57 protein-coding genes and 1 riboswitch (2 of these 58 running past the window's edge) are annotated in these 54,781 nt (G+C 69.0%); of the genes, 27 read left to right on the forward strand and 30 right to left on the reverse strand.

Features of this window, described 5'->3' with window-relative positions; genetic code table 11:
* Positions 1–84, forward strand: the 3' end of a protein-coding gene (locus tag AC0662_RS32615) for an ABC transporter ATP-binding protein (RefSeq protein WP_478305461.1). 1,614 nt of this gene lie to the left of the window's left edge; only the last 84 of its 1,698 coding nucleotides appear in the window; the start codon falls outside the window, past its left edge; it ends in the stop codon at positions 82–84.
* Here AC0662_RS32615 and AC0662_RS32620 read toward each other — a convergent pair.
* Complete coding sequence (locus AC0662_RS32620) at positions 63–662, reverse strand: response regulator transcription factor (RefSeq protein WP_452193149.1); 600 nt, start codon at positions 660–662, stop codon at positions 63–65. The two genes, AC0662_RS32615 and AC0662_RS32620, sit on opposite strands and share 22 nt — an antisense overlap.
* 100 nt (positions 663–762) lie before the next feature.
* Between AC0662_RS32620 and AC0662_RS32625 the strand changes: the two genes are divergently transcribed.
* Both AC0662_RS32625 and AC0662_RS32630 read left to right on the forward strand, forming a co-directional pair.
* Complete coding sequence (locus AC0662_RS32625) at positions 763–1,302, forward strand: DUF5946 family protein (RefSeq protein ID WP_478305464.1); 540 nt, start codon at positions 763–765, stop codon at positions 1,300–1,302.
* 281 nt (positions 1,303–1,583) lie between these two features.
* Positions 1,584–2,231 carry a transglycosylase family protein gene (locus AC0662_RS32630; RefSeq protein ID WP_478305465.1) on the forward strand — a complete coding sequence of 216 codons (648 nt, stop codon included), beginning with the start codon at positions 1,584–1,586 and terminating at the stop codon, positions 2,229–2,231.
* 157 nt (positions 2,232–2,388) lie between these two features.
* Here the strand turns inward: AC0662_RS32630 and AC0662_RS32635 are convergent, their stop codons facing one another.
* From AC0662_RS32635 to AC0662_RS32645, 3 genes are read right to left on the reverse strand one after another with little or no spacing between them, the layout of a single operon-like run.
* Positions 2,389–3,039, reverse strand: a complete 651-nt coding sequence (locus AC0662_RS32635) for a class I SAM-dependent methyltransferase (protein WP_478305467.1) — start codon at positions 3,037–3,039, stop codon at positions 2,389–2,391.
* A gap of 5 nt (positions 3,040–3,044) precedes the next feature.
* On the reverse strand, positions 3,045–3,686 hold the full coding sequence (locus AC0662_RS32640) for a Pr6Pr family membrane protein (RefSeq protein ID WP_452193144.1): 642 nt from the start codon (positions 3,684–3,686) through the stop codon (positions 3,045–3,047).
* Positions 3,687–3,726: 40 nt separating this feature from the next.
* Positions 3,727–4,284 carry a 2TM domain-containing protein gene (locus AC0662_RS32645; protein WP_478305469.1) on the reverse strand — a complete coding sequence of 186 codons (558 nt, stop codon included), beginning with the start codon at positions 4,282–4,284 and terminating at the stop codon, positions 3,727–3,729.
* Between the two features lie 75 nt (positions 4,285–4,359).
* Here AC0662_RS32645 and AC0662_RS32650 point away from each other — a divergent pair, with 75 nt between their 5' ends.
* The 3 genes from AC0662_RS32650 to AC0662_RS32660 all read left to right on the forward strand — a co-directional run bounded on the left by AC0662_RS32650 (position 4,360) and on the right by AC0662_RS32660 (position 7,675).
* Positions 4,360–4,968: a TetR/AcrR family transcriptional regulator gene (locus tag AC0662_RS32650; protein WP_452193141.1), complete on the forward strand. Its 609-nt coding sequence runs from the start codon at positions 4,360–4,362 to the stop codon at positions 4,966–4,968.
* A gap of 71 nt (positions 4,969–5,039) precedes the next feature.
* Entirely contained in the window at positions 5,040–5,552 is a 513-nt protein-coding gene (locus tag AC0662_RS32655; protein ID WP_452193140.1) for an AAA family ATPase, read from the forward strand.
* A gap of 35 nt (positions 5,553–5,587) precedes the next feature.
* On the forward strand, positions 5,588–7,675 hold the full coding sequence (locus AC0662_RS32660) for a molybdopterin-dependent oxidoreductase (protein ID WP_452193138.1): 2,088 nt from the start codon (positions 5,588–5,590) through the stop codon (positions 7,673–7,675).
* 41 nt (positions 7,676–7,716) lie between these two features.
* On the opposite strand, the gene AC0662_RS32665 is transcribed toward AC0662_RS32660, so the two are convergent.
* Entirely contained in the window at positions 7,717–8,733 is a 1,017-nt protein-coding gene (locus tag AC0662_RS32665) for a LacI family DNA-binding transcriptional regulator (RefSeq protein WP_452193136.1), read from the reverse strand.
* Positions 8,734–9,066: 333 nt separating this feature from the next.
* On the opposite strand from AC0662_RS32665, the gene AC0662_RS32670 reads away from it, so the two are divergent.
* The 5 genes from AC0662_RS32670 (at position 9,067) to AC0662_RS32690 (ending at position 14,967) form a co-directional block, all read left to right on the forward strand.
* A complete protein-coding gene (locus AC0662_RS32670) occupies positions 9,067–9,816 on the forward strand; it encodes a sugar phosphate isomerase/epimerase family protein (protein ID WP_452193134.1) in 750 nt (249 codons plus the stop codon).
* A complete protein-coding gene (locus AC0662_RS32675; RefSeq protein ID WP_452193132.1) occupies positions 9,813–10,910 on the forward strand; it encodes a Gfo/Idh/MocA family protein in 1,098 nt (365 codons plus the stop codon). The genes AC0662_RS32670 and AC0662_RS32675 overlap by 4 nt, the downstream gene beginning before the upstream one ends.
* 10 nt (positions 10,911–10,920) lie before the next feature.
* Positions 10,921–11,529, forward strand: a complete 609-nt coding sequence (locus AC0662_RS32680) for an SGNH/GDSL hydrolase family protein (RefSeq protein ID WP_478305473.1) — start codon at positions 10,921–10,923, stop codon at positions 11,527–11,529.
* A gap of 72 nt (positions 11,530–11,601) precedes the next feature.
* Entirely contained in the window at positions 11,602–14,040 is a 2,439-nt protein-coding gene (locus AC0662_RS32685; protein ID WP_478305475.1) for a glycoside hydrolase family 2 protein, read from the forward strand.
* A 255-nt stretch (positions 14,041–14,295) separates the two neighbouring features.
* The gene (locus AC0662_RS32690) at positions 14,296–14,967 is read left to right on the forward strand and encodes a polysaccharide deacetylase family protein (protein ID WP_452193793.1); all 672 of its coding nucleotides are present in this window, start codon (positions 14,296–14,298) and stop codon (positions 14,965–14,967) included.
* Here AC0662_RS32690 and AC0662_RS32695 read toward each other — a convergent pair.
* Complete coding sequence (locus AC0662_RS32695; RefSeq protein ID WP_478305477.1) at positions 14,954–16,414, reverse strand: NAD-dependent succinate-semialdehyde dehydrogenase; 1,461 nt, start codon at positions 16,412–16,414, stop codon at positions 14,954–14,956. The two genes, AC0662_RS32690 and AC0662_RS32695, sit on opposite strands and share 14 nt — an antisense overlap.
* A 494-nt stretch (positions 16,415–16,908) precedes the next feature.
* Here AC0662_RS32695 and AC0662_RS32700 point away from each other — a divergent pair, with 494 nt between their 5' ends.
* Positions 16,909–18,141, forward strand: a complete 1,233-nt coding sequence (locus AC0662_RS32700; RefSeq protein WP_478305479.1) for an ROK family transcriptional regulator — start codon at positions 16,909–16,911, stop codon at positions 18,139–18,141.
* Between the two features lie 6 nt (positions 18,142–18,147).
* On the opposite strand, the gene AC0662_RS32705 is transcribed toward AC0662_RS32700, so the two are convergent.
* The 3 genes from AC0662_RS32705 to AC0662_RS32715 form a co-directional block, all read right to left on the reverse strand.
* Entirely contained in the window at positions 18,148–18,324 is a 177-nt protein-coding gene (locus tag AC0662_RS32705; protein WP_452193122.1) for a hypothetical protein, read from the reverse strand.
* 206 nt (positions 18,325–18,530) lie between these two features.
* On the reverse strand, positions 18,531–19,283 hold the full coding sequence (locus AC0662_RS32710; protein ID WP_478305481.1) for an alpha/beta fold hydrolase: 753 nt from the start codon (positions 19,281–19,283) through the stop codon (positions 18,531–18,533).
* Positions 19,280–19,954 carry a DUF998 domain-containing protein gene (locus tag AC0662_RS32715; RefSeq protein WP_452193118.1) on the reverse strand — a complete coding sequence of 225 codons (675 nt, stop codon included), beginning with the start codon at positions 19,952–19,954 and terminating at the stop codon, positions 19,280–19,282. The genes AC0662_RS32710 and AC0662_RS32715 overlap by 4 nt, the downstream gene beginning before the upstream one ends.
* A gap of 108 nt (positions 19,955–20,062) precedes the next feature.
* On the opposite strand from AC0662_RS32715, the gene lysX reads away from it, so the two are divergent.
* Positions 20,063–23,419, forward strand: a complete 3,357-nt coding sequence (gene lysX, locus AC0662_RS32720) for a bifunctional lysylphosphatidylglycerol synthetase/lysine--tRNA ligase LysX (protein ID WP_478305483.1) — start codon at positions 20,063–20,065, stop codon at positions 23,417–23,419.
* A gap of 57 nt (positions 23,420–23,476) precedes the next feature.
* Positions 23,477–24,394 (forward strand): hypothetical protein, encoded by a 918-nt coding sequence (locus tag AC0662_RS32725; protein ID WP_478305485.1) that lies wholly within the window; start codon positions 23,477–23,479, stop codon positions 24,392–24,394.
* On the opposite strand, the gene AC0662_RS32730 is transcribed toward AC0662_RS32725, so the two are convergent.
* Together AC0662_RS32730 and AC0662_RS32735 are read right to left on the reverse strand one after the other, a co-directional pair.
* Positions 24,391–25,002 (reverse strand): hypothetical protein, encoded by a 612-nt coding sequence (locus tag AC0662_RS32730; protein WP_478305487.1) that lies wholly within the window; start codon positions 25,000–25,002, stop codon positions 24,391–24,393. The genes AC0662_RS32725 and AC0662_RS32730 overlap by 4 nt on opposite strands.
* A gap of 141 nt (positions 25,003–25,143) precedes the next feature.
* Positions 25,144–25,974, reverse strand: a complete 831-nt coding sequence (locus AC0662_RS32735) for a helix-turn-helix transcriptional regulator (RefSeq protein WP_478305489.1) — start codon at positions 25,972–25,974, stop codon at positions 25,144–25,146.
* Positions 25,975–26,077: 103 nt separating this feature from the next.
* Here AC0662_RS32735 and AC0662_RS32740 point away from each other — a divergent pair, with 103 nt between their 5' ends.
* Positions 26,078–26,773: an SDR family NAD(P)-dependent oxidoreductase gene (locus AC0662_RS32740; RefSeq protein WP_478305491.1), complete on the forward strand. Its 696-nt coding sequence runs from the start codon at positions 26,078–26,080 to the stop codon at positions 26,771–26,773.
* Here the strand turns inward: AC0662_RS32740 and AC0662_RS32745 are convergent, their stop codons facing one another.
* Positions 26,774–28,147 carry an L-serine ammonia-lyase gene (locus AC0662_RS32745; RefSeq protein ID WP_478305493.1) on the reverse strand — a complete coding sequence of 458 codons (1,374 nt, stop codon included), beginning with the start codon at positions 28,145–28,147 and terminating at the stop codon, positions 26,774–26,776.
* Positions 28,148–28,226: 79 nt separating this feature from the next.
* Positions 28,227–28,319: riboswitch (glycine riboswitch) on the reverse strand.
* Positions 28,317–28,670, reverse strand: coding sequence for a DUF3817 domain-containing protein (locus AC0662_RS32750; protein WP_452193106.1), 354 nt, complete (start codon positions 28,668–28,670; stop codon positions 28,317–28,319). (Overlaps the previous riboswitch by 3 nt.)
* A 97-nt stretch (positions 28,671–28,767) precedes the next feature.
* Here AC0662_RS32750 and AC0662_RS32755 point away from each other — a divergent pair, with 97 nt between their 5' ends.
* Positions 28,768–30,195, forward strand: a complete 1,428-nt coding sequence (locus tag AC0662_RS32755) for an alpha/beta fold hydrolase (protein WP_478305495.1) — start codon at positions 28,768–28,770, stop codon at positions 30,193–30,195.
* Positions 30,196–30,205: 10 nt separating this feature from the next.
* Here the strand turns inward: AC0662_RS32755 and AC0662_RS32760 are convergent, their stop codons facing one another.
* From AC0662_RS32760 to AC0662_RS32770, 3 genes are all read right to left on the reverse strand, one after another.
* Entirely contained in the window at positions 30,206–30,433 is a 228-nt protein-coding gene (locus tag AC0662_RS32760; RefSeq protein ID WP_478305497.1) for a hypothetical protein, read from the reverse strand.
* Between the two features lie 194 nt (positions 30,434–30,627).
* Positions 30,628–32,055, reverse strand: coding sequence for an aminopeptidase P family protein (locus tag AC0662_RS32765; protein WP_452193100.1), 1,428 nt, complete (start codon positions 32,053–32,055; stop codon positions 30,628–30,630).
* Positions 32,056–32,297: 242 nt separating this feature from the next.
* On the reverse strand, positions 32,298–33,023 hold the full coding sequence (locus tag AC0662_RS32770) for a GntR family transcriptional regulator (RefSeq protein ID WP_452193098.1): 726 nt from the start codon (positions 33,021–33,023) through the stop codon (positions 32,298–32,300).
* A gap of 97 nt (positions 33,024–33,120) precedes the next feature.
* Here AC0662_RS32770 and AC0662_RS32775 point away from each other — a divergent pair, with 97 nt between their 5' ends.
* The 3 genes from AC0662_RS32775 to AC0662_RS32785 are packed head-to-tail and all read left to right on the forward strand — an operon-like array spanning position 33,121 to position 35,311.
* Complete coding sequence (locus tag AC0662_RS32775; protein ID WP_478305500.1) at positions 33,121–33,873, forward strand: LamB/YcsF family protein; 753 nt, start codon at positions 33,121–33,123, stop codon at positions 33,871–33,873.
* Positions 33,873–34,478 (forward strand): 5-oxoprolinase subunit B family protein, encoded by a 606-nt coding sequence (locus tag AC0662_RS32780; RefSeq protein ID WP_452193094.1) that lies wholly within the window; start codon positions 33,873–33,875, stop codon positions 34,476–34,478. Before AC0662_RS32775 ends, AC0662_RS32780 begins: the two co-directional genes overlap by 1 nt.
* Entirely contained in the window at positions 34,475–35,311 is an 837-nt protein-coding gene (locus AC0662_RS32785) for a 5-oxoprolinase subunit C family protein (protein ID WP_478305502.1), read from the forward strand. The genes AC0662_RS32780 and AC0662_RS32785 overlap by 4 nt, the downstream gene beginning before the upstream one ends.
* Here the strand turns inward: AC0662_RS32785 and AC0662_RS32790 are convergent.
* Entirely contained in the window at positions 35,304–35,795 is a 492-nt protein-coding gene (locus AC0662_RS32790; RefSeq protein ID WP_452193090.1) for a VOC family protein, read from the reverse strand. The two genes, AC0662_RS32785 and AC0662_RS32790, sit on opposite strands and share 8 nt — an antisense overlap.
* Positions 35,796–35,904: 109 nt before the next feature.
* Here AC0662_RS32790 and AC0662_RS32795 point away from each other — a divergent pair, with 109 nt between their 5' ends.
* Positions 35,905–36,258, forward strand: a complete 354-nt coding sequence (locus tag AC0662_RS32795; RefSeq protein WP_478305504.1) for a UBP-type zinc finger domain-containing protein — start codon at positions 35,905–35,907, stop codon at positions 36,256–36,258.
* 52 nt (positions 36,259–36,310) lie between these two features.
* Here AC0662_RS32795 and AC0662_RS32800 read toward each other — a convergent pair whose 3' ends face one another.
* From AC0662_RS32800 to AC0662_RS32825, 6 genes are all read right to left on the reverse strand, one after another.
* A complete protein-coding gene (locus AC0662_RS32800; protein ID WP_452193086.1) occupies positions 36,311–37,312 on the reverse strand; it encodes a proline racemase family protein in 1,002 nt (333 codons plus the stop codon).
* Positions 37,309–38,211: a dihydrodipicolinate synthase family protein gene (locus tag AC0662_RS32805; protein WP_478305507.1), complete on the reverse strand. Its 903-nt coding sequence runs from the start codon at positions 38,209–38,211 to the stop codon at positions 37,309–37,311. The genes AC0662_RS32800 and AC0662_RS32805 overlap by 4 nt, the downstream gene beginning before the upstream one ends.
* On the reverse strand, positions 38,208–39,947 hold the full coding sequence (locus AC0662_RS32810) for an FAD-dependent oxidoreductase (RefSeq protein WP_478305509.1): 1,740 nt from the start codon (positions 39,945–39,947) through the stop codon (positions 38,208–38,210). The genes AC0662_RS32805 and AC0662_RS32810 overlap by 4 nt, the downstream gene beginning before the upstream one ends.
* Positions 39,944–41,104: an NAD(P)/FAD-dependent oxidoreductase gene (locus tag AC0662_RS32815; RefSeq protein ID WP_478305511.1), complete on the reverse strand. Its 1,161-nt coding sequence runs from the start codon at positions 41,102–41,104 to the stop codon at positions 39,944–39,946. Before AC0662_RS32815 ends, AC0662_RS32810 begins: the two co-directional genes overlap by 4 nt.
* A gap of 88 nt (positions 41,105–41,192) precedes the next feature.
* A complete protein-coding gene (locus AC0662_RS32820) occupies positions 41,193–41,774 on the reverse strand; it encodes a helix-turn-helix domain-containing protein (RefSeq protein ID WP_452193791.1) in 582 nt (193 codons plus the stop codon).
* A gap of 68 nt (positions 41,775–41,842) precedes the next feature.
* Positions 41,843–42,895: an SDR family oxidoreductase gene (locus AC0662_RS32825; RefSeq protein WP_452193078.1), complete on the reverse strand. Its 1,053-nt coding sequence runs from the start codon at positions 42,893–42,895 to the stop codon at positions 41,843–41,845.
* A 70-nt stretch (positions 42,896–42,965) separates the two neighbouring features.
* On the opposite strand from AC0662_RS32825, the gene AC0662_RS32830 reads away from it, so the two are divergent.
* Positions 42,966–43,853: a LysR family transcriptional regulator gene (locus AC0662_RS32830; protein WP_478305513.1), complete on the forward strand. Its 888-nt coding sequence runs from the start codon at positions 42,966–42,968 to the stop codon at positions 43,851–43,853.
* Positions 43,846–44,778 carry a cation diffusion facilitator family transporter gene (locus tag AC0662_RS32835; RefSeq protein WP_478305515.1) on the forward strand — a complete coding sequence of 311 codons (933 nt, stop codon included), beginning with the start codon at positions 43,846–43,848 and terminating at the stop codon, positions 44,776–44,778. The genes AC0662_RS32830 and AC0662_RS32835 overlap by 8 nt, the downstream gene beginning before the upstream one ends.
* Here AC0662_RS32835 and AC0662_RS32840 read toward each other — a convergent pair.
* A complete protein-coding gene (locus AC0662_RS32840) occupies positions 44,763–44,948 on the reverse strand; it encodes a DUF3099 domain-containing protein (RefSeq protein ID WP_452193072.1) in 186 nt (61 codons plus the stop codon). The two genes, AC0662_RS32835 and AC0662_RS32840, sit on opposite strands and share 16 nt — an antisense overlap.
* A gap of 1 nt (position 44,949) precedes the next feature.
* Positions 44,950–45,399, reverse strand: a complete 450-nt coding sequence (locus tag AC0662_RS32845) for a MarR family winged helix-turn-helix transcriptional regulator (protein WP_452193070.1) — start codon at positions 45,397–45,399, stop codon at positions 44,950–44,952.
* A gap of 125 nt (positions 45,400–45,524) precedes the next feature.
* On the opposite strand from AC0662_RS32845, the gene AC0662_RS32850 reads away from it, so the two are divergent.
* Positions 45,525–46,715, forward strand: a complete 1,191-nt coding sequence (locus tag AC0662_RS32850) for an MFS transporter (protein WP_478305518.1) — start codon at positions 45,525–45,527, stop codon at positions 46,713–46,715.
* Positions 46,712–47,530 (forward strand): aldo/keto reductase, encoded by an 819-nt coding sequence (locus AC0662_RS32855; protein WP_478305520.1) that lies wholly within the window; start codon positions 46,712–46,714, stop codon positions 47,528–47,530. The genes AC0662_RS32850 and AC0662_RS32855 overlap by 4 nt, the downstream gene beginning before the upstream one ends.
* An 11-nt stretch (positions 47,531–47,541) precedes the next feature.
* On the opposite strand, the gene AC0662_RS32860 is transcribed toward AC0662_RS32855, so the two are convergent.
* Positions 47,542–48,657, reverse strand: a complete 1,116-nt coding sequence (locus AC0662_RS32860) for a hypothetical protein (RefSeq protein ID WP_478305522.1) — start codon at positions 48,655–48,657, stop codon at positions 47,542–47,544.
* A 107-nt stretch (positions 48,658–48,764) separates the two neighbouring features.
* On the opposite strand from AC0662_RS32860, the gene AC0662_RS32865 reads away from it, so the two are divergent.
* Positions 48,765–49,466, forward strand: coding sequence for a TetR/AcrR family transcriptional regulator (locus AC0662_RS32865; protein WP_478305524.1), 702 nt, complete (start codon positions 48,765–48,767; stop codon positions 49,464–49,466).
* On the opposite strand, the gene AC0662_RS32870 is transcribed toward AC0662_RS32865, so the two are convergent.
* Genes AC0662_RS32870 through AC0662_RS32880 form a run of 3 tightly spaced genes read right to left on the reverse strand, consistent with a single transcriptional unit; the run spans position 49,463 to position 52,838 of the window.
* Positions 49,463–50,761: a dihydrolipoamide acetyltransferase family protein gene (locus tag AC0662_RS32870; RefSeq protein ID WP_478305526.1), complete on the reverse strand. Its 1,299-nt coding sequence runs from the start codon at positions 50,759–50,761 to the stop codon at positions 49,463–49,465. The two genes, AC0662_RS32865 and AC0662_RS32870, sit on opposite strands and share 4 nt — an antisense overlap.
* Entirely contained in the window at positions 50,758–51,723 is a 966-nt protein-coding gene (locus tag AC0662_RS32875; protein ID WP_478305580.1) for an alpha-ketoacid dehydrogenase subunit beta, read from the reverse strand. Before AC0662_RS32875 ends, AC0662_RS32870 begins: the two co-directional genes overlap by 4 nt.
* 26 nt (positions 51,724–51,749) lie before the next feature.
* The gene (locus AC0662_RS32880; RefSeq protein ID WP_478305528.1) at positions 51,750–52,838 is read right to left on the reverse strand and encodes a thiamine pyrophosphate-dependent dehydrogenase E1 component subunit alpha; all 1,089 of its coding nucleotides are present in this window, start codon (positions 52,836–52,838) and stop codon (positions 51,750–51,752) included.
* A 201-nt stretch (positions 52,839–53,039) separates the two neighbouring features.
* On the opposite strand from AC0662_RS32880, the gene AC0662_RS32885 reads away from it, so the two are divergent.
* Positions 53,040–53,528, forward strand: a complete 489-nt coding sequence (locus AC0662_RS32885; protein WP_478305530.1) for an Lrp/AsnC family transcriptional regulator — start codon at positions 53,040–53,042, stop codon at positions 53,526–53,528.
* Here the strand turns inward: AC0662_RS32885 and AC0662_RS32890 are convergent.
* A complete protein-coding gene (locus tag AC0662_RS32890) occupies positions 53,525–54,478 on the reverse strand; it encodes a LacI family DNA-binding transcriptional regulator (protein WP_478305533.1) in 954 nt (317 codons plus the stop codon). The two genes, AC0662_RS32885 and AC0662_RS32890, sit on opposite strands and share 4 nt — an antisense overlap.
* 79 nt (positions 54,479–54,557) lie before the next feature.
* Between AC0662_RS32890 and AC0662_RS32895 the strand changes: the two genes are divergently transcribed.
* Positions 54,558–54,781, forward strand: the beginning of a protein-coding gene (locus AC0662_RS32895) for a Gfo/Idh/MocA family protein (RefSeq protein ID WP_478305535.1). 1,090 nt of this gene lie beyond the right edge of the window; only the first 224 of its 1,314 coding nucleotides appear in the window; it begins with the start codon at positions 54,558–54,560; its stop codon lies off the right edge, out of view.

A 54,781-nucleotide genomic window follows, 5' to 3' on the forward strand; every position in this document is an offset into this window, starting at 1 on the left:
CGCACGTCCCGGATGTACCGCGATCTCCACGGCAGCTGGACACCCAACCAAAGCCGGACCGGTCAGATCCAGCCCGCGTCCTGAGCCTTGCGGATCGCCTCGATCCGGCTCCGCGAACCGGTCTTGGCGAGAATGCGGGACAGGTAGTTGCGAACAGTCCCCGCACTCAGGCTGAGAGTCCGCGCGATCTCCTGCGCCGTCGCGCCGGTGGTGACCTGACGCAGTACCTCGCACTCGCGGTCGGTCAGCGGGTTGTCACCGGCCTTCAACGCGGCCACCGCCAGCCGTACGTCGACCACCGGCAGGCCCTTCGCCACGTCGCGCACCGCCTGTACCAGTTGGTCAGTGGTCGCATCGCTCGCGATCAGGCCGATCCGCGGCGCCTGTTTCACCAGCGCCAGGCTGGTGGCCGCAATCGCCTCGTGGTCGATCAGCACCAGCACGCCGCGACCGACCAGTTTCCGGCAGAGCTCATCGATCCGGATCCGGCCGGGCAGCTGCGGGTCGAGCAGGAAGACGTCCGGGCGCCGTCCGGCCACCTGGAGCACCTCCTCCGCGCGGTCCACCTCGGCCACCACGTCCAGGTCGTTCTCCCTTGCCAGCACCGCGGCCAGTGCACCACGCACCAATGTGCCGCGATGGCCGAGAGCCACTCGGATCACCGCTCCTGCCCCCATCACATTCGTTGCCTCATCCGCCGTTCACCCACGCCCCCAGCGGAAAGCAGCTGCCGGACGACGGTGCCCGTGCTTCGATCAACGAGTGAACTCACCGGATGACACGCCTGACACGACAACTTGCCCCGGTTGCGCCGCGGTTCTGCAGAGTTCGCGGTGGCCGGGCACGTCGAAGTACAACGCCTCGCCGGAATGTGCGGAGGTGGCCGGTGAGCTACTCGGGTTCGAAGTGCGGAACGCGGCCCGGCTCGGCCACCTGCATCAGCTCCGCATCGATGCGTACGGCGCGCAGCACGTCAACCCCGACGGCCCACGGATCGGCCCGGTGTTCGCGCTGAACGGGCTCTACATGTTCCTCGAACGCGGCTCCGGCAACCTCGACGTCCGGACCGCACACGGCATCATGGCCAACTCCTACGACGACTGGCCGCTACTCGTCCCGCCCGCCCGGGCCGGCGAGCTCACGGCGTACGACGTGCTCGTTGCCGGAGGCGTCGACGAGGTTGAGTCGACCCTGCTCAGGTGGGCCCGCCAGGTCTGGGAGGCGTGGCCCGAGGACGACCGCGCGACGATTCGGGAACTGACCGTGCAACTGGTTCCGGAACGCTTTTTCCGGACCCGTTAAACCGATCGGTTCCACCCTCCGGACGATCGGCGTGTCGAGGCCGGAAACCGTTCTGTTGTTGGGGTTTCGGAAGGTTAGCGGCCGGAAAAAGTTCGGGGCAGATCACGATCTGGGGTTGCGTTTCCGGCGAACCTCACAGAGGATGACTCAGGTCGCGTCGTTACCGGGGCGTGACCATTCGGACGCCGCCCTGTGACCTGTCCGATTGCCCCCTCCCTCCCCTGCACGGGGGGCCTGGTGATAGTTCCACCATGCCCAAGCTCACAAGGAGCGCTTTTCTGATGTCCAAGGCTCGACATGCGCGCGCCCGGCGAAGCACTCGCCGGGTGGCCCGAACCCTCTCGATCGCCGGTCTGGGAGCCGGCATCACCGCCGCTGGAGCCGGAGCCGCGTTCGCGTCGTCCGACTACACGGTCAAGTCCGGCGACACCCTGTCGCAGATCGCGGCGGCCAACGGTGCCGACTGGCACGAGCTGGCCCGGATCAACAACCTGAAGGACCCGAACCTCATCCTGATCGGCCAGAGCCTGACGCTGGACGGCGTGAAGAAGTCCGCCGCCGCCCCGAAGGTCGCCGAGCAGGACCAGGCGCAGCCGCGGAAGTCCGAGGTCAAGAAGAAGTCCTCGAAGGTCCACCGCGACAACCGGTCCAGCCGGGACACCAGCCGCCCGAAGGCGAGCAGCGGCAAGGCCAACCTGAGCGGCGCCTGGGCCAAGGTCGCGAACTGCGAGTCCAGCGGCAACCCGCGCGCGGTCAACGGCGGCGGCTACTACGGACTGTTCCAGTTCGACCTGCAGACCTGGCGCAGCGTCGGTGGCTCCGGCAACCCGACCAACGCGTCGGCCGGCGAGCAGCTGATGCGCGCGAAGAAGCTCTACTCGCAGCGCGGCGCCTCCCCGTGGCCGGTCTGCGGCAAGTACCTGCGCTGATTTCGGGGCCGCTGACCCCGACACTGCCGGGCGGGTGGTGGTGACCGTCCTCCCATCACTGCCCGGCACTCCGGACCGCTTCCCGCTCATCGTGGCGGGTTGGTGCGCAACTCATCCGTGAGCGCGCTGAGCGGGAAGCACCACGCGGTCAGCGCGGTCAGCGGCGGCTGAGGACCAGCATCTCGTTGGCGCCGACCTGGAACTCGTAGGGCACCTTGCGGATGTCGTAGCTGACGCCCTCGAGCGAGTCCAGCAGCTCGTGCATCCATGGGATCGACGCACCCGCCCCTTGCTGCACCAGCGGGAAGATCCGCACCTCGGCGTTGCTGACCCGGATCAGCTCCCGCAACGCGGCCTCGTGCCATCCGCGGTCGTACTTGTCGGCCCACGTGAACAGCAGGTGCGAGCAGAGCACCAGCTCGAAACGACGGTCGCCGAACGGCAGCTCGGGCAGCCCCGCGGCGACGTACCGCTCGGGTGCTTCCATCACGTCCTGCAGGAACCGGTCGGCCGCCTCGATCCGGTACTGGTCCTTGCGTTCCGGCGAGCCGTACCAGTGCCAGACGAAGCTCGCCTCGTGCTCGCCGATGATCTCGGACGTCGCCGGCAGGCTGCGCCGGACGGTGTCCACGAGCTCGGGCGTCTCCAGCTCGTACGCCGGGTCCGCGGCGATCGCGTCGACGCCACGGGCCGCGGCCTCGGCCGTGAAGCCGGCACCCCCGGCGCAGCAGTCGAGCACCGAGTCCGGGAGTTCCTTCAGGTCGAACATCGCTTCGTACTCCTCGTACGAGCGCGAGGTCACCAGCACTGGTCTTACCTTTCGACGGTTGTCTTCCGGCGCAGGCGGCGGTCCAGAGTTGTCGCACCGGCCGCCAGAGCCAGGAACAGTACCGCCACCACCAGACAGTTCAGCAGCACCCGTCCGTACCCGTGCTCGTCGACGTCCACGAACGGGTACGGATAGAACCCGACGAACTCGCCGCGGATCAGCGTGAACACCAGCCACAGCAGCGGATACACGATCGACCACCGGACGATCGACCAGTCGGTGAGCCCGCGCGGCCCGAACAACAACCAGCCGACGACGCCCGCGACCGGAGCCGCGGTGTGCAGCAGGAAGTTCGCCACTTCCGCCCATCCCTGCAGCTCCCCCAGCCCCGCGAGGACGGCGTGGTAGACGATCCCGGTGACCGCGATGCAGAGCACGCCGTTCAGCCGGAGCGTCTTGAAGAGCTTGCTCGCCGGCCGGTCGGGCTGTGCCGCGAGGACGAGCGCGGTCCCGCCGAGCAGCAGGTTCGACTGGATCGTGAAGTACGCGAACACGTTCAGGACCCGCTCCGGATTGTCCGGGAAGAACCCTTCGTGCCCGCCGCCCGTCACCAGCAACTGGATGACGATCCCGGCCACCACGATCAGCCCGGTGACCGCCGCCCAGACCCGCCCAACCGTCGTCATGCTGGAAATGTACGACGAGTGACCGCGCGAACCGCGGACGTTACACCGACTCCTTCTCGCGCGGCGCCTGGCCCGAAGGCTCGGCCCGGTCGAACGAGTAGCTGAACGACACGACCGCGTCGATCACCAGCACGATCGTCCAGGTCCACGCGGGCGCCAGTACGGCGTCGTACCCACGGCCGGACAGCAGGCCGAGAGCGATCATGATGCCGACGCCGACGACGTACGCGAACAGGTGGCGGAACCATCCGGCGCGCTCGCGGCGGGCACGCTCCGGGCCCTTCTTCAGCGGCTTCGGCGGCCGCGGCGCACCGGCCATGAAGTGCGCGGCCCAAGCGTCGGCCCACTTCAGCGTCTGGTGCCCGAACCCGACGCTGACCCCGATGAAGATCGCGGCCAGTGAGTGCTTGAACGCGGGCTCCGCTCCGCGGTGGATGTCCAGGACGCTCGCGACCAGCATCACGACGTCGACCAGTGGCACCGCGGCCAGCAGCACCAGGCCGACCTTCGGCAGCCGGAGCAGGTAGCGCGTCACGAGGCCGGCGGCGAGCAGGACCCAGAAGCCGATCTCACACCCGGCGATCACAGCGAGCAGCACGGTGTTCCCTCCCGAGTTTTTCAACACGACTGTGTTGTGAAACGAGACTAACACATCTGTGCTAAAAAGGACCACATGCCGAAGATCGTCGACCACGCCGCCCGCCGCGAGGAGATCGCCGAAGCGCTGTGGCGGGTGGTCCGCCGGGACGGGATCCGGGCCGCCTCCGTCCGCACGATCGCCGCCGAGGCCGGCTGGTCGGCGGGCGCGGTCCGCTACTACTTCCCGGACCAGGACGGTCTGCTCAGCTTCGCGATGGACCTGGTCTCGCGCCGAGTCAGCGATCGGGTCAGCGCGATCGAGCCCAAGGGCAGCGCGACCACGATCGCACTGCGCTACCTCGAGGAAGCGCTCCCGCTGGACGCCGAGCGGCGCGCGGAGTTCGACGTCTGGCTGGCGTTCATGGCGCAGGCACGGGCCGAGACCGGCGCCGGAACGCTGCAGGAACACGTCGACACCGTGCACAACGGACTGCGGCACCTGTGCGAGTCGCTGCTGCACTCGCTCGCCGAGGCCGGCGCACTACGCGACGGCCTCGACCTGCGGCGCGAGACCGAAAGCCTGCATGCCCTGATCGACGGTCTCGCACTGCACGCCGCGATCCAGCCGGACCGCAGTACGGCGCCGCGGATCCGGCAACTGCTGCGCCATCATCTGGACACGCTGACCGCCGGAAACCCCTGAGAAATCGGGGTTTTCGGACAAGAATCGCCGACGCCGGACTAAAACCGCGCACCGCGTGGCACGATCACCGCATGGAGTCCGAGGGGGTGATCGTCGTCAGTGGAATCATGGCGGCGGGGAAGTCGTCGGTGTCCCAGATGCTCGCCGAGAGGTTCCAGTACGGCGTGCATCTTCGGGGGGACGTTTTCCGGCGAATGATCGTCAGCGGCCAGGCCTCGATGGCCGACGACGTACTCGAGGCACAACGCCAACTGCAGCTGCGCTATCGGCTCGCTTGCAAGGCCGCGGACGAGTACGCGAGCGCGGGATTCACCGTCGTACTGCAGGACGTGGTGATCGGTGAACTGCTGCGCGAGTTCCTGGACGGCATCGAGTCCCGGCCGCGCTACCTCGTCGTCCTGACCCCGCGGCCCGACGTGATCTCCAGCCGGATCGGCGGCGCCCGGCATCTGGTCGACGAGCTCGACTACGAACTGCACGCGTTCAGCCCACGGCGCGGGCTGTGGCTGGACAACTCCGACCTCAGCGTCGGAGAGACCGTCGACGCGATCCTCGGCCGCCTCGACGAGGCACGCTTCGACTGATGACGCGGTTGGCTACCCGAGGGTAGTTTGACCAGATGACAGTGCGGCGCACGTCCTGCAATCTGTGTGAGGCGATCTGCGGAGTGCTCGTGACCGTCGAGGACGGCCGGGTCACCGACATCCGCGGTGACGAGTCGGACCCGCTCTCGCGCGGTCACATCTGCCCGAAGGCGGTCGCCCTCCGCGACCTCCAGGAGGACCCCGACCGGTTGACCACACCGGTACGCCGTACCTCGGACGGCTGGCAGTCGATCGGGTGGGACGAAGCGTACGAACTCGTCGTCGGCAAGCTCACCGAGATCCAGCGCGAGCACGGGCGGAACTCCGTCGGGGTCTACCTCGGGAACCCGAACGTGCACAGTCTCGGCGCGCTCACGCATATGCCGACGATGGTGAAGCAGCTGCGGACCCGGAACCGGTTCAGCGCGACGTCGATCGACCAGTTGCCGCACATGCTGGCGTCGTACCTGTTGTACGGGCACCAGCTGATGGTGGCGGTGCCGGACATCGACCGGACGTCGTACCTGCTGATGCTCGGGGCGAACCCGCTGGCGTCGAACGGGAGCATGATGACGGCACCCGGTTTCGGACGGCGGCTCAAGGAGTTGCGGAAACGCGGCGGAAAACTGGTCGTGATCGATCCGCGACGGACCGAAACCGCAGCAGTTTCCGACACCCATCACTTCATCCGGCCCGGAACGGACGCGGCGTTTCTGCTCGCCCTGATTCATCAGGTGATCGAGGACGGGGCGGCCCGGCCGGCGGCGTACGTCGACGGGCTCGCGGAAGTGGAGGCGGCGGTCGAGGGATGGACGCCGGAACGTGCCGCGGAAATCACCGGAATTTCCGCCGCCGAGATCCGGCAGGTGGCTCGGGATTTCGCCGCGGCCGACCGGGCGGCCTGTTACGGGCGCGTCGGGGTGTCGACCCAGCAGTTCGGGGCGATCTGCCAGTGGGCGATCCAGGTCCTGAACATCATCACCGGAAACCTGGACCGGCCGGGCGGAACGATGTTTCCGCGGCCGGCCGTGAACGCCTTGCTCGGGCTCGGCCGCGGGCATCTCGGGGTCTGGACGAGCCGGGTCCGCGGACTGCCGGAGTTCGGCGGCGAGCTGCCGGTCTCGACGATGGCCGAGGAGATCCTGACTCCGGGCGAGGGACAGATCCGGGCGATGGTCACGGTCGCCGGAAACCCGGTGCTGTCGACGCCGAACGGACGGAAACTCGACGCCGCCCTCGGAACACTCGAGTTCATGGTCGCGATCGATCCGTACATCAACGAGACGACCCGGCACGCCGACGTCATCCTGCCGCCGGCGCCGCCCCTCGAGCGCGATCACTACGACGTGATCTTCCACCAGCTGGCAGTGCGGAACACGGCGCGCTGGAACGACGCCGTACTGCCGAAACCCGATTCCGCGCGACACGACTGGGAGATCTTCCGCGACCTCGGCCTGGCCCTGGTACGCCGTACTCCGTGGAGCCGGCGCCGCGTCGAGGTGATGGCGCGGCTGCGGATGTCGCCGCGGCGGATCGTGGATCTGGGCTTGCGGATCGGCCCCTACCGGTTGTCGCTCGGGAAGGTACGACGATCGCCAGGTGGAGTGGATCTCGGGCCGCTGCAGCCCGCGTTGCCTGCTGCCTTGCACCACAAGTCGAAGCGGATCGATCTGGCGCAGCGGATGATCCTGAACGATCTGCCGCGTCTGGATTCGCTGGCGGCGCTGTCCGCCGACGAACTGCTGCTGATCGGCCGGCGGCATCTGCGCAACAACAACTCGTGGATGCACAACTCCGCCCGGCTGGTGAAGGGCAAGCCGCGCCATCACCTGCTGATGCATCCAGCCGACCTCGCCGACCGCGAACTCACCGACGGCCAGCTCGTCACCGTCACCTCGGCGGCCGGCTCCATCGCCGTAGAAGTTGCTTCCAGCAACGACATCATGCCCGGCGTGGTCAGCCTGCCGCACGGCTTCGGCCACAACCGCCCCGGCTCGCGGCTCACCGTCGCCAACCAGGTCCCGGGTCCGAGCGCCAACGACATCACCGACACCGCACTCACCGACCCGGTCTCCGGCACCGCGGTCGTCAACGGAGTCCCCGTCACAGTCACCGCGACGTGAGCCAGCCGCGCCCGAGCAGGCACTCGGGCGCGGGCGGCCAACTATTGGAAAGCGGGGCGGGCCGAGCTCTCGCGGACGATCAGGAGCGGCGTGGAGTAGAGACGGGGCTGAGGCTCGGCACCCGAAAGCAGGTCGAGCAGGTGGTGGGTCACCTCGGCGCCGTACCCGACGACGTTGTGGCTGAGCGCCGTCAGGGTCGGGTGGGTGATCCGGCAGAGCGTCGAGTCGTCCCAGGCGACGAGCGTGATGTCATCAGGAACGTGGAGATCCAGGGCCTGGATGACGGCCAGGCCGGCCACCGCCATCAGGTCGTTGTCGTAGAGGATCGCGGTCGGCCGAGGCTCGGCAGCCAGGACCTCATGGGTCGCGGCAGCGCCCTGGGCGGCCGAGTAGTCGGTATGGCAGGTGATGGTGGACAGCGCCAGGCGGGCGGCGGCGAGGTCGAAGGCCTGGTCGCGGATGAAGACGTCGCCGAAGTCGGGCGGCCCGGCGATCCGTGCGATCGACCGGTGTCCCAGCGACGCGACATGGTCCAGAGCGGTGTTCATCGCGGACGTGCCGTCGGTCCAGACGCACGGCATACCGTCGGCCAGCGCCGGGTCGCCGACGAGAACGGCCGGCAGCCCGAGCTTCCGCAGTACCGGGATGCGGGGATCGGCGACCCGGAGGTCGACGACGATCACACCGTCGACCCGCCGCTCGGCCGCCCACTTCCGGTACGTCGCCAGCTCCTCGTCGAGGTCCGCGACGACCTGTAGTGCGAGCGCGTACGACTTCTCCGCAAGCACGGACTCCACCCCGCCGACGAAGCCCATGAAGTACGGCTCCTCGATCAGCGTCTGTGCGGTCCGGGCCAGCACGAGCCCGAACGTCTCGCTGCGGGCCGCGGACAGTTGGCGGGCGGCCCGGTTCGGCATCCATTCCAGTTCGGCGGCGACTCGCAGTACGCGAGCGCGGGTGGCTTCCGACACCCCGGGCCGATTGTTGAGCGCGTAGGACACGGCTCCTTGGGAGACCCCACAGCGCCGGGCGATCTCCTTGATGGTCACTCGAGACACGACGAAACCCCTCCTCACGAGTGCCCGAACCGTTGACGGACGGTCCGGTCACTTTCAGTGTGCCCCCGCCTTCAACTCTGTGTCATCAACACCCGACCCAAAGTGACCGTTTGAATGCAGCGACAGGGCCGGATTCCGGCGATCGGTCACGGGAGGGGCGGCATTGTCACAAAGCCCGGGCGGTCTCTCAGGTGACCGCCCAGTCGTTGGGCGGAGGGTGGTGCCGCCGGGGCCCGGTGGGATACGGTTTCCTTCGTTACTTAACCGGTTCGGCTTATCAGACGGCGCAAACCCCAGGGCAGCGGGTGAACGCGCCGCCGACAAGGAGAAACCATGGTCGCAAAGGACCACCTGTCCCTCCAGCTGTACACGGTCCGGGGCAAGCTCGAAGAGGACTTCGACGGCACCCTGGCCCGCATCGCGGAGATCGGCTACACCAAGGTCGAACCCTTCGGTGTGACCGCTTTCGCGGACCGTCTGGCCGAGGCGCTGCCCAAGCACGGTCTCTCGGCCCCGACCACGCACGCCGGCCTGCTCAAGGACGACAAGGCCGAGATCCTCGCCGCGGCGAAGCGGCTCGGGATCAGCACCGTGATCGACCCGCACACCGACGCGGCCCGCTGGCAGTCGGCCGACGAGATCAAGGTGATCGCGGACGGCCTGAACCAGGCCGCCAAGGAGGCCGCCGAGCACGGCATCACGGTCGGCTACCACAACCATCAGTTCGAGCTCGAGTCGAAGATCGGCGGCGCGCACGGGCTGGAGATCCTCGTCGACAACCTGTCCGACGAGGTGATCGTCGAGGTCGACACGTACTGGGCGGCGGTCGGCGGTGCCGACGTACCGGCGCTGCTGAAGAAGTTCGGTGAGCGGGTCACCGCGATCCACGTCAAGGACGGCGACGGGACGCTGAACAACAAGGCCCAGGTCGCGGTCGGCGACGGCACCATCGCGATCGCGGAGATCCTGGCCGCGGCGCCGCAGGCGCTCCGGGTCGTCGAGCTGGACGACTTCACCGGCGAGATCTTCGACGCGGTCGAGGGCAGCTACGCGTTCCTCACCGGAGAGGGCGCTCCTGCATGAGCACTGTTGGCGTAGGTGTGATCGGCGCCGGAGTGATCTCCGACGCCTACATCAAGAGCATGCAGAGCTTCCCCGACCTGAACGTCGTCGCGATCGGCGACCTCCGGCCGGAAGCCGCCAAGGAGAAGGCCGAGCAGTACGGCATCGCGGCGCACGGCGGGCCCGAGGCCGTCCTGAACAACCCCGACGTGGAGATCGTGGTCAACCTGACCATTCCGATCGCGCACGTCGAGGTGGCCCTCGCGGCGGTTGCTGCCGGCAAGCATGTCTGGAGCGAGAAGCCGTTCTCGCTGGACCAGGAGAGCGGCCTCAAGCTGCTGGCCACGGCGCAGGACGCGGGGGTGCGGCTCGGCTGCGCGCCCGACACCATCCTGGGTCCGGGCCTGCAGGAGTCCCGCCGGATCATCGAGCGCGGTGACATCGGTACGCCGCTGACCGCGCTCACCCTGATGCAGTCCCCCGGCCCGGAGTCCTGGCACCCGAACCCGGCGTTCTTGTTCCAGGAGGGCGCGGGCCCACTGTGGGACATCGGCCCGTACTACCTGACCACTCTGGTGCAGCTGTTCGGTCCGGTCGCCGCGGTCGCCGGGATCGGGTCGAAGTCCAAGGAGAAGCGCACGATCGGCTCCGGTCCGCTGGCGGGGACCGACTTCGACGTGACCGTGCCGACGCACGTCAGCACAATCGCGAAGTTCGAGTCGGGACAGTCGTCGCAGAGCATCTTCAGCTTCGACTCGCCGCTCGGGCGGGCCGGGTTCGTCGAGATCACCGGGTCCGACGCGACCCTCGCCGTACCGGACCCGAACGGGTTCGACGGTGCGATCAAGATCCGTCGCCGGGGCGCCGAGGACTGGGAGACGATCGCCGAGACGAAGGCGGTCGCGCAGCGCGGTACCGGTGTGCTGGAGATGGCGCGGGCGATCCGGGCCGACCGGCCGCACCGGGCGACCGGGGCGCTGGCGTTCCACATCGTCGACGTGATGGCCTCCATCACCGACTCGATCGACACCGGCGCGTTCGTCGACGTGAAGAGCACGGTGGAGGTCGCGGCGATCCTGCCGGACGACTGGGACGTCACCGCGGCGACCCTGTGAAGCGGGCACTGTGACGAAGATCGTTCTCGATCCCCGGCGGACCGTTGTGTTCGCCGGGGATTCGGTCACCGACTGCGGACGCCGTGCCGACCCGAACGGGCTCGGGGACGGCTACGTCCGCAACCTGTACGACGATCTCGGCGAACGCCGGCCGACGATCGTCAACGCCGGCATCAGTGGCAACCGGGCGGCCGACCTGGCCGCGCGGTGGTCGACCGATGTGCTGGCCCACGACCCGGCGCTGGTGTCGATCCTGATCGGGATCAACGACGTCTGGCGGCGGTACGACGAGAACGACCCGACGACCCCGGAGTCCTTCGAGGCGTCGTACCGGGTCCTGCTCGACTCACTGTCCTGCCCGGTGGTGCTGATGGAGCCGTTCCTGCTGCCGGTGAAGGACGGACAGGACACCTGGCGCGAGGATCTCGACCCGAAGCTCGAGGTGGTCCGGAAACTCGCCGTCGAGTACGGCGCGATCCTGGTGCCGACCGATGTCGAGCTGACCAAGCAGGCCGCCTCCGTCGGGCCGGCGGCGCTCGCCGGCGACGGCGTGCACCCGTCCGCGACCGGACACCGTGCCCTCGCCGATCTGTGGCGACGGTACGTCCTGAACGACTGACGGCATCGCTCCCCCTGCACCGTGGGGAGTTCTGCCGTTCCACTAAACCGGTTCATCTCCCTGGAGCCAGACGTGACATCACTCAAGACCCTCGACCTGACCACCGCCGGCGGTGCCGCCTGGACCGTGCACGCGGTCGAGGGCCCGGTGCCCGACGGCCTGCTCGGCCGGACGATCGCCGCGACCGTTCCGGGCGAGGTGCACACCGACCTGCTCGCGGCGGGCGAGATCCCGGATCCCTTCGACGGCGACAACGAGTCGAAGCTGCACTGGATCGGTCGCACCCGCTGGAGTTTCCGGAACACGTTTTCTTGGGTTGCTGACGGCAACGACCGGCAGGAACTGGTCGCCGAGGGTCTGGACACGGTCGCGACGGTGACCTTGAACGGCCGGGAGCTCGGCCGGACGGCGAACCAGCACCGCTCGTACCGCTTCGACGTCACCGGCATCCTGGTCGACGGGGACAACGAACTGGTGATCGAGTTCGAGGGTCCGGTCGCGGCGGCCGAGGCGGAGCGGGCGAAGGTCGGCAGCTGGCCGCACACCAACCTGCACCCGTACAACGAGCTCCGCAAGATGGCCTCGAACTTCGGCTGGGACTGGGGTCCGGACGTCGCGACCGCGGGCATCTGGCGACCGATCCGGATCGAGTCCTGGTCCGGCGTCCGGATCTCCTCGGTTCGCCCGCTGGCCGGCGCCGACGGCGTACTGAACACCCATGTCTCGCTGGCCTGGACCGACACCGCCAACGAGTACGCGACCGTCACGGTGGAGGTAGGCGGCACGACGCAGACCGCGTCCGTGAAGCCCGGCTGGGACACCGTTGTCCTCACCAACACTGTCACCGGTGCGGACCTCTGGTGGCCGCGCGGCCACGGCGAGCAGCCCTTGTACGACGTGGTGGTGAAGCTGACCGACGAGGAGTGGACCGGGCGCGTCGGCTTCCGGACCATCACCGCGAACGTTGCCCCGGACACCGATGGTTCGCCGTTCGTGCTGTCGGTGAACGGCAAGCCGATCTACGTCCGCGGCGCGAACTGGATCCCCGACGACGCGTTCGTGACCCGACTGAACGCCGACACCTACCGGACCAGCATCCAGGACGCCATCGACGCCGGGATGAACCTGCTGCGCGTGTGGGGCGGCGGGATCTACGAGAGCGAAGACTTCTACGACATCTGCGACGAGCTCGGAATCCTGGTCTGGCAGGACTTCCTGTTCGCCTGCGCGGCGTACTCCGAGGAGGAGCACCTCTGGAACGAGGTCGAGGCCGAGGCGCGCGAGGCCGTCACGCGGTTGAGCAAGCACGCCAGCCTCGCGGTCTGGAACGGCAACAACGAGAACATCTGGGGGTACGTCGAGTGGAGCTGGCGGGTCCCGCTGGCCGGACGGCCGTGGGGTGCCGGGTACTACCTCGAGCTGTTGCCGAAGATCGTCGCCGAGCTCGACCCGCGGACGCCGTACTCCGCCGGTAGCCCGTACTCCTACGACCAGTTCATCCACCCGAACGACGAGCGGCACGGGACGATGCACATCTGGGACGTCTGGAACCAGGTGGACTACACGACGTACCGCAAGTACAAGCCGCGGTTCGTGTCGGAGTTCGGGTTCCAGGGGCCGCCGGCCTGGTCGACGTTGACGTCGGTCGTGCACGACGAGCCGCTCGACCCGTACGGCCGGCAGATGCTCGTGCACCAGAAGGCGTTCGAGGGCAACCTCAAGCTGGAGCGTGGACTCGGTGAGCACCTGCCGCTCTGGAAGACCATCGACGACTGGCACTGGACGACGCAGCTGAACCAGGCCCGCGCTGTTGCCTACGGCATCGAGCACTTCCGCAGCCTGTTCCCGCTGAACACCGGCGCCGTCGTGTGGCAGCTGAACGACAACTGGCCGGTGGTTTCCTGGGCCGCCGTGGACGGGCACGGGATCCGCAAGCCTCTGTGGTTCGCCCTCAAGCAGGTGTACGCCGACCGGCTGCTGACCGTCCAGCCTCGGGAAGACGACCTTGTCGTTGTCGCTCACAACGACACGGACGAGGCGTGGTCGACCGAGATCACCGTGACACGGCGCTCGACCGGCAAGGGTGGTGAGGTGCTCGCCCGCGAGACGTTCGCGGTGGAGATCGCGGCTCGCTCGGCCGTCGTCAACGGGCTTCCCGAGTCGGTCGCGGTGCCCACGAAGGAGTCGTCCGAGTACCTCGAGGTACGGGCGGCCGACGGCACGACGGCGGACTGGTACTTCGTCGAGGACACCGCGCTGCAGCTCGCGGACGACGCCTACTCGGCCACCGTTGCACCGACCGACAGCGGGTACGACGTGACCGTGACGGCGACCGCGCTGGCCAAGGACCTCGCGCTGTTCCCGGACCGGCTGGACGCGGCGGCGCGGGTGGACTCGGGTCTGGTGACCCTGTCCGCCGGCGAGAGCCACACGTTCCACGTCACCGGCGCGGCAGCACCCGAGCAGGTCGACGTACCGGTCCTGCGCTCGGCGAACGACCTGGTCAACTGAACTCCCAACGACGCGGCGGGACCCACGATTTCAGGGTCCCGCCCAGACCGTAGAGTGGGCGGCGTGACCTGGGGGAAGTGTGTTGCGGTTGGCGCCCTGGCGCTGACGCTTGTGGCGTGTAGTGACAGCACACCGACGGCTGGAGTGGTCACCGAGACTCCGCAGACACGTGCGCCCGCGGCTCCGGTGCGTACGGTCCGGCCCACGCTGGCTCCGGTGCAGGCCAAACCCGGTGCCTCTAGCAACGCGACGGTGATGCCCGTGCTGGACCATGGGCCGCGGGACAAGAAGCAGGTCGCGTTGACGTTCGACGCCGACCTGACCGCCTTGATGCGGCGGCGCCTGGTGGCCGGGACGGTGAAGTCGTACTACAACAAGGCGCTGATCGACGAGCTGCGCACGCTGCACGTGCCGGCGACGATGTTCCTGACCGGGATGTGGATGGAGCAGTACCCGCAGATCACCAAGGAGCTGGCGAACGACCCGCTGTTCGAGCTGGGGACGCACACCTACGACCACCGCGGTTTCACCAAGCACTGCTACACGCTGGGCACGGTGCCGAAGCAGGACATGCTGGCCGACGTACGGCGGGCCATCGTCGACCTGGACAAGCTGGCTCCGCATGCGACCAGGTGGTTCCGTTTCCCGGGCGGGTGCTACGACGCGACCGCACTGCACGAGCTGGCGCCTGCTGGTGTCACTGCGGTCGGTCTGGACGTTCCTGGTGCGGACGGGTTCGCCAAGTCAGCGCAGCCGGTCATCAAGCAGGTACTCGACCACGTGCAGAACGGGTCGATCGTCGTACTCCACATGCACGGCGGCGACAACGCGCCGTACACCGCTCAGGCAGTCGGCCCGATCGTCCGTGAACTACGCGCCCGCGGCTACCAGCTGGTCACGGTGACCCAGCTGGTCAGTCGACATTGACAGCGACGTACTTGATCTCCAGGTACTCGTCGATTCCCACGCTGCCGCCCTCGCGGCCGAGGCCGGACTGTTTCACGCCGCCGAACGGCGCGGCCGGGTTGGACACGATGCCCTGGTTGAGCCCGATCATCCCGGCCTCGAGCCGCTCGGACACCCGCAGCGCCCGGCTCACGTCCTGGGTGAACAGGTAGGACACCAGCCCGAACTGGGTGTCGTTCGCCATCCGCACCGCCTCGTCCTCGGTCTCGAACGCGGTCAGTGGCGCCACCGGCCCGAAGATCTCCTCCTTCTGCAACCGCGCGGTCGCCGGTACGTCGGCCAGCACCGTCGGCTGGTAGAAGTACCCGTTGCCCTCGGCAATCGCACCACCGGTCAGCGGCCGAGCGCCGCGCGCGATCGCGTCCGCGACCAGGTCCGCCACCTTGTCCCGCTGCTTGCCGTCGATCAGCGGCCCGACGTCGACGCCGTCCTCGGTACCGCGGCCGACCTTGAGCGCCGCCATCCGGGCGGTCAGCCGGGACGCGAACTCGTCCATCACCGAGGAGTGCACGTAGATCCGGTTGGCCGACGTACAGGCCTCGCCGCCGTTGCGCATCTTGGCCAGCATCGCGCCGTCGACCGCCTTGTCCAGGTCGGCGTCCTCGAAGACCAGCAGCGGGGCGTTGCCGCCGAGCTCCATGCTGGTCCGCAGCACCTGCTCCGCGGCCTGCTCGATCAGCCGCCGGCCGACCGGAGTGGACCCGGTGAAGGAGAGCTTGCGGGCCCGCCCGTCGCGGATCAGCGGCTCCATCACGCCGCCGGCGTCCTGCGTGGTGACCACGTTCAGCACACCGGCGGGGAGACCGGCCTCGGTCATAAGCTCGGCCAACTTGAGCATCGACAACGGCGTCTGGGCGGCCGGCTTGATCACCATCGTGCAGCCGGCCGCGACCGCCGGACCGATCTTCCGCGCACCCATCGCCGCCGGGAAATTCCACGGCGTGATCAGCAGGCACGGCCCGACCGGCTGCCGCATCACCAGGAACCGGCCGGACCCGTTCGGCGCGATCTGGTACCCGCCGTCGATCCGCACCGTTTCCTCGGCGAACCAGCGGAAGAACTCGGCCGCGTAGGCGATCTCGCCCTTGGACTCGGCGACCGGCTTGCCCATCTCCAGCGTCATCAGCAGCGCGAGGTCGTCGGCCCGCTCGGTCATCAGCTCATAGGTACGGCGGAGGATCTCGCCACGTTCCCGCGGCGCGGTCGCTGCCCAGTCGGCCTGCGCCGCGACGGCCGCGTCCAGCGCCGCCATGCCGTCCGCCGGACTCGCATCGGCCACGTCGCAGAGCGTCGTACCGGTGGCTGGGTCCTCGACGGCGAGGGTCCTGCCGCCCTCGGCGGCGACCCACTTGCCGCCGATGAACAGCTCGGTCGGACAAGCCTCGACGACGTCCCGCTCGCGTCCCATAACGCTGCCTCTCACTAGTCGGCAAGCCCAGAGTAGGCGGTGGTGGCCGCGGGCAGGCCACTTGCAGCCATTGCAGCTTTTACAGCCATCGCCGCAATCCCCGGCGCGGGACCTGACCGAGATACTGGAGGTCTGCATCTGCCGCCGGTAGAGACCCTGCAGGGACCGCTGTCTCCAGCATCCATGTCACGTGAGGCACAGGCGCCAGCGGTTGGGTCCGGCACGGACCGGCGGCAGATGCGGCGCTGGGCGCGAAGCCCGTCCGACTGCCCTACGAGATTGCCCTACGAGATTGCCCTGTGCGATTGCCCTGCGAGACTGAGGTGTGGGGACCGGCCCGATTCCGGGCAGGGGTGCGTGTGCTGGAACATCCGGTGCCTGATGGGTGATAGTTGTCGACTCACGCACCGGTATCCGCCAATCGGTGTGACCATGGACGGTATTTATGAACGCTCGCTATCTATACTGGGTGAGTGGCAGGCAAGGGGTCGGACATGAGCAAGGGAACGGTCGGCGGCGGCGGTACGACGATGCTGCGGCGGATCAATGTCGCCTCGGTCCTGGATGCGGTCCGTCGGTCCGCGCCCGCACCGTTGCGCGTCGCCGAGCTGGTCGAGCGGACCGGTCTGGCCAGGCCGACGGTCGCGCAGGCCGTTGACGAGCTGCTCGACGCTGGCTGGCTGCAGCAGCACGGGCCGGACTCCGCGGACCGGTCACTCGGCCGCCCCGCCATCCGCGTCTCGCTGCGCGGCCGTGCGGCGCCGGTTCTCGGGCTGGACGTCGGCCCGCACCGGGTCACCGTCGGCGTCTCCGACCTGGCCGGCCGCAAGCTGTCCCTGGTACGTCGTTCCGGCCCCGGCTGGACGGCACAGGAGCTGCTCGGGGTCATCGGTGAGGTGATCAACGAGGCACTCGCGGAGGCAGCGGTACCAGCCGAAGACGTCGCGGCCGTGGTCGCCGCGAGCCCGGGCATCGTCGACGAGCACACCGGTCGGGTCCAGCTCGTCCCGAGTGTGCCCGGCTGGTCGGCGATCGACCTGATCAAGCATGTCCGCGGCCTGCTCGACTGCCCGGTGATGCTGGACAACGACGCCAACCTGGCCGCGCTGGCGATCGCCGCCGCCCGGGGTGGCACTGGCACGCTGCTGGCCGTCCAGTGGGGCGAGCGCCTCGGTGCCGGCATCGTCATCGACGGCCGGCTGCACCGCGGCACCGGTGCGGCTGGTGAGATCGGGTTCATCGCCACTGGCCCCGACGACGTGATCAACCCCGAGGACAGCCGCGGCCCGCTGGAGCGTGCGGTTGGCTCGGAGGCGATCGCGGCGCTGGGACGTCAGGCTGCGCTCGACAACCCCGAGTCGCGGCTGGCCGAGCTGGGTGGCGATCAGCTGGACACTGCGGATGTCTTCGCAGCTGCCGCGGAGCGTGACCCGGTCGCGCAGGCCGTCGTACAGCAGGTCGCTGGGTCGTTCGCGCGGGCTCTGGCGCCGTCGATCCTGGTACTGGACCCCACGGCCGTCGTCATCGGCGGTGGCGTCGCGCGCGCGGGCGCCGTACTGCTGGACGCCATTTCGGACCAGCTCCGGCTGCTGACGCTCAACCACCCGAAGCTGGAGCTCTCCGCGCTGGCCGAGGACGCGGTCGTCACCGGTGCGATGCGGATGGCTCTCGACGAGGTCTGGCAGCGCAAGCTCCCGACGCCGGCGATGACCAGCACCACGTCCTGACCAGCACTACTTGGCCAGGGCCGGACCCTTCACCACTTTCACACCGGCCGCACCGCACCAGCACGTGTAGGTGAGTTCGTACAGCACCTGACCCGCCAGGTCGATCCGGCGATCCAGGCCGGTGACCATGCTCATCGGCAGCAGCGTGCGCCGGTCACACACCGAGCAGGTGACGACGATCATCGCCGGTGCCAGCGGTACGCGCGGTCGACGTACAGGCGCCAGATCAGTCGCCAGTGGGTCCGGGCGTCATCAAGGAACCATCTCCACCACAGGCTGCGGCTTATCACTATGCGATCACTCATTGTGCACTTCCACTACGGAAAGATACTGCCACGACTGTTTCAGTAGAGTGAGCGTACGGCACCCCGGTCCGTCCACGGAAGGGGTTATCCGCGGCGGACCGCGGTGGCGATGGCGTCCGGGCGGTCCAGGTGCACGAGGTGCGCGGAGTCCCGCAGTACCTCGACCGTTCCGCCGAGTGCGTCCGCGAGGCGTTGCTGACCGGCGAGCCAGCGGTCGGCGGTGAAGCGCGAGCTACCGCCCGTGGCGACCAGCAGCGTGGCCGGAGCGACGTGAGCGACCGGACCGGTGATCAGCTTCGCCAACTCGGCCGCCAGCTCCCAGCTACTCGCCAGCTCGTCCCAGAACAGCAACCAGGACGTCTTCGCGCCGTACCGGGCCTGTGCCGTCGCTTTCGACAGCAGGTCGTGATTGGACCGGCTCCCGAGCCGCACGCTCAGCCGCCTGATCGCCGGACCGATCAGCTGCGGTACGCCGACGCGCCCGAGGAACCGCACGACCGCGCGGATCGCCCGGTCACCCCGCGTTCCCGGGTACAACTCCCGCCAGCCCGTCTCCGACGTCAGACTGCTGTCGACCAGGACCAGACGGCTCACTTCGAGCGGCCGAGTCAGCGCCCAGCGCAGTACGGCCAGCCCACCGATCGAATGACCGACCAGTCCGATCTCCGCGTCAGCAGGTACGTCGGCAGCCGCGCGCAGCACGTCGACGTCCGAGGTGACCGGCGTACTCCACGGATCGATGACACGGATGTCGTGATCCGGCAACAGCTCGACGACCCGGGCGAACTCCTCAGGAGTCTCGGCCAGGCCGGGCACCACGATCCATGTCACGGTCATCGAGAGAAAGCCTGCCTCAGCCCCGGTAGCACTGTCGCCAACATTAAGCAGACGAGCAAAACCGACACCCGCTGCAGAATGCCCGGCGCATCCAGCTCGTCACCCAGGAGAACATCACGCCCGGTCTGCAGCCCCAGCCACGTCTGCGTCACCGCGACCGCCCCCGCGAGTACGGCGACCACCTTGCTCCACGTACCGCCCCAGCCGCAGCGCCGAATCACCAGCACCGCGAAGACCCCCATGGCGATGCTGCCGACGCCTGCGAGCGTCGAGGTCACTTCGTGCAGCACGAGCGCCACACCGGTCTGGCCGTTCGCCTCCGCGGCCCGACACGCCGCGCTGGTCGATGGCGCGCAGTCCATCGGTGAGAACGAGTCGAACAGCGTGCCGAGCCCGAACACCGCCGTACTGATCAGGAGACCGCTCAGCTGCCACTGTGCTCGTCCAGCCGGCCACGCCAGCACGACAGAGACCAGCAGGAGCACACCGGTCGTGAGGTCCATCCCCCGCGCGTACAGGCTGGTCGACTGGTCTCTCGCGCCCAGTTCGCTGAGGAACGAGTCGTGAACGCCAAGCGGGAAACCGGCCGCCGCCTCCAGCAACAGACTGCAGTAGAGCACGCCGGCGGCAAGCATGAGGTTGCGGAGCAGGCGGTACGGGACGGCGGCCATGCAGGCAGCGTGGCATGACAACCGACCCGTTGACTGTGGCGTCAGCTGTAGTGTCAGGGTAGTGCTAGGTCGACCGACCTCTCAGCGAACTAATGGGATGATCGGCTGGTGCGGTCGGAACAAACAGCAGTGATCCCCGTCTGGCAGCAACGCGCCGCGGTGTGGGTAGGCCGCGTCGTCGTACTCGCCTCGGTGTGGTCGTTCCTTGCCATTCCACTGCATGTTCCGGCGCCGCTGTTCGTCAAGCACGTCGACATGGTGTTCGACTTCATCGGGATCCCGGCCGGGCACACGATCTTCTCCGCGGTGTACCTCGCGGTGGTCGGCAGCGCCCTGCTGCGGGGCAAGCGGGCCGCCCTGCTCTGGGTGTTGTGGGTCTTCGAAGGGCTCTGGCTGTTCGGCCTGACCGGGTACATCGCGTTCAGCTCCGTGCGGCTGAGCAGCCCGAAGAGCACCGAGTGGCTGGCCGACCTGGACCGCACCACCGTGGCGGACCTCGAGTGGGCGATCGTCCAGTGGGTCGTGGTCGCCGGCCTGATCGTGCTGCTGTGGAAGATCCGTGGCGCCTTCCCGGCGCGGCTCGCACCCGGTACCCGCCGGCTCGCCATCGGCGCGCTGGTGGCCGGCATGCTGATCTCGATCGCGGTCAGCATCACGCTGACGCAGATCTTCCCGAAGACGCTGACCGGTCAGCGGCAGAAGATCGGCTGGGCCGTGATCGCCGCGCTCGGCCAGTCCCGGAGCAAGATGGGCGGCCACGACGGCCACGGCTGGATCGGCCTCAGCGTCGGCGCGATCTCGGCCGCATCGCTGGTGGTCGCGTTCTGGATCTTCCTCCGCTCCGTCCAGCGGGTCCGGTACCTGACCCAGCCCGAGGAGCTCGAAGTACGCCGGTTGCTGCTGCTGCACGGCGAACGCGACTCCCTCGGGTACTTCGCCACTCGCCGCGACAAGGCGGTGGTGTTCGCCCCGGACAACAATGCCGCGATCGCGTACCGGGTGGTGAACGGCGTCAGCCTGGCCAGTGGTGATCCGCTCGGCGACCCGGTGGCCTGGCCCGGGGCGATCCAGCAATGGCTCGCGGAGGCCCGGCTCTACGGCTGGTCGCCGGCCGTGATCTCGGCCAGCGAGGAGGCCGCCGAGGCGTACGTCGAGGCGGGTCTGCGCGCGTTGTCGATGGGCGACGAGGCGATCATCGACGTCGCCGACTTCACCCTCGAGGGCCGCACGATGCGACCGGTGCGCCAGGCGGTGACCCGGGTCCAGCGGGCCGGCTACCACGCCGAGGTCGTGCGGCACGGAGACCTGTCCCCCGAGGCGCTGGCGCAGTACGTGCAACTCGCGGAGAAGTGGCGTGGCGCGCGGACCGAGCGCGGGTTCTCGATGGCGCTCGGCCGGCTCGGCGATCCGGCCGACGCCCGGTGCGTGATGGTGATCGCGCGGGACGCCGACGGCGCCGTCCGCGGCCTGCTGTCGTTCGTGCCGTGGGGTGTGCGCGGCGTCTCGCTGGACCTGATGCGGCGCGATCCCGAGTCCGTGAACGGCCTGATGGAGTTCATGGTGACGTCGCTGATCGACGCCGGCGGCGATCTCGGCATCCACCGGATCTCGCTGAACTTCGCGATGTTCCGGGAGATCTTCAGCGACGCCGAGCGGGTCGGCGCCGGGCCGGTGCTGCGGATGACGAACGCGTTGCTGACCGCGGCCTCGCGCTTCTGGCAGCTGGAGAGTCTGTACCAGTCGAACGAGAAGTATCTGCCGCGCTGGTCACCCCGACTGATGTGTTACTCGCGTGGAGCATCGCTGGCCCACGTGGCGCTGGCAGCCGGTACGGCGGAGGGCTTCCTGCCGGCACCGCGCCCGTGGACCCGCGTCGACGTCGCGGTGACTGCCGAGCGGCACGCGATCATCTCGGCGGACGGGCGCGCGTTCGCGACCGCCGTCCGCGAGCAGGAGGAAGAGCTGCTGCGGCCCGCGTTGCCGACCCGGAAACTGACCGAGCAGGAGCAGATCCGACGTACCAAACTCGCAGAGCTCGTTGCCGCGGGCATCGACCCGTACCCGGTGAGCGTGCCGCTCACGGAGACGCTGGAGCGGGTGCGGGAGCTCTACCCGAACCTCCCGCCGGACCACCACACCGGCCACACCGTGTCCGTGACCGGCCGGGTGATGCGGATGCGCAACCACGGACGTCTCGCGTTCGCGCAGTTGCAGGACGGCCTCACCCAGCTGCAGGTGATGCTGTCGGCGGACAGCTGCGGCGACGTACCGCTGGAGCAGTGGCGGCGGCTGGTCGACATCGGCGACCACGTGAGTGTGACCGGTGAGGTCGTGACGAGCCGTCGCGGCGAGCTGTCGATCGCGACCACGTCGTGGACGATGGCGGCGAAGTGCCTGCACCCGTTGCCGGACAAGCGGAAGGGCTTCACCGACCCCGAGGCCCGGGTCCGGCAGCGGCACATCGACCTCGTGACGAACCCGGACTCGCTGCGGATGATGCAGCAGCGCAGCGCCGCCGTCCGGGCACTGCGCAACGGGTTCGACACCCGCGGGTTCATCGAGGTGGAGACGCCGATGCTGCAGGCGGTGCACGGTGGCGCGAACGCGCGGCCGTTCCTCACGCACATCAACGCCTACGACACCGACCTGTTCCTGCGGATCGCGCCGGAGCTGTTCCTGAAGCGGCTCAGCGTCGGCGGCATGGGCAAGATCTACGAACTGAACCGGAACTTCCGCAACGAGGGCGCCGACGCGACCCACAACCCGGAGTTCACCTCGGTCGAGGCCTACCAGCCGTACGCCGACTACCACGTGATGCGCGAACTCACCCGCGAACTGCTGATCGAGGCCGCCACCGCAGTACACGGCAAGCCGGTGGTACGCCGCGACGGCGAGGAGATCGACATCTCGGGCGAGTGGCCGGTGATCACGGTCCACGACGCGGTCGGCCGGGCCGCCGGTACGGCGATCGACCCGGACACGCCCGTCGAACGGCTCCGCGAACTCTGCGCGGAGCACGGCGTCCACACGACCTTCGAGATGTCCCCCGGTGAGCTGGTGCTGGAGCTGTACGACGAGCTCGTCGAGCCGAACACCACGCTGCCGACGTTCTACACCGACTTCCCGCTCGAGACGTCGCCGCTGACCCGCACGCACCGCTCCGAACCACGGCTCGCCGAACGCTGGGACCTGGTCGCCTTCGGTGCCGAGATCGGGACGGCGTACTCCGAGCTGGTCGACCCGGTCGAGCAGCGCCGGCGGCTCACCGAGCAGTCGCTGAAGGCCGCGGCCGGCGACCCCGAGGCGATGTCGCTCGACGAGGACTTCCTGTCCGCCCTCGAGTACGCGATGCCGCCGACCGGCGGTCTGGGGGTCGGCGTGGACCGGGTGATGATGATGCTCACCGGACAGAACATCCGCAGCACGCTGGCGTTCCCGTTCGTGAGGCCTGCCCCGCGGGACTGACCCGCCGCGATGACATACCCTTGGCAGCTCACGGGTTGGGGAACCCAGGGGGTGGGGATGAAGTGCTGGGTTGTGCTGTGCGCGGGGATAGGGCTGCTGGCGGGGTGCGGTACGAAGCCGGACCAGCCGTCGATCCCGTCTGCCTCGGCGTCCAGTAGTGCGGTGCCGGCGCCGGCACAGTCGGTCTCGGCGGCGGCGCCCTTGGGCCTGGGCGCGTACCAGGCCGAGCTGACGCGGATCGATCAGGTGTTGTCGGACCCGGCGCGGAAACTGACCCGTGTACGGACGGCCGAGGGGCTGGCCGAGGCGATGAGCACGCTGGCCGAGTCGCTCAACACGATCGACGTCCGGTTGGCCGCGCTCTCGGTGACGTCGCGCCTGAGCGCCGTACACGAGCTGCTGAAGGAGCGGGTCGGGGTGGCGGCGCTGCGGCTGACGAGCACCGAGGCGAGGTCCGAGGAGGACGCGCGGTGTGGTGGCGTCGCGTTCACCTCGCAGAAGGTACAGCGTCAGCTGCGGACCGATCTCGACGCGGCGCTCGGCCAACTGGAACGCCTCAAGCTGACCTTCGGTGCGACGTTGCCCGACCCAGGTCCCGCGCCCGCGCCGGTCCGCCCGGACAGCGGTGACGTACTGCTCCGCCGGGGTTCCAACGGGATGGGCCAGCTCAAGATCACCAACGGTACGGCGAAGGACGTCGCGGTCTCGATCGTCGGCGACGGTCAACCGCCGGGACAACCCCAGGTGATGGTCTACGTCCGGGCGAAGCAGAGCACGACCGTGAACCGGATCGGCGGCGCGTACCACCTCTACTACAAGAGCGGCGCGGACTGGGACCTGGACCACCAGAAGTTCCAGTCGGACTGCTCGTTCACCAAGTTCGACCAGACGTTCGGCCGCAACCAGGGCTGGAAGGTCAACCTGCAGCCGATGACCGGCGGCAACGCCGACACGACCGAGGTCGAGGCCTACTAGAGCCCGAGCTTGTCGAGCAGCGAGCCCAGGAGCCCACCCAGGCCGTGAGGCTTGTCAGGGTCGTCCGGCGGTGTCGTCGGGGTGCTCGGCGTGGTGGTGGTCGGCGGCGGCTCGGTGGGCGTGGCCGTCGTGGTCGGCCGTCCGCTGGGGGTGACGGTCGGGGTTGCCGGCGGCGGCACGACAGGCCGGTCGGTGGGCGGGCGATCGGTCACCACCGGGATCGTCGGCCCGGTGGTCTCGACGATCTGCGGCGTCGGCGTACCCGTCGGGTACGGCGTCCCGGTCGGGTACGGCGTCATCGGGCGATCGACCGGCTCTCCGGGCTTCGTTGCGGTCGGCAACGTCGTGGGCAGCGTGGTCACACCCGGCGTCGGGGCGGGAGTGGTGGCCGGTGCTGTCGTGGTCCTGCGGATGCCGATCGGGAGGTTCTGGGTCGGCTGACCGGGCTGTGGACCGGCGATCGGCACCGTCGGCTTCGGGCCACCACCGGGCAGGCCGACGAAGACCAGCACCAGGTAGCCGAGCAGCAGAACGCCGGCGCCGGTGGCGGCCTGGCGGAGCCGCCGCGCGTGCTGCCAGGGCGGGCGGCGGGAAGCCGTGGCAGACATCGGTCTCACAAGTCCGGAAGGGTATCGGCTCGTGGACCGATTGAAACAGCCCCTGGAAGAAATTCCCCGCCGAAGTGAAATCATTAGTCAGGTGAATACAGCATTACGCGAGGGTAGGAATGCACTGCGTTAGCTGATTGCTCAGGACAACGCCTGCAGCCCGATCACCGACAACAGCCGGAGCTTCTCCGCGGCCTCGGTGTTCGGCGCCGCCGTGTACACCACGATCCGTAGATCGCTGCCCGGCACAGCGAGAACGTCGCAATCGATGCCGAAGTCACCGATCTCGGGATGCCGGACGGTCTTCCGTTCGGACCGGTGGAAACCGACGACCGGGCGGTCCCACAGTCCCGCGAACCCGTCGTCACCGGCCCGCAGTTCGTCGATCAGCGCCTTCAGGTCCGGGTCGTGCGGATAGCGGGCGAGCGCCGCACGCAAATCCGTTACCATTGCGTTCCGGAATTCTCGTCGCTGTTCCGGAGTTTGGACAATTCGGTCGCCCGGTGCCGCGAAATGCCGATAGATGATGTTCCGTTCGCGCCCGTGCCACGGCGACGGGTCGCCGATCACCGCCGCGAACAGCGGGTTCCAGGTGATGATCGTCCAGGCCGCGTCACACACGCACAGCGGCGCGCCCTCGAGCTGGTCCACGATGCGCTGCACCCCCGGTGGGATGTACGCCGAGATCCGGCCGGGCGTCGGCTCGACCTCGCCCGCGAGCACGAACAGATGGTTGCGCTCGGCATCGGACAGCCGGAGCGCCCGGGCCAGCGCGGTCAGCACCTGCACGGACGGCGAGTCCGACCGGCCCTGCTCGAGCCGGACGATGTAGTCCACCGACAGCCCGGCCAGCTGCGCCAGTTCCTCGCGCCGGAGCCCCGGAGCGCGCCGCTTCCCGCCGGCCGGCAGGCCGACCTGCTCCGGCGTCACCCGATCGCGCCAGGCGTGCAGCGTTCTCCCGAGCTCACCCATACCTGCCAGTATTCCGCGTCCGCCGTGTCCCAGCCTGGTACTGCCATTCCCTAGGACATCGTGGGTACTACCTGGTCGACCACCGCGGCGAGAGGGTGAACCCATGACCACGACACTCATCACCGGGGCCAACCGAGGCCTCGGCTACGAAACGGCCCGCCAGTTGGTCGAGGCCGGACACACCGTGTACATCGGCGCCCGGGACCCGCAGCGCGGCAAGCAGGCGGCGAGCGATCTGGGCGCGCACTACCTGCCGCTCGACGTCACCAGCGACGAATCGGTCGACGCGGCCGCGGAACAGCTCGACGCGCTCGACGTACTGATCAACAACGCCGGCATTCCGGGGCCGCGCAAGGAGGCGCGCGACCTGACCGCCGCGGACCTCCACCAGGTGTTCGACCTGAACGTGTACGGACCGGTTCGGATGCTCCGCCGGTTCCTGCCGTTGCTCGAGCGCAGCGCCAACCCGGTGGTCGTCAACGTGTCGAGCGGGCTGGGTTCGATCGCCACGGCGGTGGACCCGGCGGCGCACACCGGCGCCGTACCGGTGTGGGTCCCGGCTCCGGCGTACGGCGCGTCGAAGGCGGCGCTGAACATGCTGACGGTCCAGTACGCGAAGCAGCTGCCGAACCTGCGGATCAACACCGTCGACCCCGGGTACACCGCGACCGACTTCAACGGACGCAGCGGTTACCAGACCGTCGAGGAAGGCGCCGAGATCATCGTGCGGCTGGCGACGATCGACCAGGACGGCCCGACCGCGGAGTACCTGAGCATCCACGGCACCGTTCCGTGGTGATCAACACTCGATGACGTTGACGGCGAGGCCGCCGCGCGAGGTCTCCTTGTACTTGATCTTCATGTCGGCGCCGGTCTCGCGCATCGTCTTGATCACCTTGTCCAGGGTGACCACATGGACGCCATCGCCGTGCATCGCCATCCGGGCCGCGTTGATCGCCTTCACCGACGCCATCGCGTTCCGCTCGATGCACGGGATCTGGACCAGGCCGCCGACCGGGTCGCAGGTCAGGCCGAGGTTGTGCTCCATCGCGATCTCGGCGGCGTTCTCGACCTGCTGCGGCGTCCCACCGAGCACCTCGCAGAGGCCGGCCGCCGCCATCGAGCAGGCCGAGCCGACCTCGCCCTGACAGCCGACCTCGGCGCCGGAGATCGACGCGTTCTCCTTGTACAGCACGCCGATCGCGCCGGCGGCCAGCAGGAACCGGACCGCTCCGTCGTCGGTCGACCCCGGCACGAACCGCCGGTAATAGTGCAGGACGGCGGGAATGATGCCGGCGGCACCGTTCGTCGGGGCGGTGACGATGCGGCCGCCGGACGCGTTCTGCTCGTTGACCGCCAGCGCGAACAGGTTCACCCAGTCCATCACCTTCAACGGATCGACGGACCAGGGGTCGGCATTCAGCCGGCGGTGCAGGGAGTGTGCGCGGCGCGGCACCTTCAGCCCGCCGGGCAGGATGCCCTCGGTCTCGCAGCCCTCACGGACACAGTCCTGCATGACCTGCCAGATGTGCAGCAGGCCGTCGCGGATCTCGTCCTCGGTGCGCCAGGCGAGCTCGTTCGCGAGCATCACCTCGCTGATCGTCAGCTGCGACTCCCGGCACCGGTCGAGCAACTCCGCGCCGGTGGTGAACGGGTACTTCAGCGGGGTGGTGTCCGGGACGATCCGGTCCCCGGCCGCGGCGGTCTCGTCGACCACGAAGCCACCACCGACCGAGTAGTAGGTGCGCTCCCGCAGTACGGCGCCGGTGGTGTCCCGGGCGACGAACATCATCCCGTTCGGGTGGTACGGCAGGGCCTTGCGGCGGTGCATCACCAGGTCGGTGTTCTCGTCGAACGCGATCTCGTGGGTCCCGGCCAGCAGGATCCGGCCGCGCTCGTGAATGGTCTCGACGCGGGCGTCGACCGAATGCGTGACGACGGTCTCCGGGTCGGCACCCTCGAGACCGAGCAGGACGGCCTTGTTGCTGCCGTGGCCGTGCCCGGTGGCGCCGAGCGAGCCGAACAGCTGCGCCTCGACGGTCGTCGTCGCGGCCAGCAGACCGTCGGCGGCGAGGCCGAGCGCGAACGTGCGGGCCGCTCGCATCGGTCCCACGGTGTGGGAACTCGACGGGCCGATCCCGATACTGAACAGGTCGAAGACGCTGATCGCCATTGTGTGGAGGTCCCTTCCGGTCGTCGTTGACCGAGTGGTGTCCTCCCCGCTCTGTCAGGCTGATGCCCTCCAGAGGTGCCTCGCCCGTACGGTGAAGGTGCCTGAGAGATTCTTGGGGAGAGTTGCTCCTACGGCGCCCGGATCAGGTCCGGGTCTCTCCCGCACGGGTTCATGCGGCTGTTGAGTTAGCTTCCGCTGTGGACGGTACGGCGGTCTCACGCCCGGCGTCAATCCGGCCCGTGCGCACTGCCCAGAGTTCGAAGAACCAGGTGAACAGCGGCGGAACACTGGCGGCAAGCGCGGCCAGCGTGACCGGCCAGGACCAGCGCAATGGGCCGCGGACCGCGAGCACGGTGATCACGTAGGCGACGAAGATGCCGCCGTGGATCGGGCCGAAGATCTTGACCCCGATCTCGTTGTCGGACAGCACGTACTTGAACAGCATCCCGATCAGCAGTCCGGTCCACGAGAGCGCCTCGGCGATCGCCACGACCCGGAACCACTGCGCATGTTTGGTACTCATCAATGCCCGACCCTAACAAGCCCCCCAAGCCGGGTTCGGGGTCCTGCGGGGCTGCTCCCCGATGCCGCAAGCAAGCGATTGCCGAAGGATCGTCGGCATGGTTCTCATCCAACGCGCCGTCATCGGCGCTGCACTCTTCGGCGTCGCGGCCGCCGGACTGCCAACACTGACAACACTGCCCGCAACCGCCGCACCACCGAGCACGGTGCAGTGGTCCGACTGCAAACCCGAGGGTAAGGACGATCCCGCCGCAGTGCAGGGCTCGCAGTGCGCGACGCTCCAGTTGCCGGTCGACTGGCGAAACCCCGGCGGTCCGACGTTCGACTTCGCGATCGCCCGCCGTACGGCGAAGACGCCCGGCGAGCGCGTCGGCGTCCTGGTGTTCGGGCCGGGTGGTCCCGGCGACTCCGGCGTCGACCGGATCAAGACCGGGATCAGCCGGTTCAGCACCGACCTGCAGGACCGCTTCGACATCGTCAGCTTCGACCCGCGCGGCGTGGCCCGCAGCAACCCGGTGAAGTGCTCGGCGGACCTCGTCGCGAAGCAACCCTCACCGATCATCAAGAGCGCGGCCGAGTTCAGTACGACGCTCACGTACAACCGCCAGCTCGCCACGGACTGTCGTGAACACACCGGCCCGGTCTACGACCACCTGGACACCTGGCAGACGGTCCGCGACGTGGACGCGGTCCGCCGGGCGCTCGGCGAGTCCACGATCTCGTTCCACGGCAGCTCGTACGGCACGTTGCTCGGAGGGCAGTACGCCGAGACGTACCCGGACCGCGTGCGCGCGATGGTGCTGGAGAGCACGATCGACCACGCCACGGCCACGACCCGAGGATTCATCGACGACCAGGCCGCCGCGGCGCAGGACTCGTTCGACGAGTTCGTGAAGTGGTGCGACGCGACAACGAGCTGTGCACTGCACGGTCGCGACGTCCGCGCGCTGTGGGCCGACCTGCTCGCCAAGTCGGCTGATCCGTTCAAGCTCAGCTACTCCGTGTTCAAGTTGCTGTACGCGCCGCAGTGGTCCGCGCTCGCCGACACGCTCGCCGCCGGTGCGCCCGCGAAGACAGCCGCCGCGACCGGGCTCACGTCGTACCCGCTGGCGGTGTTCTGTCAGGACTGGAACCTGCCGGTGCGCGACTATCGCGAGTACGCCGCCCACCTGCAGCGGGTCGCGCGGAACAACCCGGACATGCGCTACCCGGGTCCGCTGATGGCCGTGTCGATCTGTCTCGGCGCACCGCCCGCGAACAACCCGCAGCACAACCTGAAGGTCCGTGGCCTCAAGACGCCGGTGCTGGTCGCCAACGCGATCCACGACCCGGCGACCGGCTACCCCTGGGCCCAGAGCGTCACGCGCCAACTCGGCCGGTACGGCGTTCTGCTGACCTACGAGGGCTGGGGACACGGCAGCTACTCGAAGAGTCCGTGCATGCAGGGCACGATCGACGACTACCTGATCTCCCGGGAGGTACCGACGCGCGGCAGCACCTGTGCCGCCGTACCGCCGGCGGGGTGACGAGCCGGCGTCAGACCGGAACGCCGATCACGTCGAGGACGCGGTCCAGGTGGTCGCCGCGGACCAGTCGGCCCGCGAGCAGCCGGAGCTTGGCGCAGGCAGTCTCCAGCGCCTGCGCCTGGGTCCGGCAGTTGTCGACGTACCAGAACGGATCGTCCGGTTGCGGATCGTCGGCGTCGTCGATGTCGGCGTACCAGTGCCGGTCTCCGCAGTGCACCACTCGGACTCGAAGATTCATGCTGACTGCTCCCCGTACCCGGGGTTCCTGAGTACCCCGTGGTCCCCAGTCGGGGCCGACTCGGCCGGGCGCGTGGTCCGCGGCCCCCCACATGCCACGCGCCGGGCCGAGTGCGACCCTCCCCCGCCTGTTACATCGTCGAGGCGGCGGCGATTGTTACTGGTGGTGACCAGTAATTTTCGGTAGTTGAGTGGTCACTTACCGAGCTGTGTCCGGGTCCACTGCTCCAGGCCGTCGGTGGTGATCGGCAGGTCCTCGGTGAGGATCTCCAGACGGTCGGAGTGCACGACGACGTTGTCCTCGATCCGGATGCCGATCCCGCGCAGCTCCGGCGGGACGGTCTCGTCGTTCGGGTGGAAGTACAGGCCCGGCTCGACCGCGAGAGCCATCCCGGCCTCGATGGTGCCGGCGAAGTACGCCTCCGGCCGGGACGCGTCGCAGTCGTGGACGTCGAGGCCGATGTAGTGACCGGTCCCGCAGACGATGTACCGGCGGTGCTGCTGCCCGTCCGGGCCGAGCAACTCGTCCATCGAGACGTCCAGCACGCCCCAGTCCCGCAGCCCTTCGGCCAGCACCCGCAGCGCTTCGTACTGGAAGGCGCGGTACGGCGCTCCGACCTTGACCGCCTCGAGTGAGGCCAACTGCGCCTTGTGCACCAGGTCGTGCACCTGGCGCTGCGCCGCGGTGTACTCACCGGTCGCCGGGAAGGTCCGGGTCACGTCGGCGGTGTAGAGCGTGCGGGTCTCGACGCCGGCGTCCAGCAGGATCACGTCGCCCTCGTTCACCGCGCCGTCGTTGCGGACCCAGTGCAGCACCGGCGCGTGCTTGCCAGCGGCAACGATCGACGCGTAGCCGACGCCGTTGCCGGCGGTCCGCGCACGCCGGTCGAAGGTGCCCTGCAGCCAGCGCTCGCCGCCACCGCGGATCGCCTCCGGAAGCTCGCGGGCGACGTCCTCGAACGCGAGCACGCTGGCCGCGACCGCCTCGCGCAGCTGGTCGAGCTCCCAGTCGTCCTTGATCCGACGCAGCTCGGCGAGCGTCTGCCGCAGCGCGTTGCCGTCCGAGGGCGCCGTCCGGACCAAGGCGTCGAGCATCGGCTCGACACCCGGCACCGACAGCATGAACGGGACCGCGCCACGCACCGCCGCAGGCAGTTCCTCGATCGGGCGGCAGGCGATCTGCAACGCGTCCGACCAGTCCTTCAGCCCGGGCACCGGGCCGATCCACAGCTCACCGTCACGCGCGTTCGCGAAGAAGTCCGCCTCGTCCGGCCCGGCGGTCTCCCGCAGGTACAGCGTCGCGTCACCGTCCCCGGAGATCACCAGTACGGCGCCCTCGGCCTGGCAGCCGGTCAGCCACACGAAGTCGCTGTCGGCGCGGAACGCGTAGTCGGTGTCGTTCGACCGGACCGGCGCCCGGCCGGCCGCCAGCGCGATCCGCCGGCCCGGCAGCGCCGCCGCCAGCTTGCGCCGGTGCTCGGCCGCCGCCTCGGCAAGCCCCTCCGGCACCGTCACCGACCGGTCCACCGGCCCCCAGCCACGCGAGACGAAGTCCCGGAAGCCCTTGGCGTCGATGGGACGGTAGGACTTCGGCGTCTGGTCGGTCCGAGCATCGTCGGTCATGAGCTGAGCTCCCCTTTACAGCTGACGGTTTTAAGGGCGTGTGTGGTGGTGCAGCGCCGTAGCGAGCAGGTGCTCGGTGCGGTAGCTCGGCGCGCGGGGGCGAAGGTCTCGATGCGGAGCATCGTGGCCTTTGCACCCGTGCGGCGAGGTGCCGTGCCGAGTGCCGCGCAGTAGGCGCTGGACCACCACACACGCCCTCACATCAATTCAGGTTCCTACGGGGGTTTGCAAGCCCTTATCTCTTATCGAGAACGGAAGGCGGCGAGCAGGCCCTGTTCGGAGTCGAGGAGGTACTGGTGCAGGTCCGCGGCGGCCTCGTCGTACTTGCGTGCTTCGAGCAGTTCGAACAGCCCGCGGTTGCGCTGGATGTACGGCTCGTGCAGCTCCCGCGGGGTCGCGATCACGTGGAAGAGCAGCCGCAGCTCGGCGAGCAGCCGGCCGGTCATCGCGTCCATCCGGGAGCTGTCCGCGAGCCCGATCAGGTGCTGGTGGAACCGCATGTTCGCCGTACCGACGGCCGGCCAGCGGTCCGCCCGCGCGGCGGCCTCGGCGGCCTCCACGTCGTCCTGCAACGGCTCGAGCCGGCTCGCCGGGAGTTCGGGGTCACGCTCGGCCAGTCCGCGGACGACATCGACCTCGAGCACGCGGCGCAGCCGGTACAGGTCGATCACGTCGCGCTCGCCCAACTCGGGGACGAACACCCCGCGGTGCAGCTTGTAGACCAGCAGTCCCTCGTGCGTCAGCAGCCGGAAGGCCTCACGCAGCGTGTTCCGGCTGACCTCCAGCACCTCGGTCAGCTCGACCTCGGACAGCTGGGCGCCGGGCGGCAGCGCGCCCTCGGTGATACTGCGGCGCAGGATGTCCGCGGCCCGCTCGGCCGAGCTGCTCCGGTCCAGACGTGCGACATCGGCCGCGACGGTCCGCAGCCACGTCTGCCGTCCGGTGTCCTCGGCCCCACCCGTAGTCATCTCCGCATCATCGCGCACCCGGAGTGATCAGGAAAGTGGAACAAGCCTCTTGCAGGATTGTTGAACAATCTTCTAGGCTCGTCGGAGGAGGTGGCGGATGGACCTCAACGCGGACATGGGTGAAGGATTCGGCTCCTGGTCGATGGGTGACGACTCGGCGCTGCTCGAGGTCGTGACCAGTGCGAACGTGGCCTGCGGCTTCCACGCCGGCGACCCGTCGATCATGCGCCGGGTGACCGCGGAGGCGGTCGAGCGCGGGGTCGCGATCGGGGCCCACGTCGGGTACGCCGACAAGGCGGGCTTCGGGCGCCGCTTCGTCGACATCCAGCCGGCCGCGCTGCGCGACGAAGTGGTGTACCAGATCGGTGCGCTCGACGCCTTCGCACGAATTGCGGGTGACCGGGTGCGGTACGTGAAGCCGCACGGCGCGCTCTACAACACGATCGGCCACCATCACGAGCAGGCTGCCGCGGTGGTCGCCGCGGTCGCGGAGTACGACAAGACCCTTCCAGTGCTCGGTCTGCCCGGCTCGGTGTGGCTCCGGCTCGCCGAGGAGGCCGGTCTGACCGCAGTACATGAGGCCTTCGCGGACCGTGCGTACACGCCGGCCGGGACGTTGGTGTCGCGGCGCGAGGCCGGCTCGGTCCTGCACGACGCGGACAAGATCGCCGCCCGCTGTACGGCGATGGCGACCGGCCAACCGATTGCGGATGTCGAGGGCGGCTCGCTCGTCGTCGAGCCGGCGTCGATCTGCGTGCACGGTGACACCCCGGGCGCCGTCGACATCGCCCGCCGGGTGCGTGGGGCGATGGAGGGAGCGGGCGTCCAGATGCGCCCGTTCACCGGCTGATGCGCATCCTCCCGTCGGGCGACCGGGCCCTGCTCGTCGAGCTCGACGACATCGACCAGGTCCTCGGGTACTACGCCGCGCTGCAGGCGGATCCCCCGGCGGACGTGATCGACATCGTCCCGGCGGCGCGGACCGTACTGGTCACCACCAAGGGCTCGCTCGATGTACTGACGCGCGCCTTGCGGACTGTGACTCCTGCCGGAGGCACGCAGTCCGCCGGCGACCTGATCGAGATCCCGGTCGTGTACGACGGTGCGGATCTGGAGGACGTGGCGCGACTGCTCGACTGCTCGACCGCCGAGGTCGTTGAGAGGCATACCGGCGACCAGTGGACGGTGGCGTTCTGCGGGTTCGCGCCGGGGTTCGGGTACCTGACCTCCGGCGGTCCGTGGGACATCCCGCGGCGCCAGTCACCGCGGACGAAGGTGCCGACCGGTGCCGTCGCGCTGGCCGGGGAATTCAGCGGCGTGTATCCGCGGGAGTCGCCCGGTGGATGGCAACTGATCGGCCGGACGTCCGTGCGGATCTTCGACCAGGAACGCGATCCGGCCGCACTGTTCCACCCGGGCCGCCGGGTCCGGTTCGTCGACGCGGGTCGTGGATGAGCAGCCTGACCATTCTCGCAACGGGGCCGTTGGCAACGATCCAGGACCGGGGACGCCCCGGGCAGGCCGCGCTCGGCGTTCCCGCATCGGGCGCCTGCGACCGGACGTCGTACGAGCTCGCGAACCGGTTGGTCGGGAACCGCGGCGGCGCGGCCGCGGTCGAGGTGACGTACGGCGGTTTGGAGGTGCACGCCGACAACGATCTCGTCGTCGCGATCACCGGCGCTCCGTGTACCGGCGTACCGCTGAATGCGCCGACGGTGCTGCGGGCCGGCTCGGTGCTGCGGCTCGGCACGCCACCGAGCGGGTTGCGGACGTATCTGGCGGTCCGCGGCGGGATCGACGTACCTGCGGTCCTCGGCTCGCGGTCCACCGACTTGTTGTCCGGGCTCGGCCCGGCGCCGCTCGCCGCCAACGAGACCCTGCCGATCGGCGCTCTGGTCGAGCCGATGCCCGGGGTGGACCTGGCGCCCGTCGCACATCCCGCCGGCGGGACCGCCCTACTGCGGGTCACGCCCGGGCCGCGGCGGGACTGGTTCACCGACGACGGGTGGGCGTCGCTGGTGTCGCAGACCTATCAGGTGAGCAGCAACAGCAACCGCGTCGGCGTCCGGCTCGACGGTCAGCCGCTCGAGCGCGCCCGGACGGGTGAACTCGCCAGCGAAGGAATGACCGCCGGAGCGATCCAGATCCCCCCGTCCGGCACGCCAGTCATCTTCCTCGCCGACCATCCCGTCACCGGCGGCTATCCGGTCATCGCGTACGTCGCCGCGGCGGACCTGGACGCCTGCGCCCAGGTCCGCCCGGGTCAACCGGTCCGCCTGATCAGCTGACCGGCATCCGGCGCCGCATCTCGTCGGCGAAGGACTCCCCGGCCTTGCGCATCAGGTCGGCCTCGGTCGGGTCCGCGAACAGTTCTGCGAAGTTGCTGGGGTCCACGTCCTCGACGTGGGTCTGCAGCCACCAGATGTTCCCGAGCGGGTCCTTCACCCGCCCGCCACGGTCGCCGATGATGCGTGAGTAGAACAAGTCCGTGACCACCGTCGCGCCGGCATCGAGTGCGCGAGCGAACGTCTTCTCGACGTCGTCGACGTACACGCTCAGGAGGCTGGGCATATCCGGCCAGTCGGGGGCCGCATCGAACGTCATCAGGACGGATTCGCCGACCGTGATCTCTGCATGGCCGATCGTCGCGTCCTCGTTCAGGACCCGGCCCGTTGTCTTGACTTCGAAGGTTTGCTCCACGAACTCCAGGAACCGATCGGCACCCTTCGCTGCGATGTACGGCGTCACTGTCGACTTACCACCAGGAATCATGCGGCCAGTCTGTCGGGAGTAGCGGACAGGACGTGTCCTAGTCGAGGGAGCCCGAGTGACCGCTGGGTGTTGCTTGTCCGGGGGCCGGGGAGCGGCGAGGATGTCCGGTATGACGGAGAGTTCTGGAACGCCAGGCATCGACAGCGCTGTCCCTCCGAGCGGCACCGGATGCGTCGAGTGCCTGGAAGCCGGCGGGTGGTGGTTCCACCTCCGGCGCTGCGCCCAGTGCGGTCACATCGGGTGCTGCGACTCGTCTCCCGCCCAGCACGCGTCCGCCCACGCGGCCGAGGCCGGCCACCCGATCGTCCGCAGCTTCGAACCGGGCGAGGACTGGTTCTGGCACTACGGCGAGTCCCAGTACTACGAGGGCCCCGCCCTCGCCCCACCCGCCTCCCGCCCCGAATCCCAGCCAGTCCCCGGCGGCAAAGTCCCCGCCGACTGGCAATCCAAACTCCACCGCTGAGCTGCTTCTCTCCGGATCCAGCGGCGTTCCAGCACGTCCCGGGATCCCGGGGTTAGAGGACGAAGCCGGTGGGGAAGGGGTCGTCGGGGTCGAGTAGGTAGTTGGCGGTGCCGGTGATCCAGGCGCGGCCGGTGACCGTGGGGACGACGCCGACGTACGGGCCGACTGTTGTTTCCTCGACGAGGCGGCCGGTGAAGCGGGTGCCGATGAAGGACTCGTTGACGAAGTCGGTGTCCAGCGCGAGCTCCCCGCGGGCGTGCAGTTGCGCCATCCGGGCCGACGTACCCGTGCCGCAGGGGGAACGGTCGAACCAGCCGGGGTGGATCGCCATCGCGTTGCGCGAGTCGGCGCCGTCGAGACCCGGTGCGGTGAACTGCACGTGCTTGCAGCCGTTGATCCCCGGGTCGAGCGGGTGCACCGGACGATCGGTCGCATTGATCGCGTCCATGATGTCCAGCCCGGCCTTCAGGATGCGATCCTTCTCCGCCCGGTCGAACGGGATCCCGAGCTGCTCCAACGGCAGGATCGCATAGAAGTTCCCGCCGTACGCCAGGTCGTAGGTGATCTTCCCCAGACCGGGAACATCCACCGAAGCGTCCAGGGCATGCGAGTACGACGGGACGTTGCGCAGCGTCACGTGCTCGGCGCGACCGTTGCTGACGGCAACGTCAACGACGACCAGGCCCGCGGGGGTGTCCAGCCGGACCTTCGTCACCGGCTCGGTCACCTCGACCATCCCGGACTCGACCAGCACGGTCGCGACACCGATCGTCCCGTGCCCGCACATCGGCAGCAGGCCGGAGACCTCGATGTAGAGCACGCCCCAGTCCGCGTCGGAGCGGGTCGGCGGCTGCAGGATCGCGCCACTCATCGCGGCATGGCCCCGCGGCTCGTTCATCAGGAACAACCGCAGGTCGTCGAGATGCTTGATGAAGTACTCGCGCCGCTCGGCCATCGTCGCCCCCGGGACGACGCCGACCCCGCCGGTGACGACGCGGGTCGGCATCCCCTCGGTGTGCGAATCGATCGCGCTGATCGTCCGCACGGACCTCATGACAGGGACTCCACTGCTTTCTTCATGTCGAGCTCCAGCTGTGCGACGTGCTCCGGGACGAGCGGCCCGCGCGGCGGCCGGCACGGTCCGCCGAAGCGGCCGACGTAGTCCATGCCGTACTTGATCGCCTGCACGAACTCGACCCGCGAGTCCCACCGGAACGCGGCGACCAGCGGCTCGTACAGCGCCCGGGCCTCCTCCAGCTTGCCCTCGAGCGCCAGGTTGTACAACCGCACCGATTCCGCCGGGAACACGTTCGGGAAGCCGGCGAACCAGCCGGTCGCGCCCATCAGCAGCGCTTCGAGGGTCAGGTCGTCGGCGCCCGCGATCACCGCGAGGTCCGGCGCCAGCTCGCGGATCTCCAGGATCCGGCGGACGTCACCGGAGAACTCCTTGACCGCGACGATGTTCTCGATCTGCGCGATCTCGCCGAGCAGGTCCGGCGTCAGGTCGACCTTGGTATCGAGCGGGTTGTTGTAGACCATCACCGGCAGCCCGGCCTTCGCGACCTCGGTGAAGTGCGCGATCACCTCGCCGCGGTTCGCCCGGTACATCGTCGGCGGCAGGCAGAGGACGCCGTCCGCGCCGTCCTCGGCGGCCTTCTCGGCCCACGCCCGCGCCTGGTGCGAGCCGACGCCGTGCACGCCGACGACCACGATGCCGTCGTCACCGACCGCCTCGATCGCGGTCTTCGCGACCGCGCGGCGCTCGTCGTCGGTGAGCGACGAGTACTCCCCCAGGGAACCGTTCGGCCCGACACCGCGGCACCCGTTGTCGACCAGCCACCGGCAGTGCTCGGCGTACTTGTCCAGGTCCGGCCGCAGCCCGGCCGGCGCCGCGGGGTCCTCGGCATACGGCAGCGCCGTCGCGACGATGACGCCTTCCAGCTTCTCGCTCATTGTTCCTCCTGCGTGTTGGCCAGATCGCGCAGCCTGACGGGTACGGCGATCGGTCGTTTCATGCTCGGTTTCGGTACGGCGCCGGGCTCGGCGAGCAATGCCGCGACGGTGCGCGAACACACCCGCCCCTGACACATCCCGAGCCCCGCGCGACTGCTGAGCTTCATTGCCCGGCCGTCATCCAGACCGCGATCCGCGGCAGCTGTCTCGAGGTCGCCGCGGGTGACTTCTTCACACCGGCAGACGAGGGTCTCCGCCGTACTCCAGGTCTTCCACCCGTCCCGCACGGGATACGCACGGGCGAGCGCCGCCGCCAACCGCCGGCCTTTGAGTACGCCGCTCCGCTCGCGGGCGTTCGGCGTCTCACCGAGGGCGTACTGTGCCGCAGCTGCCCCGGCCACGGTGCCTTCTGCTGTTGACGGAACGGCTCCGGCGACCCCCGTCAGTTCACCGGCAGCGAAGAAGCCCGGCGTACTGGTCTGCTGGTTGTCGTCGACTGTCACGGCGGGCCCGCCGTCGGGAGCCGTGGTGAGTTCGCAGCGGGCGGAGACAGCGAGCTCCAGATTGGCCGTGAAGCCGAAGCCGAGACAGACTGCGTCGACCTCGATCCGGCGGTCGGTGCCGGGGACCGGGCGCCAGTTCCCGTCCAGGCGGGCGATGGTGACGGCCTCGACGTGATCGGTGCCGTGGGCAGCGACGACGGTCCAGCCGTGCCGGAGCGGAATCCGGTGCCGGGCCAGCAGAGCGCCGTACCCGGCCGCTTCCCGAAGCTTGCTGGTGGCAACCATCGGGTCGACGGACCAGCCCTTGCGGACGGTGGCGAGCGAGTTCGCCTCGAGGAGCGCGACCACCTCGGCGCCGACGCCGGTCAGCGACTCGGCCACCGGCAGCAGGAACGGGCCGGTGCCGGCGACCAGGACGCGGCGACCGACCGAGATCCGCTGCCCTTTGGCGAGGGCCTGCGCGGCGCCCGCGGTGTAGACGCCGGGCAGGTCCCAGCCGGGGAACGGGAGCACGCGGTCGTACGCACCGGTCGCGAGGACCACGGCCTTCGCGTCGATCGGGAACGGCGTCCGGCCAGCCGCGTCGGCAGGACCACGCTGCGCCCAGAGCCGGTTGCCCTCGATCGCCCAGACCGACGTCTCGGTCAGGTGGGTGATGTGCGGGTGCTGGGCGAGACGTTCGCGCTGCGCGGCGAAGCTCTTCCAACCGTGCTGCAACCGATCGGGCCGCCGGGCCGCGAACTCGGTCGGCAACTGCCGGTTGAACTGCCCGCCGACGTCGCGTGCGTTGTCCACCAGCAGTACGTCGACACCGCCGTCCGCAGCCGTCAGCGCCGCCGCGATCCCAGCCGGTCCGGCACCCACGACGACAACGTCCGCGCTCCTCGCCGCCTCTTCGGAAGACGTCGCCTTGGTTGTCTTGGGGATGACGGCGCCCTGCTGCGTGGTGATCGCGTCGTTGGGTTCAATCGTGCGCTGACAGGCCCGCGCGTCGGGCAGCCCGTTCACCGTGACCAGGCAGTCGAAGCAGGCGCCGATACCGCAGAAGGTGCCGCGCGGGCGGTCGTTCACGCGCGTCGTACGCCAGGTGTCTCGACCGTTCGCCATGAGTACGGCGGCCACGGTCTGACCGGCGTGCGCCGTGACCGGATGACCGTCGACGGTGACCGGGACGATCGGTGGACGGCCGACGTCGGCGGGGTCGCCCGGACGCGGGCGTTGGTACGCGGTCATGCGGCGATCACCGCCGGACGGTCGACGCGGAAGGGCGACGGATCGAGATGCGGGGCCAGGTCGAGGAACAGTTCGGTGAGGAGACGTCCGGTCGCCGGGGCGAGGCCGATGCCGGCGCCTTCGTGCCCGGTGGCGTGCCACAGTCCGCGTAGGCGCGGGTCCTGGCCGATCACCGGCAGGTGGTCCGGGGCGTAGGGGCGAAATCCGCCGTACGTTCGCATCACCGGGACGTCGCCGAGGAACGGGAACAGCCCGACGGCCTTGCGCGCCAACTCCTGCAAGACCCGCACCTTCACGGTGTCATCGAACCCGATCCGCTCGCGGCTCGACCCGATCAGCACCGTCCCGCCGCGCGTCGACTCGACGACCGTGGATGTCTGCAGATCCGCGTCACCGCTGCCGACGGCGCCCACGTAGTCCGCGTCGTACACCTTGTGGCGCACGCATTCCGGCAGTGGAGCGGTCACCAGGATCATCCCGCGGCGCGGCAGCACCTCGATCGCCGCACCGGCCGCCGCGGCGAAGGCACCCGCCCACGGCCCACAGGCATTGAGTACGGCGCCACACGCGATGTCACCGTCCGACGTCTCGACGCCGACGACCCGCCCGCGCGATTGCCGAACGCCCAGCGCGTTCACCCCCGACAACACCTCGCCGCCACGATCGCGGACCGCGGTCAGCAGCGCGGTCGCCGCCAGCACGGGCTGGACCTGCGCGTCGTCCGGGTAGTGCACACCGACTGTCACGCGTGGGGTGACCAGCGGCTCGAGCTCGAAGACCTCGGCCGGCGTGATCACCCGCGCGTCGACTCCGGCGGCACGCTGCTTGGCCGCGAACGCCTTCAGGGGTTCAGGATCCGCCGTCGCGACGACGACACCGCCCTTCGCCTCCCACTCGACGTCGGCGACCCGCTGCGGCAGCCGTTCGCTCACGACGTCCCACTCCGCGCGGGAGGCGATCGCCAGTTCGAGCTCAGGGCCGGGCTCCTTGTCGGAGACCAGGACGTTGCCCTCGCCCGAGGCCGTCGTACCGGCGGCCGGGCCGTCGCGGTCGATCACCATGACGCGCACCCCGGCGGCCGACAGGGCCTCGGCGCAGGCAGCTCCGACGACACCCGCGCCGATGACCACCACGTCGGGTGTCATGGACCGGGTCATCGCAGCGCTCCTTCGGCAGACCGTTCACTAAAATGAACGGTTCGAGCGTACGCGTGTCTCCGGGCGATGGTCAATGGACCCTCGGCGATCAGCTCACCGGGTGCGGTCCCGGGGGCGCCGGGTAGACGTCCGGCGGGTACTCGAGCAGCAGCACCGAGCGCACCGGGCCGTCCACCGCCTCGTAGTGGTGCGGTCCCGAGGCCCGGAACGCGAGGTAGTCGCCGGCGCCCAGCTCCTCGGTCCGCCCGCCGGTCGTCACCCTCAGGTTTCCCGTCAGTACGACGTGGTGTTCGGTGCCCGGATGCCCGTCGGAATGCTGCACCGCGTCCGGGCGGATCTCCTGGTTGTAGATCTCGAACAGCCCGCCCGGGTGCTCCAGGCGGCGGAGCAGCCGCAGATCGATGGCTTCACCGGACAGTACGTCGATGTCCGCGGACCGTACGAGGACCACGTCGGAGGGCGGTGAGTCGGTCAGCAGCAGTGATACCGGGACGCCGAGAGCGTTCGACAGACTGAACACTGTCTCGATCGTGGGGTTGCCCGCGCCCGACTCCAGCTGCGACAGCGTGCCCTTCGCGATCCCGGACCGCCGGGCAAGCTCGGACAGCGAGATCCCCTGCTCATCCCGCCGCGCCCGCAAATTAGCCCCGAGCAACTTCCCAGCACCCATCGCCGTCACGCCCCGGAGCATAACCATATTTTTCGCGCAAACGCCGTACCAGCGCGAACCGGCGACCGTCACGGGATGATGCGCCGGCGTCGGAGCTCGGTGAAGATGGCGTAGAACATCTGCTCGGTGTCGACGTACTCGTGGAAGCCTGCGCGCCGGGCCTTCGAGGAGTCGGCGAAGAAGTCGTAGTCCCAGCCGAAGACGAAGTCGGCGAACGGCCACGAGGACACCTCGGCGAACGGCGTCGCCGCCAGGTCATGGCTCGCCTGCAACTGCTTCCACGCCGGCTCCTTGTCCGCCATCACGTCCTGCAACGACATCTGCAGCGGCGGCGCGACCTCCAGCCCGAACCAGGCACCGATCTTCGGCCACAGCTCACTCCACCGGAACAGGTCGCCGTTCGTGATGTTGAACGCCTGGTTGGCCGCACCCGGTGCGGTCGCCGCCCAAACCGTTGCCTTCGCTAACAATCCGGCGTCGGTCAGCTCCAGCAACGAGTGATACGCGCCGGGCTTGCCCGGAAACCGCAGCGGTACGCCGAGCTCCTTGGAAAGCGACGCATACACAGCGATCGCGACCGCAAGATTCATGGGATTGCCCAACGCTGCACCACCGACCACGGACGGCCGCAGCGCCGACCACGTCCACGCCTTGCCCTGCTGACGTTCCTCCAGGAAGCGCTGCTGGTCGACGTTGAACTCCGGCGGAAGATGCGGCGGGTCGTCCTCACGAGCCGGCGTCTTGAACGGCCCGAGGTGCGCGCCATACACCTTGTACCCCTGCATCAGGCTCACATGCCGCAACCCCCGCGCGACCGGCTCGATCGCGTCGACGACGTTGACCAGCATCGCCAGGTTCGGCGGGACGAGCTCGGCCCAGGTCGGCCGATCCTGATACGCGACATAGAAGACATGCGTCACCTCGGACAGCCCCGACAACCGCAGCCGGGTGTCGTCCGGATCGAGCAGATCCACCGCGATGTGCCGCACCCGACCGGGTACGTCGGTGCCGCCGCGCCGAGACAACCCGATCACGGACCAGTCCGGCAACGACGCCAGATGCTCGACCAGGTTCGTCCCGATCACGCCACGGGCTCCGACCACCAACGCAACATTCGTCATGTAGACAGCGTTGCTGACCTGCGAAGATAAAACCAAGGCATAGTTTTCACTGAACCCATAAACTGAAGACATGGCAACGCTGCGACAGCTCGAGTACCTCGTCACCGTGATCGACGAAGGCTCGTTCACGAGAGCCGCCGAGCTCCTGCACGTCACCCAGCCGGCCCTCTCGCACCAGATCCGCACGCTCGAACGCTCCGCCGGCGGTCCGCTCCTCGAGCGGCTCCCTCGCGCCGTCCGGCTGACTCCGACCGGCCGGGCGATGCTTCCGCACGCCCGCGCCGCGCTGGCCGACGCGGAACGTGCCCGGTGCGCCGCGCGGCAGGCCGCCGGTCTCGAGGTTGGCGAGCTGCAGATCGCGACGCTCTACTCGATCACGCTCGGCGTCCTCCCGCAGGCTTTGCGTCGCTGGCGACAGACCCACCCCGACGTCGGCATCCGCCTGTTCGAACACCGCCATACCGACGAGCTGGTGGAGGCGATGTACGCCGGTGAGGCGGACCTCGCGGTCGGTCCCGAACCGGCCAACTGGTCCGGCGTCAGCACGACCATCGGCACCGAGGAACTCGTCGTCGTGGTCGCGCCGGACGACCCCGCCGCGACCGGCGACACGGTCAAGCTCGGCGATCTCGCCGACCGTGCGTGGGTCCACTACGCGCCGGATCACGGACTGGCCGACGTACTCGATCGCGTCTGTGCGCAGGCGGGTTTCGAGCCGCGGATCGCCGTACGCACGGAGCAGACCGCGGCCGCACCGGCGCTCGCCGCGGCAGGTCTGGGGCCCGCGCTGGTGCCGGACAACATCCTGACCGGAGTGGGTCATGTGCTGCGCCCCGATCCTCCCGTCCGGAGAACCCTCGCGGCCTACACCCGGGGTACGCCGGACCCGCTCGCCGCCGCCTTCATCGAGGTGCTGTTTCAGTCGGGCGGACTGCGGGCACGCGAAGGGGATGGCTGACGAAGAATCGGACGCCACAGTCCTCCTGGCCGGTACGGCGAACCTCGCGATCGCGATCGCGAAGATCGTGGCCGGCCTGTTGTCCGGATCGACGGCGCTGCTCGCCGAGGCGGCGCACTCGGTCGCCGACACCCTCAACCAGGTCTTCCTGCTGACCGCGCTGCATCGCAGCCGCAAGCCGGCCGACGCCCGGCATCCGTTCGGGTACGGGATGGAGCGGTACTTCTGGTCGCTGCTCGCCGCGGTCGGGATCCTGGTGCTCGGCGCGGGCTTCTCGATCACCGAAGGACTGCGCTCGATCCTCGCCCCGGAACCGATCGCGGCGCTGCCGGTCATCTACGCGGTGCTCGCGCTCTCGTTCGTGTTCGAGGGCACGTCCTGGTTGCGGGCGGTGTTGCAGCTGCGCCGGCAGGCCCGCGAAGCCGGCGTACCGTTCCTGAAACAGGTCCGGGCGGCGGAGCCCGCGGTGAAGACCGTCGCGTTCGAGGACTCTGCCGCGCTGATCGGCCTACTGATCGCGGCGATCGGCGTGACCCTGTCGGTGGTCACCGGCGAGCACCTGTGGGACGGCGCCGCGTCGATCGCGATCGGGGTCCTACTGATCGTCGTCGCGTTCACGCTCGGACGGGACAACAAGGCGATGCTGATCGGGCGGGCCCTGCCGGTCGATCAGCAGCGGCAGATCCGGGCGATCATCGCCGGTCAGCCGGGGATCGAGGATGTCCTGGAGCTGCTCAGTCTCCGGCTCGCACCGGATCAGGTGCTGGTCGTCGCGACCGTCGACCTGGTCGACTCGCACACGACCGGCGCCGCGATCGAGCAGCTCGCCGAGAAGGTCGACGTCGAGGTACGCCGTGACCACCCGAGCATCCGGCACCTCTACCTGGACCCGACGCCCGGTGATCCCGGTCAGCGCTGGTCGTGACCCCAGTTCGCGACGATGACCGCGATCGGCGGCAGCACGGCGGCGACCGCGCTCATCCCGATCGCGACCGGGATCGAGAACAGCCGTACGACGAACCACGCCAGGCCGATCAGCGTCAGGCAGCTGCCCATCAACCAGTAGTAGAGCTTCCGGTTGTCGTACCGTGCCATGTCAGACCGCCAGCGGGAGCTTCCCCAGCGCAGTGACGAGCGGGGAGAGCTCAGGTAGCTCGGCGGCATTCTGCAGTGCAGACGTCAGTACGGCGTCATGCGTCGGCTGGGCCTGCTCCAGCAAATCCCGGCCGGCCTCGGTGACCTCGGTGTAGATCCCCCGCCGGTCCGTCGGGCAGAGGTACCGCTGCAGCAGCTTGCGGTCCTCCAGCCGGTTCACCAGGCGGGTAGTAGCCGACTGGCTGAGCACCACAGCGTTCGACAGCTGGTTCATCCGCAGGTGGTAGTCGTCCTGCCGCGCCAGCACGTCCAGCACGCTGTACTCGCTCACCGAGAGCCCGTGCTGTTTCTGCAGCGCGCGCTCCAGCTCGTCCTCGATCCGGGCATGCAGTGCCGCCAGGGTTCGCCACCCCTGCGCCCGCGCCTCCGCGGCGTCATCCGGTAGTCCCACGACAACCTCCACTTGAACTTCGCGATTGCATGAGCCATCATGAGGCTTATGCAATAGCCCGCGTGTGCAACTATCGCGCACGCCGGTAATAGTCACAAGACTACATTCAAAGGAGAGAACAGCCCATGCCCGCGGCTCTGCTCGCACTGGCTATCGGTGCTTTTGGGATCGGGACCACCGAGTTCGTCATCATGGGGCTCCTGCCCGAGGTCGCGACCGACTTCGGCGTCAGCATCCCGTCCGCCGGTCTCCTCATCTCCGGCTACGCCCTCGGCGTCGTGGTCGGCGCCCCGCTACTCACCGCGATCGGCTCCAAGGTCTCCCGCAAGACCGTGCTGATCGCGCTGATGGGTGTCTTCATCGCCGGCAACCTGGTCTCCGCCGTCGCCCCGTCGTACGGCGTTCTGATGACCGGGCGGATCGTGGCGGCGCTGGCTCACGGAGCGTTCTTCGGGGTCGGATCGGTCGTGGCAGCGTCACTGGTTCCGAAGGCGAAGCAAGCCAGTGCGATCGCATTGATGTTCACCGGACTGACGGTCGCCAACGTTCTCGGCGTACCGGGTGGGACTGCGCTCGGACAGCAGTTCGGGTGGCGGTCGACGTTCTGGGCGGTGACTGCGCTCGGAGTGATCGGGCTGCTCGGCATCGTGTTCCTGGTGCCCAAGCAGAGCACTGTGGAAGGACCGGGGCTGCGTGGTGAGCTGGCGGTCTTCAAGAACGTGCAGGTGTGGCTGGCGCTGGCTATGACCGCGCTCGGGTTCGCTGGGGTGTTCGCGTCGTTCACCTACATCGCACCGATGATGACCGAGGTCGCCGGCTTCTCTGCTGATGCCGTGACCTGGCTGCTGGTGCTGTTCGGCGCCGGACTGGTCGTCGGCAACCTGCTGGGCGGCAAGGCAGCGGACCGGTCGCTGATGCCGAGTCTGTACCTGATCCTGGCACTACTAGCCGCCGTGCTGGTCGTGTTCGTGTTCACTGCGCACGCCAAGCTCCCGTCTGCTGTGACGATCGCGCTCTTCGGAGCCGCCGGGTTCGCCACGGTCGCTCCGCTGCAGAAGCGCGTGATGGACAAGGCGACGGGCGCTCCGGCGCTGGCGTCGGCGGCCAACATCGCCGCCTTCAACCTCGGCAACGCAGTCGGCGCGTACCTCGGTGGACTCACCATCGAGCGCGGGCTCGGCTACACCGCACCCAACTGGGTAGGCGCCGCGCTGGCCGTGTCCGGTCTGCTCGTCGCCCTCGTCTCCGGCCTGCTGGACCGCCGCCACACCAGCCAGGCCGCTCCTGCACTAGTACTAGAAGGAAGCCACCGATGATCCCCACCGTGAAACTCAACAACGGCGTCGAGATGCCCCAGCTCGGGTACGGCGTCTTCCAGGTCCCGAACGACGAGACGGCGACCGCCGTCACGCACGCACTCGACGCCGGGTATCGCAGTATCGACACCGCGGCGGCGTACCAGAACGAGGCGGGCGTCGGTCAGGCGCTCGCAGCGTCCGGCATCGACCGCAGCGACCTGTTCATCACCACCAAGCTGTGGAACGCGGACCAGGGCTACGACTCCACGCTGAAGGCTTTCGACACCAGTCTGTCGTTGCTGGGCCTGGAGTACCTCGACCTGTACCTCATCCACTGGCCGACGCCGGCCCGCGACCTGTACGTCGACAGCTGGCGCGCGCTGGAGAAGCTGTACGCCGACGGCCGCGTCCGCGCGATCGGGGTTTCCAACTTCCAGCCCGACCACCTCGACCGGCTCTCCGGAATCACTCCGGCGGTGAACCAGGTCGAGCTGCATCCGTACCTGCAGCAGGACGCCGTACGCACGTACGGGCGCGACTTCGGCATCCGCACCGAGGCCTGGAGCCCGCTGGCGAAGGGCGGCACGCTGCTGTCCGAGCCGGTCATCGAGACCCTCGCCAAGGAGTACGACCGCACGCCGGCCCAGATCGTCCTTCGCTGGCACCTCCAGCTCGGCAACATCGTCATCCCGAAGTCCGTCACCCCGTCCCGCATCCGCGAGAACCTGGACGTCTTCGGCTTCACCCTCACCGACGACGACCTCGCCACCATCACCACCTTGGACCGCGGCGAGCGCACCGGCCCTGACCCGGACACCTTCAACGTCGCCTAGTGCAACGTCGCCTAATACTTGGCGTAGAAGCGTGAGACTGCGTGGAAGGACTTCTTCGGGAGCCAGTGGTACGGCGAGGCGGGGTTCGTGTCGTCGTGGCGGAGGGTCTTGCAGAGGCTGAAGGCTGCGATGTCTTCGTCGTGGGGACGGTCGTGGGGGCGGTGTGGCGCGTCGGATGAGATGAAGGTGTACGGCGACGCGCCGAGGAAGCCTTCCGCGGTGAAGACCTCCAGCATGTTCTCCAGGTGGTCCGCCTGCTCCAGCTCGTCGCGCACGTACTGCGGCGGGATGACCGGGACGTCGCCGCTGTAGTCGACGATGTCCCACCCCATCCCGCCCAGCTCGGCCGCGCCGGTGAACGTGCAGCACCCGAACTCCAGGATCAGGATCGGCTTGTTCCACCGGCGGAACGGCGCCAGCTCCTTCGCGTGGTCGGCGCGGCGCGCATGGTACGAGTAGTAGTCGAGCCCGACGATGTCGAACAGCGACCAGTCCACCTGCTCGAGATCCGACGCCGCGCCGTACGTGATCCGCCCGTGGAAATTGCTGCGGGCAACCTTCACCGTCCGGGCCGTGAACGCGCGGAACTTCCGCTGCAGCTCGGCCATGTCGAACTCGCCCTTGGTCAGGTACTCGGCCCGCTCGAAGAACGTCTCCCCCGGCACGATCCCCGGCGTGAACAGCATGAACTCGCACCCGACCACCAGGATCACCTCCCGGTCGTACCGCTGCCGCAACCGCTCCGCCTCGACCGCGACCACCCGCAGCTTCTCCAGCTCCGCCGCCTGCGGCTCGTCGAACGACCGCGGCTGGATCGACACCGTCAGCCCCGCCTCGAGCGCCACCGTCGCCGTCTCGATCAACCGCTGTACGTCGCTGCCGTAGATGCTGACCCAGTTGGCGTGCAGCCGATGCCGGATGGCATGGATCTCGGCGCGCATCGTGCTGTGCCGCCAGCGCGCCCGGCTGTCCTCCTCGGCCGGTCCACCGCCGGTGTCGTAGGCGACACCTTTCAGCTCGAGTCCGCGACGCACGCCCGCCGAGGCCATCGGGGTGCTGGTGACACTCGCCGCCGCGACCGCGAAGAGTCCGAGAAGAGTCGCGCGCTTCACCTGGGGATTCGTCATGTCTCTCAGACTTCCGCGACGGGGCGCCCACGTCGTCGTACCGAAGGTTCCGGACCGGCCGACTTTCGTTGGTAAAACACTGTCTCCGGATCTGACACACTGTTTCAGTGCGAGAAGCGGATCGGCGGACGGTGCTCGGATCGGTGTGGCTGCGGGACGACGCTGAGCCGACGAAGAGCCGCCTGAGCAGGCAGGACGTGGTCACGGCGGCGATCCGGGTGCTGGACCGCGACGGCCTCGACACGTTCTCGATGCGGGTGATGGCGACCGAGCTCGGCGTCTCCGCGACGTCTGCGCTGTACTGGCGGATCGCGAACAAGAACGACCTGCTCGAGCTCGCGGTCGACGAGATCCTCGAGCCGGCGCCGCCCGAGGAACACGGCGATTGGCGCGACCAGGTCACGGTGGTCATCCAGGCGGCGTACCAGGCGTTGTGGGAGCACCCGTGGGCCGCGCAGTTGCTCCCGTCGCACGCCGGACTCGGGCCGAACTACAACGCGCTGACCCACCGGGTCGAGGGGATCCTGGCGCGGGCCGGCTTCAAGGGCACCCATCTGGACGCGGCGGTGTCCGCGATCTTCCACTACTTGATCGGCTCCGCGGTGACCGACTCCGCCTGGCTGACAGTGGTACGGCGCAGCGGGATGAACGAGACGCGGTGGGCCGGCGCATCGGCCGATCGGATGGGCGTCGACGCCACCCACCTGGCCGCCTACCTCAACCGCGGCGGCCAGGCCGGCCCGGAGGCACGATTCGCCTCCGGGCTCCGGGTGATCCTGGTCGGGCTCCGACCGCGCCAGCTGTCCTAAAGATCGGCGAAGGCTGAGACCGGGTTCTCGAAAGCGTCGGCGACGAAGCGAAGGAAGGCTGCCGCCGTGCCGCCGTCGCAGACGCGGTGGTCGAAGACCAGCGACAGCTGGGTGAGTTTGCGGACCGCGAGCTCACCGTCGACGACCCACGGGCGGTCGATGATCCGCCCGACGCCGAGGATCGCGACCTGCGGGTGGTTGATGATCGCCGCGCTGCCGTCGACGCCGAAGCTGCCGTAGTTGTTCAGCGTGAACGTCCCCGACGTCAGCTCGTGCTGCGTCAGCTTGCCGCCGCGTGCGGAGGTAGTCAGCCGGCGGATCTCGGCGTCCAGACCGCGCGTGGTCAGCGCGTGCGCTCCCGCGACGGCCGGAACCATGAGACCGCGGTCCGTCTGCGCCGCGAGGCCGAGGTTGATCCCGTCGTACTGGACGAGTTCCTCGCGCGCGGTGTCGACGTACCCGTTGAGTTCCGGGTACTTCTGCAGGCCGGCGACCACGAACCGGGCCATCAGGGCGAGCAGGCCCGGGCCTTGGTCCGTTGCTGATCGCAACGATTCGCGGAGTTCGATCAGCGCGGTGGCGTCGACGTCGACCCAGGTGGTCGCCTCCGGGATCTCCGCCCGGCTGCGGGTCAGCGTCGCCACCACGGCCTTCCGGAACCCGCTCATCGGCGTACGCCGCAACTCGGGCAACCCAGAACGATCGACCGGCGCGGGCGTCCCGACCGGCGCCGGCGTTTCGACCGGCGCGGGCTTCTCGAAGCGGGCCGCGATCGCCTGCTCGACATCGCGCCGGACGATCAGCCCGCCCTCACCGGAGCCGGCGAGCGTCCTCAGATCCACGCCGGCGTCGCGCGCGAGCCGACGTACCAACGGCGAGATCACCAACGGCACCTTGCGGGTTTCCTTCGTCTCGCCGGGCGGCACATTGTTTCCGGAAACCACACGCGGTTTCCGGCGGCGGCCCGAGGACCCCGTTTCGGTGGTGCCGTACCCGACCAGCACGTTGCCCGACCCGGCCTTCTCCTCCTCGCGGTACGCCGCCCCGTCGGGCTGCGTCACCGATTGGGCGACCGTGATCAGCGGCTTGCCGACCGGGACCGTCGTACCGGGCTCACCGTGCAGCTCCTCGATCACACCGGCGTACGGCGACGGCAGCTCGACGATCGACTTCGCCGTCTCGACCTCCGCGACCGGGGTGTCGACGTCGACCACGTCACCGACCTTCACCAGCCAGCGGACGATCTCTGCCTCGGTCAGCCCTTCACCGAGGTCGGGGAGCAGGAACGTGTTCACGAGTCCTCCCACTGCAGGTCGTCGACCGCGTCGAGGATCCGGTCGACGCTCGGCAGCTGGTACTTCTCCAGCTTCGGCGGCGGGAACGGGATGTCGAACGCGGTCACCCGCCGCACCGGCGCGGCCAGCGAGTGGAAGCACTTCTCGGTGACCCGGGCAACGATCTCCGACGACACACTCGCGAACCCGCTCGCCTCCGCGACCACCACAGCCCGCCCGGTACGCCGTACCGCCGCGCACACCGTCTCGTCGTCGAACGGCACCACCGAGCGCACGTCCACGACAGTCAGCTGCCGCCCCTCGGCCGCCGCAACCTCGGCGGCCTCGAGCGCGACCGGCACCGCGGGCCCGTACGCGATCAGCGTCGCGTCCGCGCCGTCCCGCCGTACGACGGCCGTCCCGATCCCCGGCTGCGTCTCGGTGAGGTCGACCTCTTCCTTCGCCCAGTAGAGCTTCTTCGGCTCCATGAACACGACCGGGTCGGGGTACTCGATTGCCTTGCGCAACAAGGCGTACGCGTCCGCGACGGTCGCCGGCGTCACCACGATCAGACCGGGGGTGTGCGCGTAGTAGCTCTCCGAGGAGTCGCTGTGGTGCTCGACGCCGCCGATGCCACCGCCGTACGGGATCCGGATCACCATCGGCAGCTGCACGCGGCCGCGGGTCCGGTTGCGCATCTTGGCGACATGCGAGACGACCTGCTCGAACGCCGGGTACCCGAACGCGTCGAACTGCATCTCGACCACCGGGCGCATCCCGTTCATCGCCATCCCGACCGCCATCCCGACGATGCCGGCCTCGGCGAGCGGGGTGTCGAAGCAGCGGTTCTCGCCGAACTCGGCGGTCAGCCCGTCGGTGATCCGGAAGACGCCGCCGAGCGCGCCGACGTCCTCACCGAACATCACCACGGAGTCGTCGGCCCGCATCGCGTCCCGGAGCGCCTGGTTGAGCGCCTGAGCCATCGAGATCTTCACGTGCGTCACGGCGATCAGGCCTCCTCTCGGGCGAGCTCGTCGCGGAGGAACGCGGCCTGCTCACGCAACTGCTGCGTCTCCTCCGCGTGCAGGTACGCGAACAGATCCGCCGGGTTCACCTCGGGCTCCGGCATCAGCCCCTCGCGCAGCCGGCCCGCGACCGCCACGGCCCCGGCCTCCGCGCGCTGCCGTACGTCGTCGTCCAGCCAGCCCTGCTGCTCGAGGTACGTCGTGAGTCGCCGGATCGGATCGCGGTCGAGCCACGGTGCGACCTCGGCGTCCTCGCGGTACCGGGTCGCGTCGTCGGCGTTGGTGTGCGCCTGGACGCGGTACGTGTGCGCCTCGATCAGCTGCGGTCCCTCGCCGGCGCGGGCCTTCTCGACCGCTTGCCCGAGGACCGCGAGCAGACCGGCGAGGTCATTGCCGTCGGTGCGTTCGCCGGGGACGCCGTACCCGATGCCCTTGTGGGCGAGGGAGGGCGCGGCGGTCTGCTTGGCGAGCGGGACGGAGATCGCGTACTCGTTGTTCTGGACGAAGAACACGACCGGCGCGTGGAAGACGGCCGCGAAGTTCAGCGCCTCATGGAAGTCGCCCTCGCTCGTGCCGCCGTCGCCGACCAGGGCCATCACGACCGTGTCCTCGCCCTTCAGCCGCGCCGCGTGCGCGACGCCGACCGCATGCGGGAGCTGGGTCGCGAGCGGGGTCGACTGCGGAGCGACCTTGTGCTCGTACGGGTCGTAGCCCGAGTGCCAGTCGCCGCGGAGCAGCGTCAGCGTGTCGATCGGGTCCACGCCGCGGCTCACGATCGAGACCGAGTCGCGGTACGTCGGGAACAGCCAGTCGCCGTCCCGCAGCACCATCGTGGCCGCGATCTGACAGGCCTCCTGACCGAACGACGACGGGTAGACGGCGAGCCGGCCCTGGCGCACCAGAGCACTCGCCTGATCGTTGAACCGGCGGCCCTTGATCAACTGTGTGTAGCCGTCGAGCAAGGCTTCCTTGGTGGGCAGCCGGTACGACGGGTGGTCATGCGGTACGCCGTTCTGATCGATCAGACAGACGGGTTCCGCGGAGGGGAGCAACTGCTCCTCGACGGAGCTCATCGACGTCCTCGCTTCGCTCCGGGCGCCGATGAGGCGCGAAGTGGACTGTGTTTGATGGTGAACTCGCTTCGCTCGCTCACGGGACCCTCCTGCGCAGGAGACGGACGGTAGCCACATCGTCGTCCCTCCTGGCCAAGTTGTTCCATAGCTGGAAGAATTGAGAGACGTTTGGCAGCAGTCTCAGGCGAGGAGGTCGTGCGGATGTCCGACGAGGTGATGGTCCATCGGGCCGGTCCTGGACAGATTGTCGTCGCTCCGGCGCTGGACGAGATCGACCGGAAGATCATCGAGGCGCTCGGGCGGGACGGACGGCTCTCGATCCGCGCCCTGGCCGACGAGGTGCACATCTCCCGGGCGAACGCGTACGCCCGGGTCGAACGCCTCACTCAGACGGGCGTGATCACCGGTTTCACGGTCACGGTGGACCCCTTGAAGCTCGGCCTGGCAACGTCGGCGTACGTCACGCTCAGTCTCCGCCAAAGCTCCTGGCGAAGCCTGCGCAAACAACTCCAGGCGATCCCCGAGATCAAACACATGGCGCTGGTCGGCGGAGACTTCGACGCCATCCTCCTCGTCCGCGCCGCCGACAACGAAGGCCTCCGCCGCCTCGTCCTAGAAAAACTCCAAGCCATCCCCGAAGTCCTAGCCACCCGCACAGCCCTCATCTTCGAAGACGTGGGGACGCTCTAACAGCCGCAGGATTTGCGGAGGATTAGGTCGGTGGGGACGGTGAGGGCCTCGATGGACTGTTCGCCGGCGATGAGCCGTTGGACTGCTTCTCGGGCGAGGGCTTCGACGGGCTGGCGGACGACGGTTAGGGGTGGCCAGGTGTATTCGGCTTCGGGGGTGCCATCGAAGGCTGCCAGTGCGACGTCCTCGGGGATTCGCACGCCTGCCTCGTGGAGTGCTCGCAGTACCCCGATGGCTTGCAGGTCGGAGCTTGCGAAGATCGCGGTGGGGTTGGCGGCGAGTAGCGTCTGCGCGGCGCGGTAGCCGCCTTCGCGGGAGAACGTGGTGCGGACGATCGGGCCCTCCGGCAGACCGGCGGCTTCGAGCGCGTCGCGCCAGCCGAGTTCGCGTTCGGGGTGACCGGCGCCTCCGATCACCAGACCGATCACGCGATGCCCGTGCGACACGAGATGCTCGACGCCGCGCCGGGCGCCCTCGCGGTACGCCGGCCGTACCGAGCTCACCGCCTCCAGCGACCGGTTGATGGCGATCACGGGCACGCCCTCCACCGACGGGTCCGCACTCGGCGCGACCAGGACCAGCCCGCTGACCTGCCGCGCGAGCAGTTCGCCGATCTTGGCGCGCTCGATCTCCGGATCCCCGTCCGCGCTGGTCTGCAGTACGACGTACCCGCGGGCCGCCGCCTCCTTGTCGATCGCCTTCGCGAGCTCCGCGAACAACGGGTTCCCGCCGTCCGGCGTGATCACGCCGAACGTCCGCGTGGTCCCCATCCGGAGCGCCCGCGCGGTCGCGTTCGGCCGGTACCCGAGCACGCGGATCGCCTCCAGCACCCGCTCACGGGTCTCCGGCGCGACCTTCCGCGGCCCCGCGTTCACCACGTAGCTGACCACCGCGGTACTGACCCCGGCGTACTCCGCCACGTCGTTGCGCGTCACCGGCTCCTTGGACATGGAAGCGATGGTACGACGGTTGACCCCGTGGAAAGCGATTGCTAGCGTTCTGGATCTACACGAGTAGAAGGAGTCTGCCGTGCCCAGACGTTATGCAGTCGCCGGAACCGGATCGCGGGCGCAGTCCTACGTCCGCGCGATTCTCGAGCGCCCCGACGACGCCCAGCTCGTCGCCCTCCTCGACCCGAACCCGGGCCGCCTCGCCTTCCACCAGCGGAAGCTCGTGGACCTCGGCGCTCCCGAGCTCCCGCAGTACGGCGCCGACGACCTGGAGCGGATGGTCAAGGAGCAGTCCGTCGACCG

It is taken from the genome of Kribbella sp. NPDC043289 (genome assembly GCF_056436705.1).

Bases quoted from the DNA above. Each gene is read 5' to 3' on its own strand.
- AC0662_RS32630 (WP_478305465.1), top strand. From the start codon at position 1,584: ATGTCCAAGGCTCGACATGCGCGCGCCCGGCGAAGCACTCGCCGGGTG.
- AC0662_RS32640 (WP_452193144.1), bottom strand. From the start codon at position 3,686: ATGACGACGGTTGGGCGGGTCTGGGCGGCGGTCACCGGGCTGATCGTG.
- AC0662_RS32650 (WP_452193141.1), top strand. From the start codon at position 4,360: ATGCCGAAGATCGTCGACCACGCCGCCCGCCGCGAGGAGATCGCCGAA.
- AC0662_RS32655 (WP_452193140.1), top strand. From the start codon at position 5,040: ATGGAGTCCGAGGGGGTGATCGTCGTCAGTGGAATCATGGCGGCGGGG.
- AC0662_RS32660 (WP_452193138.1), top strand. From the start codon at position 5,588: ATGACAGTGCGGCGCACGTCCTGCAATCTGTGTGAGGCGATCTGCGGA.
- AC0662_RS32670 (WP_452193134.1), top strand. From the start codon at position 9,067: ATGGTCGCAAAGGACCACCTGTCCCTCCAGCTGTACACGGTCCGGGGC.
- AC0662_RS32675 (WP_452193132.1), top strand. From the start codon at position 9,813: ATGAGCACTGTTGGCGTAGGTGTGATCGGCGCCGGAGTGATCTCCGAC.
- AC0662_RS32690 (WP_452193793.1), top strand. From the start codon at position 14,296: ATGCCCGTGCTGGACCATGGGCCGCGGGACAAGAAGCAGGTCGCGTTG.
- AC0662_RS32695 (WP_478305477.1), bottom strand. From the start codon at position 16,414: ATGGGACGCGAGCGGGACGTCGTCGAGGCTTGTCCGACCGAGCTGTTC.
- AC0662_RS32700 (WP_478305479.1), top strand. From the start codon at position 16,909: ATGAGCAAGGGAACGGTCGGCGGCGGCGGTACGACGATGCTGCGGCGG.
- AC0662_RS32705 (WP_452193122.1), bottom strand. From the start codon at position 18,324: ATGATCGTCGTCACCTGCTCGGTGTGTGACCGGCGCACGCTGCTGCCG.
- AC0662_RS32710 (WP_478305481.1), bottom strand. From the start codon at position 19,283: ATGACCGTGACATGGATCGTGGTGCCCGGCCTGGCCGAGACTCCTGAG.
- AC0662_RS32715 (WP_452193118.1), bottom strand. From the start codon at position 19,954: ATGGCCGCCGTCCCGTACCGCCTGCTCCGCAACCTCATGCTTGCCGCC.
- AC0662_RS32725 (WP_478305485.1), top strand. From the start codon at position 23,477: ATGAAGTGCTGGGTTGTGCTGTGCGCGGGGATAGGGCTGCTGGCGGGG.
- AC0662_RS32730 (WP_478305487.1), bottom strand. From the start codon at position 25,002: ATGTCTGCCACGGCTTCCCGCCGCCCGCCCTGGCAGCACGCGCGGCGG.
- AC0662_RS32735 (WP_478305489.1), bottom strand. From the start codon at position 25,974: ATGGGTGAGCTCGGGAGAACGCTGCACGCCTGGCGCGATCGGGTGACG.
- AC0662_RS32740 (WP_478305491.1), top strand. From the start codon at position 26,078: ATGACCACGACACTCATCACCGGGGCCAACCGAGGCCTCGGCTACGAA.
- AC0662_RS32745 (WP_478305493.1), bottom strand. From the start codon at position 28,147: ATGGCGATCAGCGTCTTCGACCTGTTCAGTATCGGGATCGGCCCGTCG.
- AC0662_RS32750 (WP_452193106.1), bottom strand. From the start codon at position 28,670: ATGAGTACCAAACATGCGCAGTGGTTCCGGGTCGTGGCGATCGCCGAG.
- AC0662_RS32755 (WP_478305495.1), top strand. From the start codon at position 28,768: ATGGTTCTCATCCAACGCGCCGTCATCGGCGCTGCACTCTTCGGCGTC.
- AC0662_RS32760 (WP_478305497.1), bottom strand. From the start codon at position 30,433: ATGAATCTTCGAGTCCGAGTGGTGCACTGCGGAGACCGGCACTGGTAC.
- AC0662_RS32765 (WP_452193100.1), bottom strand. From the start codon at position 32,055: ATGACCGACGATGCTCGGACCGACCAGACGCCGAAGTCCTACCGTCCC.
- AC0662_RS32770 (WP_452193098.1), bottom strand. From the start codon at position 33,023: ATGACTACGGGTGGGGCCGAGGACACCGGACGGCAGACGTGGCTGCGG.
- AC0662_RS32775 (WP_478305500.1), top strand. From the start codon at position 33,121: ATGGACCTCAACGCGGACATGGGTGAAGGATTCGGCTCCTGGTCGATG.
- AC0662_RS32780 (WP_452193094.1), top strand. From the start codon at position 33,873: ATGCGCATCCTCCCGTCGGGCGACCGGGCCCTGCTCGTCGAGCTCGAC.
- AC0662_RS32785 (WP_478305502.1), top strand. From the start codon at position 34,475: ATGAGCAGCCTGACCATTCTCGCAACGGGGCCGTTGGCAACGATCCAG.
- AC0662_RS32790 (WP_452193090.1), bottom strand. From the start codon at position 35,795: ATGATTCCTGGTGGTAAGTCGACAGTGACGCCGTACATCGCAGCGAAG.
- AC0662_RS32795 (WP_478305504.1), top strand. From the start codon at position 35,905: ATGACGGAGAGTTCTGGAACGCCAGGCATCGACAGCGCTGTCCCTCCG.
- AC0662_RS32800 (WP_452193086.1), bottom strand. From the start codon at position 37,312: ATGAGGTCCGTGCGGACGATCAGCGCGATCGATTCGCACACCGAGGGG.
- AC0662_RS32805 (WP_478305507.1), bottom strand. From the start codon at position 38,211: ATGAGCGAGAAGCTGGAAGGCGTCATCGTCGCGACGGCGCTGCCGTAT.
- AC0662_RS32810 (WP_478305509.1), bottom strand. From the start codon at position 39,947: ATGACCGCGTACCAACGCCCGCGTCCGGGCGACCCCGCCGACGTCGGC.
- AC0662_RS32815 (WP_478305511.1), bottom strand. From the start codon at position 41,104: ATGACCCGGTCCATGACACCCGACGTGGTGGTCATCGGCGCGGGTGTC.
- AC0662_RS32820 (WP_452193791.1), bottom strand. From the start codon at position 41,774: ATGGGTGCTGGGAAGTTGCTCGGGGCTAATTTGCGGGCGCGGCGGGAT.
- AC0662_RS32825 (WP_452193078.1), bottom strand. From the start codon at position 42,895: ATGACGAATGTTGCGTTGGTGGTCGGAGCCCGTGGCGTGATCGGGACG.
- AC0662_RS32830 (WP_478305513.1), top strand. From the start codon at position 42,966: ATGGCAACGCTGCGACAGCTCGAGTACCTCGTCACCGTGATCGACGAA.
- AC0662_RS32835 (WP_478305515.1), top strand. From the start codon at position 43,846: ATGGCTGACGAAGAATCGGACGCCACAGTCCTCCTGGCCGGTACGGCG.
- AC0662_RS32840 (WP_452193072.1), bottom strand. From the start codon at position 44,948: ATGGCACGGTACGACAACCGGAAGCTCTACTACTGGTTGATGGGCAGC.
- AC0662_RS32850 (WP_478305518.1), top strand. From the start codon at position 45,525: ATGCCCGCGGCTCTGCTCGCACTGGCTATCGGTGCTTTTGGGATCGGG.
- AC0662_RS32855 (WP_478305520.1), top strand. From the start codon at position 46,712: ATGATCCCCACCGTGAAACTCAACAACGGCGTCGAGATGCCCCAGCTC.
- AC0662_RS32860 (WP_478305522.1), bottom strand. From the start codon at position 48,657: ATGACGAATCCCCAGGTGAAGCGCGCGACTCTTCTCGGACTCTTCGCG.
- AC0662_RS32875 (WP_478305580.1), bottom strand. From the start codon at position 51,723: ATGGCTCAGGCGCTCAACCAGGCGCTCCGGGACGCGATGCGGGCCGAC.
- AC0662_RS32880 (WP_478305528.1), bottom strand. From the start codon at position 52,838: ATGAGCTCCGTCGAGGAGCAGTTGCTCCCCTCCGCGGAACCCGTCTGT.
- AC0662_RS32885 (WP_478305530.1), top strand. From the start codon at position 53,040: ATGTCCGACGAGGTGATGGTCCATCGGGCCGGTCCTGGACAGATTGTC.
- AC0662_RS32890 (WP_478305533.1), bottom strand. From the start codon at position 54,478: ATGTCCAAGGAGCCGGTGACGCGCAACGACGTGGCGGAGTACGCCGGG.